Source organism: Bacteroides sp. M10 (genome assembly GCF_014334015.1).
In the GTDB taxonomy this organism is placed as follows: Bacteria; Bacteroidota; Bacteroidia; order Bacteroidales; family Bacteroidaceae; genus Bacteroides; species Bacteroides intestinigallinarum.
In genome coordinates, this window is sequence record NZ_CP060488.1 from 4,047,439 (window position 1) to 4,105,109 (window position 57,671).

The 57,671-nt window shown below is 41.6% G+C and carries 33 protein-coding genes and 1 pseudogene (2 of these 34 only partly in view); 29 read left to right on the forward strand and 5 right to left on the reverse strand.

The window, feature by feature from the left end:
- Positions 1-498, reverse strand: the beginning of a protein-coding gene (locus H8796_RS14460; protein WP_117935146.1) for an NADH-quinone oxidoreductase subunit NuoF. Its footprint begins 1,410 nt before the window's first position; only the first 498 of its 1,908 coding nucleotides appear in the window; it begins with the start codon at positions 496-498; the stop codon falls past the left edge of the window.
- Between the two features lie 162 nt (positions 499-660).
- Here H8796_RS14460 and H8796_RS14465 point away from each other — a divergent pair, with 162 nt between their 5' ends.
- The 17 genes from H8796_RS14465 (at position 661) to H8796_RS14545 (ending at position 32,120) form a co-directional block, all read left to right on the forward strand.
- A complete protein-coding gene (locus tag H8796_RS14465) occupies positions 661-3,414 on the forward strand; it encodes a heparinase II/III family protein (RefSeq protein WP_117935144.1) in 2,754 nt (917 codons plus the stop codon).
- A 241-nt stretch (positions 3,415-3,655) separates the two neighbouring features.
- Complete coding sequence (locus tag H8796_RS14470; RefSeq protein ID WP_117935234.1) at positions 3,656-4,201, forward strand: DUF3575 domain-containing protein; 546 nt, start codon at positions 3,656-3,658, stop codon at positions 4,199-4,201.
- A gap of 26 nt (positions 4,202-4,227) precedes the next feature.
- On the forward strand, positions 4,228-6,261 hold the full coding sequence (locus H8796_RS14475) for a tetratricopeptide repeat protein (protein WP_117935142.1): 2,034 nt from the start codon (positions 4,228-4,230) through the stop codon (positions 6,259-6,261).
- Between the two features lie 24 nt (positions 6,262-6,285).
- Entirely contained in the window at positions 6,286-8,652 is a 2,367-nt protein-coding gene (locus tag H8796_RS14480) for a hypothetical protein (protein ID WP_117935140.1), read from the forward strand.
- A 218-nt stretch (positions 8,653-8,870) separates the two neighbouring features.
- Positions 8,871-10,241, forward strand: a complete 1,371-nt coding sequence (locus H8796_RS14485) for a DUF5690 family protein (protein WP_117935138.1) — start codon at positions 8,871-8,873, stop codon at positions 10,239-10,241.
- Positions 10,242-10,254: 13 nt separating this feature from the next.
- Positions 10,255-11,400 carry an OprO/OprP family phosphate-selective porin gene (locus H8796_RS14490; RefSeq protein WP_117935136.1) on the forward strand — a complete coding sequence of 382 codons (1,146 nt, stop codon included), beginning with the start codon at positions 10,255-10,257 and terminating at the stop codon, positions 11,398-11,400.
- Positions 11,401-11,734: 334 nt separating this feature from the next.
- Positions 11,735-13,147 (forward strand): glycosyl hydrolase family 28 protein, encoded by a 1,413-nt coding sequence (locus H8796_RS14495; RefSeq protein ID WP_117935134.1) that lies wholly within the window; start codon positions 11,735-11,737, stop codon positions 13,145-13,147.
- A 440-nt stretch (positions 13,148-13,587) separates the two neighbouring features.
- Positions 13,588-15,516: an alginate lyase family protein gene (locus H8796_RS14500; protein ID WP_117935232.1), complete on the forward strand. Its 1,929-nt coding sequence runs from the start codon at positions 13,588-13,590 to the stop codon at positions 15,514-15,516.
- A gap of 44 nt (positions 15,517-15,560) precedes the next feature.
- Positions 15,561-19,637 (forward strand): hybrid sensor histidine kinase/response regulator transcription factor, encoded by a 4,077-nt coding sequence (locus tag H8796_RS14505; protein WP_117935230.1) that lies wholly within the window; start codon positions 15,561-15,563, stop codon positions 19,635-19,637.
- Between the two features lie 115 nt (positions 19,638-19,752).
- Positions 19,753-20,127, forward strand: coding sequence for a hypothetical protein (locus tag H8796_RS14510; protein WP_117935132.1), 375 nt, complete (start codon positions 19,753-19,755; stop codon positions 20,125-20,127).
- Positions 20,128-20,364: 237 nt separating this feature from the next.
- Positions 20,365-20,895 carry a sigma-70 family RNA polymerase sigma factor gene (locus H8796_RS14515; protein ID WP_117935130.1) on the forward strand — a complete coding sequence of 177 codons (531 nt, stop codon included), beginning with the start codon at positions 20,365-20,367 and terminating at the stop codon, positions 20,893-20,895.
- 49 nt (positions 20,896-20,944) lie between these two features.
- Entirely contained in the window at positions 20,945-24,193 is a 3,249-nt protein-coding gene (locus H8796_RS14520; RefSeq protein WP_117935228.1) for a TonB-dependent receptor, read from the forward strand.
- Between the two features lie 33 nt (positions 24,194-24,226).
- Positions 24,227-26,023: a RagB/SusD family nutrient uptake outer membrane protein gene (locus tag H8796_RS14525; RefSeq protein WP_117935128.1), complete on the forward strand. Its 1,797-nt coding sequence runs from the start codon at positions 24,227-24,229 to the stop codon at positions 26,021-26,023.
- A gap of 36 nt (positions 26,024-26,059) precedes the next feature.
- Positions 26,060-27,253 (forward strand): DUF5013 domain-containing protein, encoded by a 1,194-nt coding sequence (locus H8796_RS14530; protein WP_117935126.1) that lies wholly within the window; start codon positions 26,060-26,062, stop codon positions 27,251-27,253.
- A 49-nt stretch (positions 27,254-27,302) separates the two neighbouring features.
- Positions 27,303-29,342: an IPT/TIG domain-containing protein gene (locus tag H8796_RS14535; protein ID WP_117935226.1), complete on the forward strand. Its 2,040-nt coding sequence runs from the start codon at positions 27,303-27,305 to the stop codon at positions 29,340-29,342.
- Positions 29,343-29,400: 58 nt separating this feature from the next.
- Positions 29,401-30,699 (forward strand): alginate lyase family protein, encoded by a 1,299-nt coding sequence (locus tag H8796_RS14540; protein WP_117935124.1) that lies wholly within the window; start codon positions 29,401-29,403, stop codon positions 30,697-30,699.
- A 14-nt stretch (positions 30,700-30,713) separates the two neighbouring features.
- Complete coding sequence (locus tag H8796_RS14545; RefSeq protein ID WP_117935122.1) at positions 30,714-32,120, forward strand: glycosyl hydrolase family 28 protein; 1,407 nt, start codon at positions 30,714-30,716, stop codon at positions 32,118-32,120.
- Between the two features lie 459 nt (positions 32,121-32,579).
- Here the strand turns inward: H8796_RS14545 and uxuA are convergent, their stop codons facing one another.
- Positions 32,580-33,767, reverse strand: a complete 1,188-nt coding sequence (uxuA, locus tag H8796_RS14550) for a mannonate dehydratase (protein WP_117935120.1) — start codon at positions 33,765-33,767, stop codon at positions 32,580-32,582.
- Between the two features lie 35 nt (positions 33,768-33,802).
- Positions 33,803-34,618: an SDR family oxidoreductase gene (locus H8796_RS14555; protein WP_117935118.1), complete on the reverse strand. Its 816-nt coding sequence runs from the start codon at positions 34,616-34,618 to the stop codon at positions 33,803-33,805.
- Between the two features lie 119 nt (positions 34,619-34,737).
- Here H8796_RS14555 and H8796_RS14560 point away from each other — a divergent pair, with 119 nt between their 5' ends.
- The 3 genes from H8796_RS14560 to H8796_RS14570 all read left to right on the forward strand — a co-directional run bounded on the left by H8796_RS14560 (position 34,738) and on the right by H8796_RS14570 (position 39,313).
- A complete protein-coding gene (locus H8796_RS14560) occupies positions 34,738-35,619 on the forward strand; it encodes an AraC family transcriptional regulator (RefSeq protein ID WP_117935116.1) in 882 nt (293 codons plus the stop codon).
- Between the two features lie 70 nt (positions 35,620-35,689).
- Entirely contained in the window at positions 35,690-37,642 is a 1,953-nt protein-coding gene (locus H8796_RS14565) for a glycoside hydrolase family 97 protein (RefSeq protein ID WP_117935114.1), read from the forward strand.
- A 54-nt stretch (positions 37,643-37,696) separates the two neighbouring features.
- Complete coding sequence (locus H8796_RS14570; protein ID WP_117935112.1) at positions 37,697-39,313, forward strand: alpha/beta fold hydrolase; 1,617 nt, start codon at positions 37,697-37,699, stop codon at positions 39,311-39,313.
- Between the two features lie 25 nt (positions 39,314-39,338).
- Here H8796_RS14570 and H8796_RS14575 read toward each other — a convergent pair whose 3' ends face one another.
- Positions 39,339-39,722 carry a DUF3037 domain-containing protein gene (locus tag H8796_RS14575; RefSeq protein WP_004297000.1) on the reverse strand — a complete coding sequence of 128 codons (384 nt, stop codon included), beginning with the start codon at positions 39,720-39,722 and terminating at the stop codon, positions 39,339-39,341.
- Positions 39,700-40,482, reverse strand: coding sequence for a HipA family kinase (locus tag H8796_RS14580; protein WP_117935110.1), 783 nt, complete (start codon positions 40,480-40,482; stop codon positions 39,700-39,702). Before H8796_RS14580 ends, H8796_RS14575 begins: the two co-directional genes overlap by 23 nt.
- Before the next feature lie 164 nt (positions 40,483-40,646).
- Between H8796_RS14580 and H8796_RS14585 the strand changes: the two genes are divergently transcribed.
- The 9 genes and pseudogenes from H8796_RS14585 to H8796_RS14625 all read left to right on the forward strand — a co-directional run.
- The gene (locus H8796_RS14585) at positions 40,647-42,581 is read left to right on the forward strand and encodes a glycoside hydrolase family 127 protein (protein WP_117935107.1); all 1,935 of its coding nucleotides are present in this window, start codon (positions 40,647-40,649) and stop codon (positions 42,579-42,581) included.
- Positions 42,582-42,596: 15 nt separating this feature from the next.
- A pseudogene (locus H8796_RS14590) lies at positions 42,597-44,522 on the forward strand (alpha/beta fold hydrolase).
- 19 nt (positions 44,523-44,541) lie between these two features.
- On the forward strand, positions 44,542-46,809 hold the full coding sequence (locus H8796_RS14595; protein ID WP_117935105.1) for a heparinase II/III family protein: 2,268 nt from the start codon (positions 44,542-44,544) through the stop codon (positions 46,807-46,809).
- 127 nt (positions 46,810-46,936) lie between these two features.
- Positions 46,937-49,714, forward strand: coding sequence for a two-component regulator propeller domain-containing protein (locus tag H8796_RS14600; protein ID WP_117935103.1), 2,778 nt, complete (start codon positions 46,937-46,939; stop codon positions 49,712-49,714).
- 231 nt (positions 49,715-49,945) lie between these two features.
- Entirely contained in the window at positions 49,946-50,461 is a 516-nt protein-coding gene (locus tag H8796_RS14605; RefSeq protein WP_117935101.1) for a sigma-70 family RNA polymerase sigma factor, read from the forward strand.
- A 44-nt stretch (positions 50,462-50,505) separates the two neighbouring features.
- On the forward strand, positions 50,506-53,715 hold the full coding sequence (locus tag H8796_RS14610; protein ID WP_187343818.1) for a TonB-dependent receptor: 3,210 nt from the start codon (positions 50,506-50,508) through the stop codon (positions 53,713-53,715).
- A 27-nt stretch (positions 53,716-53,742) separates the two neighbouring features.
- Positions 53,743-55,464: a RagB/SusD family nutrient uptake outer membrane protein gene (locus H8796_RS14615; protein WP_074637718.1), complete on the forward strand. Its 1,722-nt coding sequence runs from the start codon at positions 53,743-53,745 to the stop codon at positions 55,462-55,464.
- A gap of 34 nt (positions 55,465-55,498) precedes the next feature.
- Positions 55,499-56,962: an Ig-like domain-containing protein gene (locus tag H8796_RS14620; RefSeq protein WP_117935097.1), complete on the forward strand. Its 1,464-nt coding sequence runs from the start codon at positions 55,499-55,501 to the stop codon at positions 56,960-56,962.
- A gap of 97 nt (positions 56,963-57,059) precedes the next feature.
- On the forward strand, positions 57,060-57,671 hold the 5' end (the start) of the coding sequence (locus tag H8796_RS14625; RefSeq protein ID WP_233530389.1) for an alginate lyase family protein. Its footprint extends 654 nt past the window's final position; the window shows 612 of its 1,266 coding nt (coding positions 1-612); it begins with the start codon at positions 57,060-57,062; its stop codon lies beyond the right edge, outside the window.

Consider the following 57,671-nt stretch of genomic DNA (forward strand, 5'->3'; position numbering starts at 1 on the left):
GGGATCAATAAAACCACAGTTACGCAGGGCGATACGGAGTTGTTTCCGATAGAAATCCATGTGTTTGGAGTCACTGACAGTCTGTTCCGTTTTGGGATCTATGTATAGCAGCCTTTCTATTTTCCGGCCGCCGATGATATGTTCGGTGATGATGTCTTCCGCATCTTCAGGAGTGACCTGTGTGTAGAATGTATTGTCGGGAATGATTTTCACAATGGGACCTTTTTCGCAGAAGCCGAAGCAGCCCACTGTGATGACTTCTACCTTGTCGGCAATGCCGTTCTTTTCGATGGCTGTCCGGAGATGTTCCGTAATGCCTTGACTGGAAGAGGCTTTGCACCCTGTACCACCGCAGATAAGAATCTGAAGATGCTGTGCGCCGGACGCCAGTCCGCAGCACTTTTCAGTCACTTTTTCATTACTCTCTTCACGTAATGAAAGTTTGTGTTCTGCTCTCTTCCTGATTGTAGCCAAATCATGGATAGATAAGATTTTCATAAGTATCAGAATTGTTAGTAGGTTTTTTGCAAATATAATTCTTTGTTTGGAATAACAGCGTAGTCTCATACAAATAAAACTGATCTTCGACGGAGGATTTAGGTAAATAAATCTCTATCTTCGTATTTAATAGGTATCAAACCTAAAAAAGAAAATTGAAGTATGAGACGAATTTTACTGGGACTGTGTTTTCTATCCTTTCTGAACAGCGCATCCGGACAAGAGATTCCTTTGCCGGAAACGATGCCACAGGCACATCCGCGAGTACTGACTACTCCGGCGGGAAAGCAGGAAACATGGAAGCTGATTAAAAAAGAAGAATGGGCGAAAGATGTTTTCAATAAATTGAAGGAACGGACGGAAGTATATACGAACCTGACGGATGCTCAACCGTCGTGGTTGCTGTCTCGTTTGGCAATGTACTGGAAGTCTCATGCCACGGAAGTATATGTGAAAGGTGAAACGTTCGACCATGCAGGTGGTGAAAAAGCTCCTTATCCCACTGTGCGCTACACTGGAACCCGTGGCACGGCTGCTACCCACGGCCGTCCCAAATTGGCGGATGTCGTTCCTTATGATGATGAGGACGGGAATGTCACTTTCTGCAATAATGCACTTCCCGACCGTCCTATGGAGAGTGTACACCCATCCAAAACAGGCCGGAATATTGAAAGCCTGAACTGCGAAATCCTGGGAATTGCGCGTGATGCCGCTTTCCTTTATTGGATGACGGATGAAGAGAAATTCGCCAAACTTGCCGCAGGGGTCTTTGATACATATATGACAGGCATTTATTATAGAAACGTGCCCATCGACCTGAATCACGGCCATCAGCAAACATTGGTAGGATTGACTTCTTTCGAAGTAATCCATGAAGATGCACTCCATATCGCTGTCCCTTTATATGATTTTCTATATAATTACCTAAAGGTCAATTATCCGGATAAAATGGAAATCTACGCCGGAGCTTTTAAGAAATGGGCGGATAATATCATTGCGAACGGTGTACCTCATAATAATTGGAATTTGCTACAGGCACGGTTTATTATGAATGTCGGATTGGTATTGGAAGACAATAAGGAATATGCCGACGGAAAAGGACGTGAATATTATATCGACTATGTGATGAACCGTTCCAGCATCCGCCAGTGGAGTCTGACGCGATTGGCGGATTATGGTTTCGATATAAATACGGGAATTTGGGCAGAGTGTCCCGGATATAGCAGTGTGGTAATCAATGATTATGCCAATTTCGTGAATCAGTTTGATACGAATCTACAATATGATTTGGTGAAAGCAATGCCTGTATTGTCGAAAGCGGTAGCAACCACTCCCCAATATCTGTTTCCCAACCGTATGATTTGTGGCTTTGGAGATACGCATCCGGGATATTTGAGTACGAATTTCTTTATCCGTATGATACAGAATGCACAGGCGAACGGGAAGAAAGAACAGGAAAACTATTTCACGGCTTTACTGAAATGCCTGAACCCGGATGTGGGAAATGATAAAACAGAAAAGAAGAATGTGCGTGTATCTGTCAATTCTTTCTTTGAAGATAAACCGCTGACACTAAATCCCAAAGTGCAGCCGGGAAAGATAGAAGATTATGTTTCTCCTTTGTTTTATGCTCCCAATGTGTCATGGCTGGTACAGCGCAACGGTATGCATCCGCGCAACAGTTTGATGATTTCGTTGAATGGCAGTGAAGGGAACCACATGCATGCTAACGGCATTTCGATGGAACTTTATGGGAAAGGATACGTACTGGGCCCGGATGCAGGTATCGGTCTTTTCCTGTACAGCGGACTGGATTATGCGGAATATTATTCTCAATTCCCCAGTCATAATACAGTTTGTGTGGATGGAATATCGAGCTATCCGGTGATGAAAAGTAATCATTCTTTTGATTTACTTTCCTGTTTCCCGGCATCAGCAGAACCGGGCAAAGCATTTACATCCATTACTTACAGTAACCTTTATTTCCGTGAACCGGAAAGCAGAGCGGATCAGACCCGTATGATGAGTATTGTCACTACCGGGGCGGAGACGGGGTATTATGTCGATGTATTTCGCAGCCGAAAAGAGAAAGGAGGCGATAAGATGCACGATTACTTCTACCACAACCTTGGGCAGACTTTGACATTGACGGCAACAGATGGTAGCGACCTGAATCTCCAGCCTACGGAAGAACTCGCCTTTGCAGGCGCACATCTTTACGCTTATTCCTATTTATATGATAAGAAAGTGGCTGCGACCAATAAGGATGTCAAGGCAACTTTCACCATAGATATGAAAGATAAGGATGGCGATGATATATACATGAATCTTTGGATGAAAGGCGAACCGGATCGTGAAGTCTTTACGGCCTTGGCGCCAATGACCGAAGGGTTAAGCCGTACGCCGAATATGCCCTATCATATAAAGGAGCAGCCGACGCTGACATTTGTTGCCCGTCAGCATGGAGAAGCATGGAATCGTCCTTTTGTTTCGATATATGAACCGAGTACGAAAAAGGAACCGTCTGCTATTCAGTCCGTCTCTTACTTTGATGCAGAAGGAGCAGGTTTAGAAGATTTTGCCGGAATCTGTGTGAAAAGCAAAAACGGACGTATAGATCATATCTTCTCTCTATCCGATGCCGCACAAACCGCTACTTATCAGGGAATGAAAGTGAAAGCGGATTATGCTGTTATCAGCAATGAATATGCAGGAAACCGGACGTTGTTTTTAGGGAATGGAACCCAATTGGTTGCATCCGGGGTAATGATTCAGACCGACAATGCCGCTAATGTATTGCTCGAAAAGAAAGAAGGGAAATGGTATATTATTTCTTCTGCTCCCTGTACGGTTGTTATCGGCGATAAGAAGATTAAATCCGATGCTGCGTCGGAGCCTATGTTGTTGCGTATCTGATGTTTCATTTGTAATAAAGAAAAATTGTATATCTTATCCGTAGTATGGTATATTATGGCCTAAGATGGAAATTGTTGCAATAAAAAACAAAAAAAGCGTGTTTAAACGTTTTTAATACTATATTTTTTCTAATTTTGTGGCTTTCTGTCCAAGTAGTATATAAAATGGACAGTAAGCCCTTTTTTTGTGGGTAAATATTTAGTGGGAAATATTTAGTGGGAAATAAATTATGGTATATGTGATGAGAAATGGTCGCAGGGTAATAGCTGCGTTATCATTTCTGTTATTATGTTGTGGTGTACATGTGCACGCACAACGGGTGGCTGTAAAGACAAATGCATTGGGTTGGCTGACCGTCAGTCCGAATGTAGAAGCAGAATTTGTATTGGGTAGTCATGTCTCCTTAAACATGGGGATTGCTGCGAACCCAATCAGTACAGACAACTTTAAAACGACTTTCACGCATTTTCAGCCTGAAGTTCGTTACTGGCTAAATCGTCCGATGGTGAGTCATTTTCTTGGAATCACCGCTTTCGTGAATAATTTTGATATGATGGTAAAAGATGTGCATCACAAAGGCGATGCATACGCCGCCGGTTTGACCTATGGATACGCATGGGTGCTGGGCGATCATTGGAACATCGAAGCAACTGCCGGAGTGGGTGTGTTGCGCTACCGTCAGTTTAAGTATGATAAAGGTACTCCGAAACCGGGTGCGGTCAACGATAGTAAGACCACCATTGCACCTGTCAAACTGGGGGTATCCTTTGTTTATATTATTCGATAACGAACATTAGCTAGTCAGAAAAGAGAATGAAAATCAATTTGAAACGTGATAGATTAACAGGTATACTTCTCGTGGCGATGATGTTCGTCAGTATGAATGTATCCGCCCAACGGATCCGCGTGCAGGGGCATATCACAAACCCGCAGGGAAAAAGTGTTCCGAATGTAAATGTGTTGAATCCGGTCAATGACGAACGTATAGAAATGTCCGACGAGGATGGTCGTTACAGTGTCTTGGTTGAGAAAAACGGCTCGTTGAAGTTTACATGTGTCGGTTATGAAGACAAAACAGTGAAGGTGGCAGGAAAGCAGATTCTGAATGTAGTATTGAAAGATGCCGTCATCGAACTGGACGAAGTTACGATTACTTCCAAAGTGAAGGACAAAGTGATTCCGGAACCTACGGACATCGAAATCAAAGGCAATTATTTCCATCTGAAAACCCGTGTCCCGGTGCCTAAGGAGATGTTTAACTCACATCGTCGCTTGGTATTGCAGCCTTCCATTTATGATGTGACACTGAAAAAGCGTCTGTTGATGCGTCCTGTTGTATTCGACGGGGATACTTATAATACAACGCAAAATCGAATGTACGATTATGATATGGATAAAGATCCTTTGCACGATTACATCCGTGTGAAAACGACTTCTTCACGCAAAGGAGATATTATTGCCTACCATGATTCTATCTATATAGAATATCTGCAACATGACTACCGTGCAGATGTGCATCTGGCGATGGAGAATTACCGGAATATCATTTATCGCGACTCTTTCTCCATTGCACGCGGAACGGTCAACCCGCTTCGTTTCTTGGAGTATAAATTCTCCGCTTTCAGCCTGACAGATGAGAAATATCTTCCGAAACCCGTGATGCAGTTGCGGGATACGAAAGGTGAGGTAAACTTAACCTTCCTGGTAGGTAAAACCGACCTGGATGATAAGAATCCACAGAATCAGGTGGAACTGAACCGATTGAATCAGGAATTACGTGGTATTGAGACGAACCCGGATGCCTCTTTGAAGAGTTTCCATATTACGGGGGTGGCTTCGCCGGACGGTTCTTACGAGACGAATCTTCGTCTGGCAAAATTGCGTACGGATAAAGCCCTGGAACGTATTCTGGCGCAACTGGACCCGGAAACACGTAAACTGTTGGAAGTGAAATCGGATGCATCGGTTGCCTCCTGGAAGGAGGTAGCTGAATTGCTGAAAAAAAGCTCCAAGCCGGAACTGGCTAAAGAAGTAGAGGACTTAATCAAACAATATGCAGCTACTCCTTACCGGTTGAATGGGGTCTTGAAATCGAAACCTTTCTACAAGGAACTTGCGGCTACTTATCTGCCTAAATTGAGAAAGGTGCAATATACCTATGGTTATTCAATCTTCCGTTCCTTGACAGACGACGAGATTAGAGAACTTTACAGAAAGAATCCGAAGGAACTGACCCGTTTCGAATATTACCGTATGATTACGACAGCAAAAACTCCCGACGAAAGGGAAAAGTATTGCAGGGAAGCTCTTGAACTTTATGATAACTTTACGTATGCAGCCAATGAACTGGCAGTGGCAACGATACAGAAAGATACTCCGGATTCACGTATTCTCGAACCGTTTGTCAGTAAATCGGCACCGGCGGAGTTATTGTCCAATCAGGCTATTGCCTTGCTGCACGAAGGGAAATATACAAAAGCAGATTCAGTCTTGACCTTGGTTCCCGAAGAAGCGGTTTCTGAAGATTTGCAGGCCATCGTTCAGGCATTGGCCGGTTATTATAATGATGCTTTCGAAAAGGTGGCGGCTACCAGTCCTTTCAATGAGGTGGTGATGCTGCTCGCAATGAAGAAGAATCAGGAAGCATGGGATAAGATTTCTACCATAGATGTAGAGACCGCCCGCGAATATTATATAAAAGCGATTACCGCCAACCGCCTGGAGAAAATAGGTGATGCGATTATGAGCATTGAGAAGGCCCTTGAACTTGATCCTTCCTTATTGGAAGTAGCGAAGGTGGACGGTGATATTATTGACTTGCTGCCGGAAGAGCAGAAAATTAAATAATGATATATACAACAAGAGTAAACGATGAATATCTTCAGAATCAACAATAAATATGTAGCAGTGGCAATCTTCCTGATGCTTGCTGTTACCTTACAGGCACAGGATTATGGTGCATTGCAATATATGTTACAGAAACGGCCTGCAAATGAAAAGTTCGAGAGCAATAAATTCAATGAACATCTCTTTTTCTCTGCCGGAATAGGGCCATACAGCTTGTTAACAAGTGGAGATAGTCAGGATGGAATGGGAATGACCGCCCATCTCTTTATGGGAAAGTGGATTACTCCGGTTCATGGACTTCGGATAGGGGTGAATTTAGGTTATCTGCCGTCGAGTATCTACGATTCTAAAATAAAAATGGGTGGCGGAAGCCTGGACTATCTGTTGAATATGTCCTCCCTGGCATACGGATACAATGCAAACCGTTGTTTTGAGTTAGTAGGGATTGCAGGTATAGAAGCCGGTTATTCTAAGGTGGGCGACAATAGCGATCGTTCCGAAAAGTATCCGGATTTGAAAGGCGGCGGTCAGCTTTATTACGGCGCTCATCTCGGTTTACAGGGAAATGTACGTCTTTCTTCTACATTGGATTTGTTTGTAGAGCCACGGATCGGATGGTATAATGACGGTTTTGCGTATACGGAAAGTTGGAGAAACTATAAAATGGCTGGTTCGGTTCTGGTAGGTCTGACCTATATGCCTGCTGCTCCGATGGGAACTAAGATTCATTTCGATGATTTCGATAAAAGTTCCTTCCTGAATCATATGTTTATCTCTTTATCCGGTGGTATCAGTACACTGAAAGTTCCGGGAATCAAGAATACGATTAAAGGATTAGGACCCCAGTTCTCTGCCGGAATCGGTAAATGGTTCAGTCCTTCTTCCGGTCTGCGTTTGTCCGGGACAGTTGGACTTTCGGACACCCCTTCGGGCAGCGCAAGCGGTTACTTTAAACATGTCGATCTGCATGCGGACTATCTGTTGAATATCAATAATGTTCTTTGGGGATATGATGAAGACAGAATATTTAGTCTGATCGGTATTGCCGGAGTTAACCTGGCAGGTACGAAAGGAGTGGATAAAACCGCCAAGTATGCTCCGGGAATAGGAGTTGGTGTGCAAGGAAGTTTCCGTATCAACCGTTCTGTGGATTTATTTATAGAACCTCGCCTCAATGTGTATAATAAGAGATATGCAGGAGGTCGCGGAGTGGGTGGCAATACAGATCAGCTCGGAGAGTTGAATTTTGGTTTGACTTATCATACGATTGACCGTGCGGCACGTCCGAAGAACGGATTCTCAAGCAATCACATCGCAGACAATCTGTTTATGACTTCGGGAATCGGGGTGCAAATGTTCCTGAATAAGAAGAATCTTGAAAACCTTGGTTCTTTAGGTCCGCAGGCTTCTGTTTCTATCGGTAAGTGGTTGAGCCCTTATTCCGGTTTGCGCCTGGTGGGTACAGGTGGATTTTTTACGAATTATGTAGTTCCAGGAAGTGTTAAAGCGGGCAAACTTAGACATGCCAGCGTTAGTGGCGGTCTTGATTACTTGTGGAACATAACGTCTACCATGAGTGGATACAATCCCGATCGTATCTTTGATTTAATAGGTTCGGTAGGTGTCAACCTTGCTTATACTTCCAAATCAGACCATAAATTCCAACCGGGTGTTAATGCAGGCATACAGGGATTATGGCATGTGAATGATTTTCTTGGTTTATACATTGAACCGCAGATTCGCTTGTATGGAGATAAATTCATTGAAGGTAATCTGGGCTTTATGCAGAAAGACGTAATGGTAGGAGTCAATGCAGGTTTCCACTATCGCTTTATTCCTTATTCAAAAGCAGTCAATCGCAGCGTGTTTGGTCAGGATGACAAGCGTTACTTCATCTCCGGTGCACTTGGATTGGGTAGCTTGCTCGCAGCCAACAAAGATTTGGTGAAGAATGCAGGTGTAGAAGCAAAAGGAAGTATTGGTAAATGGTACACTCCGTTATCTGCATGGCGGGTAAATGGAATAATTATGTACAAGGCCAAAACGTCGTCGAAGATGAATCTCCATTATGCCGGTTTGGGTATGGATTATATGATGAGTCTGGCCACATTGGCAAAAGGATACAGCCCCGATCATGTGATAGATGTTGTTCCTTTTGTGGGAGTTACGGCCGGACTGGTACGCCGTTACGGTAAGTTCCGAGCAGTGCCGGGACTGGATGCCGGTGTGCAGGTAAAGCTGAAAGTGGCTTCTTCTTTGTATCTGTATGCCGAACCTAAAGTCGGTATCCGTACCGATACATACGATGGCTCCGAACAGGGAAGACCTGACCGCGTAGCTTCCATGGTAGGTGGATTATTGTACAGATTCAAGATGCCTACTTTCCAGTAAGAGAAAAATAAGAAATCGAATAAAAAGGGTTGCACAATCACTGATCTGGTATTGTGCAACCCTTTTTGTATTCCATTTCCAAGAAATTACGGTTACATAAACGTTACATTAATATTACTTCCATTTCTATCTGATAATGAATAAAATGAATCTTTAGAATTCATTTTCTCCCTTGCCATTCTCCTCTACTTTTGCTCCAGAAATAAAAACGAAAACGTATGAAAACGATTACTGAAGCAATATCGAAACTAAGTTCAAACAGAAGACTAGCCGATTTCCTCTTTATTCTATGGGCAGGTGGAGCAGCCCTTCTTTCTTACTCACTGGTTTATGCATTGCGCAAACCTTTCACAGCTGCTACCTTTGACGGAATAGAAGCATTCGGTTTTGATTATAAAGTACTGGTTACTATCATTCAGATAGCAGGTTGTCTGATAGCCAAGTTTATAGGTATCAAGTTGATTTCCGAATTGAAGAGAGAGAATCGCCTGAAGTTTATACTCGTTTCCATTGCCGTAGCGGAATTGTCATTGGTTGCGTTCGGAGCACTTCCCACTCCTTATAATATGTTTGCCATGTTCTTCAATGGATTGTCATTGGGCTGTATGTGGGGAGTTATTTTCAGTTTTATCGAAGGTCGCCGCACTACGGATATTTTGGCCAGTCTTTTAGGAATCAGTATTGTTATCAGTTCGGGAACGGCAAAATCCATCGGATTGTTCGTTATGAATACATTGAACGTCAGCGAATTCTGGATGCCGGCACTTATCGGTGCTTTTGCACTTCCTTTATTGGCTCTTTTGGGATATAGCTTAACCCGTTTGCCACAACCTACGGCACAAGATATAGAACAGAAAAGTAGTCGTGTGACTCTGAATGGCAAGCAACGGAAAGAACTGTTCATCGACTTCATGCCATTTCTTGTATTATTGTTTGTAGCTAACCTAATGTTGGTAGTGCTTAGAGATATTAAGGAAGACTTCCTGGTGAAGATTATTGATATGAACGGACAATCCTCATGGATGTTTGCGCAGGTAGACACAGTCGTTACATTAATAATCTTGGCGTTATTCGGAGCGATGGTCTTTGTGAAAAGTAACATAAAAGTTTTGGTTGCCCTGCTGGGATTGGTCGTACTTGGGACAGCCACCATGAGTTTTATATCTTTCAATTATGATTCTCTGCAATTGGATGCAATCACCTGGCTGTTTGTCCAAAGTCTCTGTCTGTATATTGCCTACCTCTGTTTTCAAAGCATCTTTTTCGACCGCTTCATCGCCTGTTTCAAGATAAAGGGAAATGTCGGTTTCTTTATTGTGACCATTGATTTTATCGGATATACAGGAACTGTACTTGTCTTGATGTTCAAGGAATTTGCCCATGCAGACATAAATTGGTTGGAATTTTATAATATATTATCCGGCTACGTAGGACTGATCTGTACGGTTGCTTTCACCTGCTCCATGATTTACCTGATACAGCGCTATAAAAAAGAGAAACAACTGAAGAAAGCGAAAGAAGCAGAAATGAGCAACGGGATAAAATTTACGGGAGAAGGTATGGAGCCAACTACTTTTTCACAAATTTGATAAAAGGTGGACGATGAAAATAATAGGACTATATTTGAAATTCTCCTTCCTTCTATCTCTAATACTAACGACTTCCCGGATAACGGCACAGAATCTTCCCGATGGCATACAATATAAAATCACCGGGCGTCTATTAATGGATGGAGGAGTGTATCTGAAGAATCCGAATAACTTTGGCAACGGCACGGAATTTAATGACCTTCGCATCGGTGTGAAAGCTACCTATCAGAACTGGGGAATGAAACTGGAAATGGGATATGCCGGAAACAAAACAGCCATCAAAGATGCTTTTGCCACCTATTCTTATAAGAATAGTTCCATTCAGATAGGACAATTCTACGAGCCATTCAGTCTCGATATGCTTTGCAGTACATTTGATCTTCGCTTCAACCAATCTCCGGGAGCAGTGCTGGCATTGACAAATAGCCGACGTATGGGAGTAGCCTATTCCTATCGTACCAAACATTACTATCTGTGTGGCGGATTCTTTACCGATAATGATTTGAGCAACCTGAAAAACGCATCGCAAGGATATGCCATTGACGGACGTTTGGTATACCGTCCACTTTATGAGAAAGCGAAACTGATACATATAGGATTGGCAGCTATCCATCGTACACCGGACGGCACGCTTCCCGAAGATGAGAACAGGAATACGTTTACTTATAAATCTCCGGGCGTGAGCACGATTGATAATCGTACATTAATGCAAGCAGATGTAGATCATGCAGCATCCCAATTTAAAATAGGAACCGAACTGCTGATTTACTATCATAAATTCTTTCTTCAGAGTGAATACATCCGCGCCCATGTAAAACGGGAAAAGGGTTTTGAGAACTATACGGCACAAGGAGCTTATCTGCAATGTTCCTGGCTATTGTTGGGACAGAATTATCTGTATGACGAAGAAGTAGCCTGTCCCGGAAGACCGGAAGGAAAGGCACTCGAACTATGTGTCCGTTTCAATTATCTCTCTCTGAATGATGTCGGAATAAAAGGCGGAACACAGAAAGACCTCTCCCTCGGATTGAATTACTATATCAATAAACACATCGCTGTCAAATTGAATTATAGCTACTTTATCCCCGGTTCGCATATCAAAGAGATTGAAAACGCAAACTTTAGCGTAGTACAGGGACGCTTTCAATTCATATTCTAGTACTTGGCAGTTCCGTTTGAATAAAGCTATAATTAAAGAATAAGAAGGTGTATTTTATACTAGTTTTACTAAATGTTTCAAGGATATGTCGGGAGCACTACCGACTCAATATGCAGAACCGTATATAACAAGTAAAAAATAAGAAGACAGAAAAAACTGGAATGTTCTAGGTAAATCTCCTTTATTGTTCGTAATAGACAATAAAGGAGATTTTTTGCATTGGTTATTTTTATAGTTTCTGTTACCAGTTTGCCAATCAGGGTGGAATAGAAAGTATAGTTTTAGAAAGAACTTCAATAAACAGAATAATTAAAATATAACATAGTTTAGTAATATGAATATAGTAGGAGTTTTATCAGGTAAAAGAAAATGTTTGTTAGCAATAGCTATTGCATTTTCGACATTCGGGAATGCCCAATTAGTAACCTATCCGGAAGGATTGAATACTGGTATGCCACATAATGATGATTATACAGTCAAAGTACGTGAAGCAGGCGGTGAATGGAAAGATGTATTCGAATATGAAGTCCAAGTAGATATGGATCGGGTACAATCTGCTTCAATGGTACAGTTTGATATGGGCAGTCCCGTAGAAGTGATGGTGAAAAAGAACAATGGCACAATTCAGGATGTGAAAATCCGTCCGTTAGCGATGGGCATACAACATACAGTAAACCACAATGCTATCTTTTTTACACTCACTAAACCTCAATACCTGTCGATTGAGTTTAACGGTGATCGTTTGCATAATCTTCATTTGTTTGCTAATCCTTTGGAAACAGAAACTTATACTGAAAGCAGTGACAAAGTAATGTATTTCGGATCGGGTGTCCATCGTCCGAAAGATTTGCCGAATACACAGATACAGATTCCTTCCAATACTATTGTTTATTTAGCTCCCGGAGCTGTTGTAAAAGCTAAATTATTGATTGACAAAGCTGAAAATGTACGTATTGTCGGGCGTGGTATTCTCGACCATCCGATCCGTGGAATAGAAGTTACTCATTCTAAAAATGTATGGATTGACGGTATTACAGTCATAAATCCTGATCACTATACAGTATTCGGAGGTGAATCTACTGGTTTGACTATCAATAACTTAAAATCTTTTAGTTGTAAAGGATGGAGTGATGGCATAGATCTGATGTGTTGCAGTGACGTATTAATAGACAATGTTTTTATGCGGAACAGTGATGATTGTATTGCCATCTATGCCCATCGCTGGAACTATTACGGAGGAAGTCGTAACGTGACTTTACAGAATTCAATCCTTTGGGCGGATATTGCTCACCCGATCAACATTGGAGGACACGGTAACCCGGACGACAAGGTGGGAGAGATTATTGAGAATATAACTGTCCGTAATGTCGATATTTTGGAACATGATGAAGATGATCTTCTTTATCAGGGCTGTATGGCAGTGGATTGCGGTGATAAAAACTTGGTACGCAAGATATTATTTGAAAACATCCGTGTAGAGAATATCCAGGAGGGAAGATTGTTTCATGTTAATGTCCGTTTCAATTCAAAGTATGATAAGCAACCCGGTCGGGGAATTGAAGATATTACTTTTCGCAATATCATTTATAATGGAGTAGGGGAGAATCCGTCTCTATTGAAAGGGTTTGATAGAGAACGCTCCGTCAGGAATATCATCTTTGATAATGTGATAATCAATGGTATGAAGATGAAAAACATAGATGATTTTATCACGAATGAATACATAAAGAATATCACAGTCAAATAGTATAATCCGGTACATGAAGTATGAATGGGAAAATCTCTTTGTATTAGGTGCAAACTTTTTTTCTTCTAAGACCAAACTTTCTTTAGGTTAAACATAAACTATAAATGCAAGTTTCATTTGTATAATTAGAACTTGCAATTATATAAATGAAACTTGCGTTTTTATAATCAAAGCTTGCAATTATAGATTTCTATTAGATAAGAATAACTTTAGTATTAGAAGGAAAGAACTTTGCAATAGGAAGATAATAACTTATCTATTAATAGATGAGAGCAAAGCTATCAGAATTAAGGGGTCTGGAAGAGAGCCATGAGTATCAAAGCAAGAGTTTTATTTCCGGGTTTATGCTAATCAAAGTAAATGTTTTCATTCACTTTGAACTCCTTTCTATTACTAAATACTATCTTTGCTTATCACTTGTATAAAAAATGAATCGCACTATGATTAACAAAATTATATGGATTATTGGGATTGTATGGATCGGGAATATTCAAAATGCAGTGCAAGCGCAACGACGTAACTTTATCCATCCCGGAATCACTTATACCCAAGGTGATTTAGACCGGATGAAAGCTATGGTCAAGGCGAAACACGAGCCTTATTATTCTACTTTCCTGAAATTAAAGGAATCTCCCTATTCTTCACTCAATACGCAAGTCATCAATCGGGGAAAACAAATCAGAGAAGGACGTTTTAATGCTACTATCGGAGTAGATGGCAGGCGGGCACATGATTTAGCTTTGCTTTGGCATCTGACGGGAGATGAGGCTTATGCCCGTAAAGCGGTCGAATATCTGAATGCTAATTCTTATTATACCAACACAAGTAGTCGGGGAACAGGACCATTAGATAACGGAAAAATTTATCTTTTGATTGATGCCGCCGAATTAATGCGTGATTATCCCGGTTGGAAGGCAGAAGACCAGAAACGTTTTAAAAATATGTTGGTCTATCCCGGATATAGCAATACGGAAGATTTCTCTTCCAAATATGCAAATTATTGGGATGATTCAAAGAACGGAGTTACATTCTATTGGAATATCTTTAATTTCGATGCCGCAAGGTTTGGTAATCAAGGACTTTTCGCTGCTCGTGGAATGATGGCAATGGGTATTTACTTGGATAACGAAGTAATGTATGACCGTGCTTACCGTTACTTATTGGGAATGAAGCATCGACCGGATGATTTATCTTATCCTTCAGGACCACCGGTTATTAGCAAAGAACCGATTAAGAAATCACCAACCATGCTTGATTATAAATTGGAAGGAAGAGAAAACAAGATTTCAGATTATGGATACGATGAACAGCTACAGTATTATATCTATCCGAACGGTCAATGTCAGGAGTCCAGTCGCGACCAGGGACATGTATTGGCAGGTATCCACAATTATGTAGCTATCGCAGAAATGGCATGGAATCAGGGAGATTCTTTATATAATTGTCTCAATAACCGTTTGCTTCTTGGTTTGGAATGGAACTATCGTTATAACCTCTCTAAAGTCCGGGCCTATGAAGAGCAAAAAGAGCCTTGGGAGCCGACAAGTTATAGTAAGAATCCAAATGACGTTACCTTTGAGAACGGTAAATTTCTCCAGATAAAAAGCCGTAGTGGACGTTGGGAATCCATAGCTGTATCTTCTCACGGACGTGGAGACGTAGCAGGTAGCGGCGGAACCCGTGAAATGGCATTGGCGCATTATGCAGTACGTACCGGATTGCCTACAAACGACTATATCTGGCTGAAGCGTTACCGTGATTATATGATAGAGCATTATGGTTGCGAGAATTGGGGAATAGCGCCCAACTGGTTTTATGAATGGACCGGCTGGGGAACATTAACTAAACGATTGACTCCTTGGATGGCAGGCGATCCTGTTTCTTTTTCTACAGGAAAGCGTGTATCAGGAATTCATTCATTACCTTGTGAAATATGGGCTGCCGATTATGATTATTATTGTCTTGCGGAAGATCCCGAAGGACATACCTATCACAATGTAGGAAAGAAACGTGGTAATGAATACAGACCTGACGGGGCGGTAGAGCTACGAAAAGAAGAAGATAACTACGTCATTACCCAAATAGAAGATGGAGAATGGATGAACTATACTGTAAGTATTCCTACTGATGGAGATTATACCGTTTATCTTGTTTATCAATCAAAAGGAAATTCTTTATTGTCCGTAGCTTCTGATTCAGGAGTAAAGACAGAATCCATGCAATTACCCGGCTCCGTACAATGGACGGAAAGAGAAATAGGAAAACTCACTCTTCCCGCAGGAGCTTGTGTACTTCGTTTACAGATAGAGCAAGCCGGAGATAAACTCGAAATTCAGAAAATAATAGTAAAACAGGATAAGGGGATTTGATTTTTCGTTCGTACTTAATAATAGTACTACAAAAAAAGATGGCCATGAAAATTCGAATATGTTTGTTAATCATACTAATGGGAGTATTGTATCCGGGTTATATTAGCTCGCAAGAATCCCCTTATGTATTCCGCCAGATTGGAGTTGTCGAAGGATTACCGGATAACTATGTAAAAAGCGTTTTCCCCATTCCCGACGGACGTATCGGTGTGCGAAGTACTGTGTTATTAAGCCTGTATGATGGTGCGAACTATTCAAATTTCCCTTTCAATATTCATGGCGAATATTCGATAGCATATAACCATATTATTCCCGAACAATATATTGATGCCGACAAACGTTTGTGGATGAAAGAACGCAAGAGCCTGCGTGTCTTCGATTTGACTACCGAACAGTATATCTATAACGTAGATTCCTTATTTCAACAATTCGGCTTGAAGGATAAAGTGGCGGACCTGATTATTGATTCAGAGAAACATTGTTGGTTTCTGACACCGGGTTCCTCTGTCTATATGTACGATGCAGAGACAAAGTCAATCGAACAGGTTTGCAGGAATGACGAGTTTATGGAATACTATGGAGGATTGCTCGGAGTAGAAAGTCATGGAAAATACAGTTGGATGGTTCATCAGAAAGGGGCTATCCGTTGCTACGATTTGGAAAAGAAACGTTTTGTGCAGCAACTTGATTTTCTGAAAGACCAACTGAAACCGGATGACCGTGTGGTTTTGAAGATACTCGATAATGGTGACTTTTGGCTGATGTGGGATCGTGGAGTAGGCTATTATGATGTCTATAATAAAAAATGGAATCAAATTTCGGGTATCCAACTCGGACACTATTCATGGTTTACTTCTATGGACGTGGATAAAGGTGGAAATGCATGGGTAGGAACCGTTATTGATGGATTCTATGTCATTGATATGCACAATTTCTCTGTAACCCGGACACTGGATATTCCTTTATTATCAGGTAATACAGTACGAAACGGTATTCAGAGCATCTATTGCGACCGGGAAAATAATTCCGTTTGGATAGGACTTTATAATCAGGGAATGTGTTATTATCATCCCAGCATGAATAAAATAGTACTGTACAATAAGAAGATGATAAATGGCGACTGGAAAGGAGAGGAAATCCGTTGTATGCTCGAAACATCTAAAGGAGAAATTCTGATGGGTACTACGCAGGGTGTCTATCGCTATGAACCGGAGACTAAAAGCATGAACAGATTCTATCATGAATTCAGTCAGAAGAATTGCCGTGTACTCTATGAAGACAGCAAGAAGCGTGTTTGGGTCGGAACATACCACGATGGGCTCTACTGCATAGATCATGGAAAGGTACAATCTTACGATTATCCCGATACGGATTATCAGAATGAATTGGATTTCAGTAATATCCGTGTCATGGTCGAAGATTCTTCCGGCCGATTGTGGGTAAGTATATATGGTGGTGTAGGATTATTTAATCCTGAAAACGGGCAGATAAACTTATTGTCCGAACAGTTTCCCGAACTCAAGAAATACAAAGTAGCGAATGCATTGGCCATAGATAATCAATCCCGGTTGGTAGTAGGCAGTGATAACGGACTCTACATTTACGATCCTGCAACGAATAAGATATGGATACCGGAGCAAGACGGACAGGCTAATTCAATCTTCAATCAGGGAAGTATCAAGTATAATCAGATACTCAAAGACCATGAGGGAACTTTATGGTTTGCTACTCAATATGGCTTGAGCGTCTTGACCCACAATGGGCAAAGCTACACATTAGGGAAAGAAGAAGGTCTGTCTAAAGCTATCCTGAACGTAGTGGAAGATAAGAACCATGATATATGGATTTCGACAGTCACTTCTATTTATAAGATAAAGGTAGACAGAAGAGCAGATAAATACAGTTTTCATGTAATCAGCTGTCTGTCGGAAGATGAAATCCGTCAGGATGATTTATATAGTTTCCCTTCGTTAATGACCAGGGATAATCAGCTTTTTCTGGGGCTGATGAACGGCTTTATCGCTTTCTCACCAGAAAACATGATAGATAATCAGTGCCTCAATCGTCCTCTGTTTACCTCATTCCGCTTGTTTAATGTTCCGGTTGTGTCGGGCGAAACATATAACGGACGTGTCTTATTTGATAAAGCATTAAGTTATTCGGACGAAGTACAATTAAAATATGATGAGAACTATATCACACTTGAGTTCTCTGGTCTGAACTTCCCTAATCCTTCTCAAACCTCTTTCCGTTACCAACTGGAAGGATTTGACAAGGAATGGACGGAAACCCTTTTTGAGAATGGACAAGGACGTGTTGTCTATAATAATCTCCCTTCGGGCGAATACATCTTCCGTGTGTCCGCTGCCGGAAACGACCGGATATGGGGACCGGAGTCTGCATTCAAAATTGTAATTCATCCCCCGTTTTGGGATACACTGGCCGCTCGTGTTTTCTATGCAATTTTAGGTATTCTCTTAATCTTCGGGCTGATCTACGTAATAAACCGCCGCAACCGGCAGAAGATGATTCGTATGCAAGAAGCGGAAGCGTTGAAGCAGAAAGAAGAACTGGATCAGATGAAATTCCGTTTCTTCACAAATATAAGCCATGAACTCCGTACTCCGCTGACGTTGATTATCACACCATTGGACATGATGATACGTCGATTGACAGACGATGCGATGAAAAAACAACTGAATACCATCTATAAGAATGCTCAAAACCTATTGTCATTGGTGAATCAGCTACTCGATTTCCGCAAACTGGAAATGAAAGGAGAGAGGTTGCATCTGATGAACGGCGATATGGAGGAATTTATTGTTTCGGCCTATAACAACTTCATGTCAATGGCAGTAGAGAAGCACCTTAACTTTGTGAACCAATCGGAACATAGAGCGCTTTATATGTTCTTCGACCGGGATAAGGTACATAAGATTGTGAATAATCTCTTGTCCAACGCCTTCAAATATACGCCGGAAGGCGGGACGGTAAACTTACTGCTTGCAACAGAAGAGATAGAAGAAAGAAACTACGTGAGAATATCCGTATCCGACACTGGAATCGGAATATCTGAATCAGACCTTCCCTATATCTTTGACCGTTTCTATCAGGTAGGAAATGAAGGGGACGAAAAAATAGGCAGTGGCATCGGACTTCATTTGGTCAGGGAATATGTAAATATACATGGTGGCCGTATTAAAGTGGACAGTCAGATAGATCGCGGATCAGTATTCACCGTTTGGTTGCCGATGGATCTGAAACCGGAACCGGACGAACTGCCGGAAGAAATCATCGGAACGGAAACACCGGACGTTAAAGAGAAAGAAACCACTACATCTACAGTCGATGATAACTTGAAGAAACTGTTGTTAGTGGAGGACAATCAGGAATTCCGTACTTTCCTGAAAGAACAGTTGGAAGATTTCTATCAGATTATTGAAGCGGCAGACGGCGAGGAAGGAGAGCGAAAAGCAATAGAAGAAAATCCGAACCTGATAATCAGTGACATTATGATGCCGAAAGTAGATGGTATCGAACTTTGCCGTCGGATCAAGACGAACGTGCAGACTTCCCATATACCTGTGATATTATTGACAGCCCGCACCGCTGATGATATCAAGATTAACAGCTATGAAGTAGGAGCAGACTCTTATATGTCGAAACCTTTCAACTTTGATATGCTCATGGTACGCATCGAAAAGCTGATAGAGCAACAGGAAAAAAGAAAACAGGAATTCCGTAAAAACATAGAAGTAAATCCGAGTGCTATCACTATCACTTCGGTAGATGAACAACTCATACAGAAGTGTCTGGAATACATAGAAAAGAACATGGACAATCCGGAATATGGTGTAGAAGAGTTGAGTGGTGATTTGGGTATGGTACGTATGAGCCTTTACCGTAAGCTACAATCCATCACCGGACACACACCAACGGACTTTATCCGTAGCATCCGTTTGAAACGGGCGGCACAGTTATTACAAGGAAGTCAGTTGCCGATTGTTGAAATAGCGAACCGGGTAGGATTCAGTTCACCCAGCTATTTCTCGAAGTGTTTTAGAGAAATGTTCGGGATGCTACCCAAGCAATATGCCGAGGAATCGGGAAGAAAAGAATAACATTGTGCTTGTATTTATAGTTTAATTATTACATTTGCGCTGAATAAGTGAGATAATTGTAAGATATTGTTTACATTGGGGCAGAAGAATTTTTTATTTTATAATATATATTGATATGAAAGTATTAGTTTTAATTTCATTGGTAGGAGGTTTGATGTTATCCTCTTGCGGAGGTAGCAGTTCAAAAAATAATGCAAATGCTAAGGAGGTAAATCCTGCAGATACAATCTATTTGGGAGACTTACGTGAGAAATTTGCAAATGATAGTGTTTTCTTTAAAGTAGTGGCACCGGATTTGATGTTGATGGATTATCAGTATCTTTGGGCAGTAACAGAATCGGAAGCAGTAGAGAAAGGACTGACAAAAGAATACTATAAGCGTGTGAAGAAAGAAATCACCGATACGAATGAAGCGATCAAAAGAGGTGTGATGAAAGGTGCGAACGTAAAACGTATACCGGATTTCCAGGCATCACAGGAGAATAAATAATGAATCCTTCCGGATGAAAGCTTTCATCCATACAAATATAAGAACAGGGGAGTCGTCAAATGTAACGACATCCCCTTTTTTATTGGTGTGACGGTTAGATTTATCCCGATGAAATGGGAAGTTTTTGCAAAAATATACGCTTGTTACGATAGTTTTGTTATCTGTTACTTTTGTGATATTTGAATTCGAAACTTGTTCCTACTTTTGTATCATCATTAAACGGATAAATTTAATGCCATGAATAAACAGCAAGCTACATTTGACGACTTCTTCTCTGAATGCTACCTTAAATATAAGGAGTATATCAAGAACTATATCGCTATCCGTATTTGCCATCCGCATGAAGCGGAAGATTTGGCACAGGATGTCTTTGTCCGCTTATGGGAACACAGGGCATTCGTGAACAAAGATACAGTCTGGTCTTTACTTTTTACCATTGCTCGCAACATAGTAACCGATAAAATCCGTCGTTATTATAAACAGGAAGATTTCGTCGCCTACATATATAATAGGATGGAAGACACCAGCCGGAATACCACAGAAGATACCGTTCATTATCGTGAACTAAAGAAGATGCATGACCAGGCTATAGAAACTCTTCCTGTCAAACGTCGTCAGATTTATGAACTTAGTTTCAATCATGAACTCTCTTGTCCTGCCATTGCAGGAAAGCTGTCCTTATCTCCCCGTACAGTAGAATGTCAATTATTACTGGCTCGTAAAACGGTTCGTACTTATTTGAAAAATGAATACTCCAAAGTCGGTTAAATACCAGATTCGGAAAAATACATATTAACTTTAACAATTTAATAGTATGATGGAAATTAAATCCAAATTCTTATGTTCAAAAGGAGTCGCATTGGCTTTCGCCATGCTGCTGGGTGGTTCGCCCGGTGTATTGCTCTATGCAAATGATTCTGTAGAAGAGAGTTTGATGGTAGCCCAGACAGGCCGCACTATCAAAGGACTTGTGACAGATGCGAATGGTGAACCACTAATTGGTTGTAATGTAGTGGTCGTGGGAAGCAATGCAGGAGTAATTACCGATATTGACGGTCGGTTTACGCTGAATATTCCTACTGATGCCAAACAGATAAAAGTTAGCTATATCGGATATGTAGATCAGATCATTAACCTTCACGACCGCTCTGATTTTAAGGTAGTATTAAAGGAAGATAATAATGCACTGGATGAGGTTGTTGTAGTGGGTTATGGTACGCAGAAAAAAGCGACGTTGACAGGAGCGGTAGAACAAATTGGTAGCCAGGTATTGGAAAGTCGTGCCATTACCAATGTCGGTGCTGCTTTGCAAGGAGCCACTCCGGGGTTGGTAGTCACTCGTTCTTCCTCACGTCCGGGTAATGAAGGTTTGAATTTCCAGATTCGTGGTCTGACATCTGTCAATGGAGGTAGTCCGTTGATTATTGTAGATGGGGTACCTGTATTGAATTCAGAGTCATTCCAAAATCTAAACTCAGATGATATTGAGAATATTAGTGTTCTGAAAGACGGTTCAGCTTCCATTTATGGTGCGAAAGCTGCTAATGGTGTTATCTTGGTAACTACCAAAAAAGGTAAAGGCAAGACAACGGTAGATTATGGCTTCAATATGCGTTTCACTACCAATGGTATTATGGCTTTCTCTCCCAGTATGCAGGAATATGCCTCCATGTGGCTGGAAGCCAATAAAGAAATGCCGGAACATGACTGGTGGGGCTGGGGAGAAGAAAACCTGAAGAAGATGGCTCAAGGCATTGAAGGTATTTATGAGTCGACTGTAGCCGATTGGGGTACGATGTTCGTAGGTAATGCCAATCGCCTGGATGAATTGTTTGCTCGCCGTTATTCTTACCAGCATAACTTGAGTGTAGCAGGTTCTACGGATAAATCCGATTACCGCATATCTTTAGCTTATGCTGATAACCAAGCCAACTTGGCCACTGCTTATGACGGACAGAAACAGTTGAACTTGCGCTTAAACTACGGAATCAAATTGACCGATTGGTTCAAACTGGAGACTTCAGCCAGTATGATTAAAACAAATACCGAAACACCCACACATGGTATCGACCGTACACTTTACGGAAACGATGCTCCGTTTTTCCCGGCAAAAAATCCCTATGGACAATGGTACGCTAACTTCGGTAATGTAGGTGATCGCAATGCGGCAGCAGCTACAACGGATGGTGGACGTGATGAGAGAGAGAAGCTGACTACTCGTGTCGATTTTAAAGCATTGGTGGATATTTGGAAAGGAATCACTTTTGAGGGTACTGCTTCATTTCAAAATGAGGAATATCGCAGAGAACGCTATTCGCTTCCGGTACAGTGTTACAATTGGTTCGGTGAGCAGACGGCGAAGTTAGTATATGAAACAACACAAACCCTTAGTACTCCGCAAGATGTGCTGAATTTTAAAGATTCCCATCAGCCGGGATATTTGGTACAGGCAAATAATGCCCGGTATCAGTACTATTCAGGATTATTAAAATATAAGCGTACATTTGCCGAAGTACATAATATAGATGCTATGTTCGGTATCAATGCCGAGAAATGGGTGACTAAGAAAGTTGTTACTGCCCGTGAGAAGTTTGAGGATGTCGGAATTTACGATTTGAATCTGGCTACCGGTACACAGGGTAACGGTGGAGGAAAGACTCATAATGGCACCTATTCATATATTGCCCGTTTGAATTATAACTATGCAGAAAAATATATGGTTGAATTGATGGGGCGTCGTGACGGAAATTCCAAGTTTGCTCCCGGTTATCGTTTTAAGAGCTTCGGTTCCGTTTCTTTGGGATGGGCGTTCTCGGAAGAACAATTTGTAGAATTTCTAAAGCCTGTTCTTTCTTTTGGTAAGCTGCGTTTAAGTTATGGTAGCTCAGGTAATGATGTTGGGCTGGGCGATTATGATTATGTATCTACTGTTTCTCTTGGGACGGCCGGTTTTGGAACTATACCTGCCAATCAGGTATCTTCAGGTTTCGGCGGTTTAATTTCTTATGACCGTACTTGGGAGAAAGTTTCACAAAAAAACTTCGGTATCGATCTTAACTTCTTCGATAATCGTTTGAAAGCTACATTCGATTATTTTATAAAAGATAATACCGGTATGTTGGTAAATGTCACCTATCCGGGCGTATTAGGAGGTAAATCTCCTAAAACGAATAGTGGTCATTTGAATGTAAAAGGTTGGGAGTTCACTATTGGATGGCGCGATCAGATTAAAGACTTTTCTTACTATGCCAACTTTAATATTGGTGATACAAAGAGTCTGTTGAAAGAGATGGAAGGAGCAGATTCTTATGGGGCCGGTTGGAATGCAGCCGTGAATGGATATCCTTTGAATTCGTACTTCCTTTATCGCACAGATGGTTACTTTAAAGATCAGGCAGAAGTAGACCGCTATTATGCACTCTATGGAGAAGGCAAGGAAGATTTGACCGGTGTAGGAGCGGGAAGTGCAAGCCGGTTGCGTCCGGGTGATACCAAACGTTTGGATTTGAATGGTGATTATAAGATCTCCGGTGCAGGGAATGAGAATAGCGATTTGCAATATCTCGGTGACTCCAATCCACATTTTGTTTTCGGTTTCACATTGGGAGGAGCATGGAAAGGTTTTGATGTGAACGCGATGTTCCAGGGTGTCGGCAAGCAGTATGTTATCCGTAATGACTGGATGGCTTATCCTTTTCAAACACGTACCGCCAATCAGAACCCGACATATTTGGGAAAAACATGGACAGAGAGCAATCCGAACGCGGAATTCCCTCGTTTGACTACTAATGCGAATCTTGCACGTTGGAATTATCAGAATAACGACTTTATGATGCAGAATAACCGCTATATTCGTTTGAAAACATTAATAGTCGGCTACACATTGCCGCAGATATGGACGCGCAAGGTGAAACTGGAAAAAGTACGTGTTTATTTCTCTGGTAATGATTTATGGGAAGCTACCAGTATTCGAGACGGTTTCGACCCGGAAATGGGAGCAGCCTCCAACAACAGTGGATACCCGTTTGCACGTACTTGGTCGTTCGGTCTGAACATCACTTTATAGTAGCTATAGAAAATTAAATACAGAATAGAAGATATGAAAAAGATAACGAACTATATATTAATTTGCACCTGCGCATTGGGATTTTCTTCATGCGTGAATACGTTCCTTGACTTGGAACCACTGGATGCCAAGACAGATGTGATTTATTTCAAAACTCCGGAGCATTTCCGTGAATATGCTAACGGGCTTTACGGGCAATTATTAGGATGGCAATCTTCTTATGGAAGTATATTCGATCACATGGATGCAGCATCCGATCTTTCCACTTGTTTCAGATATTCGTATGGTGTAGGAACCGGTGTGATGGGAGTTCCTAATGACGATAGTCGTTGGGGTAATTGCTATGGCAATATTCGTGCCACTAATCACATGTTTGAAAGAGCTGTTTCTTCCTATACGGGTAATTTAGCGGACATTAAAAAAGAATTAGCCGAAGGTCATTTCTTCCGTGCCTATAATTATTTTTACTTATTGAAGTTTTTTGGCGGAGTGCCTGTCGTTACGAAAGTTCTCGACGTGACTTCATCGGAATTATATGGAAAACGTAATAGCCGTTATGAGGTTGTCAACTTGATTCTCTCCGATTTGGATGAGGCTATCGCAGGGTTGCCGTTGGAGCAGAATATAACCTCTGCCGACAAAGGTAAAATCAGCAAACAGGCTGCACAGGCATTTAAGGCTCGCGTGTTACTTTATGAAGCTACCTGGCGTAAGTACAATGGTACTTCTACTGATTTTGAAGGTTCTGCCGGTCCGGCTTCCGATCAGGTAAATGCTTTCCTGGAAGAATCTCTTCAACTATCCGAAACAGTGATGGGGGATGCTGCTTATTCTCTTTGGAATTATAATAATGTAGCAGCGATGAGAAATATGAGTAGCCGTTACCTGTTTAATATTGAAGAAGAAGCTAGCAATCCTGCTGGTGCAGGAAGAGCGACGAACAAGGAATTTATCATCGCTTCTGTATATAGTCAGGAAACGCGTAAAGGACAGGTTGCTTTGAATCAGGTGATTTATACGGATATGCGTCCCAGTCGGAAATTAATTGATATGTTTTTATGCACCGACGGGCTTCCGGTTAGTATGTCTGATAAATTTCAGGGATATAAGAATCCGGGGGACGAATTTCAGAACCGGGATTTCCGTTTGACCTCTTATGTGGGTTCATATGCTACGAGTCTGACAGTTGAGAACTGTGGGTATGGTGTTTCCAAGTTTGCTATTACTGATATTCAACGCCAAAGTAAAGATGAATCGGCCAATTATCCGGTACTTCGGTTGGCAGAAGTATACTTGAATTATGCTGAAGCTGTGATGGAGCGCTATGGTGAAATATCAGATGACCAGTTGAATAAGTCGATAAATAAAATCCGTGCCCGTGCGGGAATTGCCAACCTGACAAATGCATTGGCAAAGCGAATTCAGGAAGGAGTGCCGGCAAATGCGAATAAGACAGTTAATCAGGTAATGCTGGATGAGATCCGTCGTGAACGTGCTTTGGAACTCTATATGGAAGGTTTCCGTTGCGACGACCTGAAACGTTGGGGTATTGCGGAAGAGAATCTGAATGAGTCTCGTTGCGGTGCGGTAGTAGGTAATGCCAGCTATCCGACGGCATTTATAGACGAAAACGGGAATGCTACCAGTGCTTTCAATCCGGCTATTTTTACGAAAGGGACGGAAGAAGTAGAGACAGGTAAAGGTAAACTACCTTGTGTAGTGCTTCTCAAATCATCCGACTGCGCATTTACTAAGGGAGATTATTTGTGGGCGATTCCAAGAAATCAAATCAACCTGAATTCAAATCTGGTACAAAATCCGGGATATTAATCATTCAAACGTTTAACGTATAATACCATAGATTATATGAAGTTTTTATTCAAATATACATTTCACTTGGCAATACTTGCTTGTGTTTCCGCACTTTTCTCCGGTTGTGAGCAAGATCCCAAGTATAGAGTTTATGATTATCCTGTGCCGGTAGTGGAGAGGATTTATCCAACGGACGGATATGTCACTACACAGGTAGTTATTACGGGAACCAATTTTGGTGACCGTGCAGAAGCTGTGAAGGTCTTCTTCGGTGAAGCTCAATCTAATAAAGTACTCGATTGCAAAAATAACCGTTTGGTAGTGGAAGTGCCGGAAACTGCAGTAACAGGCAATCTGTCTTTACAGATTTATAATAAAAAGGTGGAGAATATCGGTTATTATACAGTACTGCCTACACCACGTGTCATTACAGTGACTTCTGATAGTGAAGACGGTGAAGGGGTAGCCGATACAGGAGACAAGGTTACTATAACAGGTGAGAACTTTGGTACGGATCCATCTGATATTTCTGTCAGCTTCAATGGAACACCGGCTGAATTTGAACTGGTGGATGAGTCTACTATTGTTGCGACAACTCCTGCAGATTATAAGACAGGTAATGTGACTGTAACTATTCATGGATATACAATGACAGGTAGTGCAATGTTTAATCCTAACTCAAAAGGTGATGTGACAGTGCTTTACCTTCAAAACTACAAGCAGCCGTTTGCCAAGGCAAATGATGAAAATTGGAAGAACGGTGAATGGTGGACTCCGGCAGTATGGAATCAGAATAAGGCATCTTTCAATGCAAAAAATAATACTACTGTTACCGGAATGCAGTATAAAGCAGCAGAGGGCTTCACATTAGCGTTCCAGAATGGATGGGAGAAGGAAGCTTATACGAATGGAAAAATATGGCAAGTTGCTACACTTCGTCCTGGTAAATACAGACTGGAAGTTACTTATGCCTATACGATGGTAGTAAGTGATGCGGGGAATTTTATTTCTGCATTGATGGCCAAAGGAAATAGTGAGAGTGATATACCGAATGTAGCTGATATTGAGCAATTAAATGGAGTTTGTGCGATCTATGACAAAGCTGGAACAAATAATGACTCGGGTATTTTGGTAACCCCTTCATTGGAAGTGACGGAGACAACGGATGTTGTCATTGGATTCCTGACTTCTCTGGCTAAAGGTAATTCATACTTTAAAGTGACAGAATTAAAATTGATTCTTGAATGATGTGGAAAAAGAAAAAAGAGTAATTCATCGTGATAATATAATTAAGATTATGAAGAAAATATATAACTATCTGTTTCCCGTTTTTCTCTCGCTTTTCGCATTAGCTGCTTGTGACGAGGAAAATGAAGAAATTGTTCCAATGAGTTACACTGATCCTGTGGCGACTGTAACAAAGATAGATCCCGTAGAAGGATATGTTGGGAATGAGTTTACCGTTAGTGGCAGTGATTTTGGTATCATAACAGAAGATGTGAAAGTATTTATCGGTTCCCAGGAGGCAGTAGTAGTCTCTTGCGCCGATGATGCTATCCTTGCGAAAGTGCCGGAATCGGCAACAAACGGAAAGATAACCGTTGAGGTTTTCGGGCAACGTGTGGAGACTGATCTAGTTTATCGTGTACTTGGTAAGCCGGGTGTCAGCGTAGTGAAACCTTCTTATGGTTTTCCGGGTGCCAGTATCGTTTTCGAAGGACAAGAATTTGTTTCTTCTAAAACACTGTATACTTTGACTTTCGGGACTTCCACAGACAAGGCAGAGATTGTGGGTACACCTACTGATACCGAATTTACGGCCAAAGTTCCCGAGACAGCTGTCAGTGGAGTTATGACACTTATTATGGCAGAACAAACGATTGATTTGGCTTCTTATCCTTTCACAGTGTTGAAGCATGCAACGCTTGATGCCCCTAAAGAGGGTGAATCGATTCCATCAGGTTTTGCAGGAAGTGCATTTGCAATAACAGGAACCAATCTTGTGCAAGAATTGCTGGATAAGTCTGTTGAAGGGTTGGAGCCTTTGAAAGTAACTTTCTCTAAAGCCGGCGGAGAACCTGTAGAAGCTGCAATAGATACAGATAATTTGACAGATAAGAGTATTCCACTCACCGTACCTGCTTCGTTGGAAGCCGGAGATTATACAATTACGGTCATTACTCCGTTTGAAACTATCGGGACACAGTTGAAATATACGGTATTACCGATGCCGACAGTAACAGGCATTTCAACGAAAGCCGGATATATTAATGCGGAAGTAACGATCATTGGTCAGAACTTTGGTACGAAAGCTGAAAATATTCAGGTCTTTTTCGGAGAAACAGTTTGTGATAAAGTGACACTGAATGATAAGGGTAATATCGTAGTGAATGTTCCAAAAGGAGTTTCATCTGAAGCTCCGGTGAAGATTAAACTGATAATTCAGGGTAAGGAAATAGAGATGGGCGAATCAGGTACATTTGAGGTTTGGGCAACTCCGGAAATCACTTCTGTTGAAACACCGTATATTTATCCTTATGGTACATTAGTAAAAGCCGGACAGGAAATAACATTTACAGGAAAAGGTTTTGGAACGGATAAGAATTCTGTTACAGTTACTTTTGAGGGAATATCCGTACCTGTTACGGTTAAAAAGATTACTACGACTTCTATTACTGTAACGGTTCCACAAGGTTTCAATGGTGGAAAAGTAACAATGGTGTTTGAAGGCATTGCACAACCCGTAGAGAGTGATATGTTACAACCTCTGCCGGTGGATGGAGATATTTCTCAATATGTACTCATGAACTATAAACAGCCTTTTGAATATGTAAAAGAAGGTGGGGATAAAGGATTCCATAAAAAAGGAGAGTGGGCAAAAGCTGCTTATTGGATAGTTCAGAACTCTAACTTGACTGCTGGTGAAGGAGGTGCTGCTGTTGATTTGGCATTTAAAACGAAATATGGTGATGGAAGTGATGCAGGTTTGGCTTTACAAACAGATTGGGGATTTGACAATCCTAAAAATGATGGTAAGGTATATCAGACTTCTCATCTTCAAAAAGGAAAATATAAGTTGACGGCACACGTTTATGAATATGATGGCAGAGGTTTTACCGGTTATGTTGCGGTTTGTAAAGGTCGTGAGATGGCAAATACGAGTGATATACCAAGTAAGAGTCTGGCAAACGCTTCTATTTCGGGTACGGGTGATGTAGTAGTTGATATTCTTGTTGAAGAGCCTACCGATGTTGTCATTGGTTTTGTATGTACGATTACAGTAAAACAAGGACGGGCTAAGATAGATAATTTCAAATTAGAGTTAGTAGAGCAATAAACTATAATTGGGTGCACCGTAATCAATGGTAGATGCGGTGTACCATTAAACCAAAAATATGATGAAAAAGATATATTATATAACCGCAGTATTTGCTACCCTGTTTCTGGTAGGATGTGGGGACGGCATTGACCTTCCGGGTGTCAATGTGGAAACTGATTTGAATAAAATTCCTCTTCCTGATAATAACGTGAATTTGGAACAGGTTGAACTTAAACCGTCAACGGAACCCATGCTGCATGAAGGGTTGCATACAGAGGAAGACTTCCAGCGTATTCGGGATAAAAAAGCTGCCGGAGAAGAACCTTGGGTAAGTGCTTATCAATTATTAGTAGAAAGTCAGTTTTCGCAGAAGACGGCAGATACTTATCCTACGGAATGGATTAAACGTGGAGTTTCCGGTGATGAAAATTATATGAATGCAGCCAAGGGGGCCACTATTGCATATCAGCAGGCGCTTCGTTGGAAGATTGAGCAAGATGATGAATATGCGGCAAAAGCAGTGGAGAATCTGAATAAGTGGGTACAGACTTGTGTAGGTGTAACAGGTAATACGAATTTATCGCTTGCCGCAGGACTTTATGGTTATGAATTTGCTATTGCCGGTGAATTATTGAGGGATTATGGAGGATGGGATCGTGCGGATTTCGCAGCGTTCCAGAATTGGTTGCTTAAAGTGTTCTATCCCGCTAATGATGATTTTCTGAAACGTCATCACGATACGAATGCGTTACATTATTGGGCTAACTGGTGTCTTTGTAATATAGCGGCTAAAATGGCTATCGGCATTGTAACCGATCGTCGTGATATTTATAATGAAGGTATCGACCATTTGCAGACAGGTGATACAAACGGACGTTTACGTCGTGCTATCTATCACGATTATGCACCGGACTATAACTTTGCCCAATGGCAGGAAAGTGGACGTGACCAAGGGCACACGTTGATGTGTGTCGGATTGATGGGAGTTATTTGTCAGTTGGCATGGAGTCAGGGAGACGATTTCTTTGCCTATGATGACAATCTGTTCATGCGGGCTTGCGAATATGCTGCTTGTTGTAATTACACTAATGAGACTGTACCATATACTACTTATATATGGCAAAAACAGAGTCAATGGGGATATCCGATTCCGGAAGAACAAACAACACTTGGTGGTGGTAAATGGATCAAACGTGCGATATGGGCGTTGCCTTATTATCATTACAAAGGGATAAAAAACATCTCGGATGATAATCTCAAATATACTAAGATTGCTACCGAATATGTAGGAATAGAAGGAGGAGGCGGTTATTATGATGCTAACTCCGGCGGGTATGATGTACTTGGACTTGGTACATTGATGTATGCACAATAAATGAATAATTCAAGATGAATAGATTGATACGAATAGCGCTTACATTTTTACTTGTAATGACTTCAGGAGTTATACAGGCAGAAATTGTCATCTATCCGGTGCCACAAGGCATCTACTATGCCCGCCACAATGACGATTATACAGTAAAAGTACGGCAAGTGGGTGAAAAAGATTGGGTAGACCTTTATGAATATAATGTAAAGGTGGATATGGATACCAAGTCGGATGCAACCATGGTACAGTTTGATTTTTCCGGTAAAGTGGAAGTGCTGGTGCAAAAGAATAACGGGGAACTCCGTTCAGCAGTAGTGCGTCCACTATCTAAAGGCATTCAGCCGGAGATAGACGGAAATTTTCTGCTGTTCACATTGGATAAACCACAAAAGCTCTCTGTAGAGTTCAACGGTGACCGTTTGAATAATCTGCATGTGTTTGCCAATCCGATCATTGAGAATGTGCCTGATAAAAGTGATCCGAATGTGATGTATTTTGAGTCCGGCATACACGAACCCACTGATGTGGCAGGCAAATGCTTCCGTATTCCTTCCAACACGACTGTCTATCTGGAAGGCGGAGCAGTGCTGAAAGGTTGCCTGACTTGCGACAGTGTAGAGAATGTAAAGATTCTCGGACACGGAATGTTGCTTGAACCGCAGCAGGGAATATCGGTGGCATACTCCAAGAATATACTGATTGATGGAATTACAGTCGTTAACTCCCGTCACTATACAGTTTCCGGTGGACAATCACAGGGAATTACTATCAAGAATCTGAAATCATTCAGTTATCAGGGTTGGAGTGACGGGTTGGATTTTATGTCTTGTTCGGATGTAGTGATTGATGATGTTTTTCTTCGTAATTCAGACGACTGTATAGCCATCTATACACATCGTTGGAATTATTATGGAGATTCTCGTAATATCCGTGTACTTAATTCTACACTATGGGCGGATATTGCTCACCCTATCAATATTGGTACGCATGGAAATACGAAAACAGGAGATGAGGTTTTAGAAGATATATTGTTCAAGAATATCGATATCTTGGAACATGATGAGGACGATCGTGATTATCAAGGCTGCATGACTATTAATGTAGGAGATCACAATCTGGCACAAAACATCACTTTTGAGGATATTCGTGTGGAACATATCCAGGAAGGACAGTTGTTTCATCTTCGGGTGATGTATAACCAAAAGTATAACACAGGTCCCGGCAGAGGTGTCAGAAACATAACGTTCCGTAATATTTCATGTACCGGGAAATATATCAATCCTTCTTTGATGGAAGGTTATGATAAGAATAGGAAGGTTGAGAATATTTTGTTTGAGAACATAATGTTGAACGGCAAACGGATCACTTCTTTGGAAGAACTGAATATAGATAAAAAAGATTTTGTAGGGAAGATACAGATAAAGTAGCTAACAAATAAAAGATTGTGCTGATTTTACCCTCACACTCTCACCCGACTCTCAATCTCTTTATCCATCGTACTTTCGTGGGTGAGGGTAAAGGTGAGGGTAGTGTGAGGGTAAAATTTACCCTCACACTGCCGACGCTTACCAAATGATATGAGTATGCATTGGCATTGAAAGGTTTAGCTATTGAGAGGACAGTCCGCTGTATTTTATTGTATCGGAATTATAGGATCATAACTAAAAGTCCGGAGGAATAGTCGTTTCTTGCCTTTGAGATAGAATTTACCTGCTTTAGAAACTATAGTTTCCCGCTATTGGAACTGGAGTTTCGAGCCTTTGGAACTAAAGTTTCAAGGCGGGAAACCATCAGTTTCGTGCCTCGAAACAAAATGTTTCCCGCCTTGAAACAAATAATGAGGTTATTGCTCTGACGAAGCTCTGACTATATCAGCACTGTGATGATTATAATATTATCTGTCGTTTTTTCTCATCATCTACTACAGCCATCATTCCCTCTACTTGTGCAAGAGCCAGCATACGTCCGTGAAAAGAATATCCCGGGTTGTAGCCTTTATCTTCATCTCCCAGCATCATTCGTCCGTGGTCTACACGCATCGGTAATCCCGGATTCTCATTTTCGAAGATACGGATAAGGTCAATCAGATGTCCTCTTCCCGTGAGATGGGAGCTTTCAATAAAGTTTCCACCTTGCATGGCAGCCGTGCTGCGCAGATGTACGAAATGAGTCCTTTTGACAAATTTCTTGGCCAACTCACGTGTATCATTATGTTCGCCTGCACTCAAAGAGCCTGCACAGAAAGTCAACCCGTTATGAGGATTATTTACGGCATTCAAGAACCATTCAATATCACTTTCATTGGTAACAATACGTGGTAAACCTAATACCTGAAATGGAGGGTCATCGGGATGTACGCACATATTAACTCCATATTCTTCGCATACGGGCATGATGGCAGATAAGAAGTAGCGCATATTCTCACGCAAAGTATCCCGGTCTATATCTTTGTACAGGGCGAGTAACCGCTTGAAGATGGCAACCGGATTTTTATCTCCTTCCTTGATATTACCGTTGACAAAACCTTGTGTCTTGACAATGATTGTATCAATCAGGGCATCTTTCTCTTCTTCTGTGATAACCTTATCCAATTCGGCAACTTTCCGAAGTTCTTCTTCGGTATAATCTTTTTCTGCTCCTTCACGTTCCAGAATTCGAATATCGAAATAAGCAAAACGGACACGGTCGTAATACAGGGAACTGGTACCATCCGGCCAAGGGTGTTGCAAGTCTGTACGTATCCAGTCGATAACGGGCATGAAGTTGTAACATACTGTCTTTATACCGCATTTACCCAAATTGGCAAGGCTTACTTTATAGTTCTCAATCAACTGTTCACGTTCTGCTCCTGCATATTTGATTGCTTCGCATACAGGAAGACTTTCCACTACCGACCAACGTAAACCATAAGATTCGATATATGATTTCAAATTGTTAATAGCTTCTACTGTCCATATTTCACCATTCGGTACATCATGCAGGGCAGTGACAATCCCTTCTACCCCTATTTGTCGGAGCATCGGCAAAGTTATCTTATCCTTTTTTCCGAACCATCTCCAAGTCTTTTCCATCATAGTCTTTCTCTTTATAACAGGCTATTATTTATTGCTTAAACTCCGCTGAATGCACTGAAACCACCATCAATAGGTAACATTGCTCCGGTTACGAAGCTAGCGGCTTCACTACACAGGAAATGCACTGCACCATTCAACTCTTTAATATCACCAAAACGTTTCATTGGAGTTTTAGCCAATACTTTCTTGCTTCTATCTGTCAGTGAACCATCTGGATTGATGAGTACACGACGGTTTTGGTCGCCGATGAAGAAGCCCGGTGCAATAGCGTTTACACGGATACCATCACCGTATTTAAGCGCCATTTCACTTGCCAGCCATTGAGTGAAATTGGCTACGGCAGTTTTTGCAGCCGAATATCCCGGTACACGGGTGATAGCGCTGTATGCTGCCATTGAGGATACATTAATGATACATCCTTTGCCTTGTTTTGCCATTACTTTACCGAATATCATAGACGGATAGACTGTCCCATTCATATTCAGATTAGTCACTTTTTCCCAGCAGGAAATATCCATATCATAGAAGTGTTGATCCGGCTCAAGGGTAGCTCCCGGCATATTGCCACCGGCAATGTTCAATAGAATATCGATCTGTCCCCATTTAGCTACGATTTCTTCGGCTACTTTCTCCAGGCTGGCGATGTCAAGTACATTACCGATGATACCGATTACATCGTCACCGTATTGTTTAAGTTCAGCCACACGGTTGTCCAGTTGCTCCTGACGAATGTCAATAGCTACTACTTTTGCTCCCTGCTGTACAAAGTGTTGGGCAATATTTCCGCCCAGTACACCACCTGCTCCGGTAATAACAGCAACTTTACCGGCAATACTAAATAATTCGTTCATGGTTTCTATCAAATGTTTTTATGAATGATGCAAAAATAGCGGGTTTTTATACATGCTATGATGCGTATTTTTGCAAGATATTTACCTATCTTTGCAAAAGCAGTTTAAAAAGGAGATTTATGAAGAAGATAATGAATGAGAAGTTGACTATAACGACTTCCAATCCCGTCCGTGCCCGCTTTTATGAATATCCGCGTTTCACATATCCGTGGCATTTTCATAGTGAGTATGAAATTATCTATGTAGAGAAGGGAGAGGGGGATTGTCTGGTGGGTGACAGCATTATCTCCTATTCAAAAGGTGATTTGATTCTTTTCGGTTCCGAACTGCCTCATAGTATGCAAAGTCCACCGGACGACGGGGAAGAATCTGATAACGAAGAAAAATCCGAACTGAAAGTAAGAGGAGTCAATATTCAGTTTGAGAAAGACTTTATGCATTATTCTATTTCTCAATACTCCCAGTTTATTCCTATCAGGAATTTATTGGAGGATGCTTGCAGAGGAATAAAATTCACAATTACCCGTTCGGGGAAAATCATTAAGTTATTGAAACAGATTCCTTCTGCTAAAGGAGCAGATCAAATTATCCTGTTGCTTTCACTTTTACAGATGATGGCTATCAGCAATCATAAGAAATATCTGACTACTTCTCATTATACTCCGTCCCCTTCGATTATGCGTAATGAAAGAATGGAAAAGGTGATTGCCTATTTGAATAAACATTATACCGAGTCTATCGGTCTGGATGAAATTGCTTCTTATACAGCGATGAACCCTACTGCTTTCTGCCGATACTTTAAAGAAAACACAGGAAAGACATTCAAAGAGTATGTGCTTGATATGCGTATCGGATATGCTTGTAAACTATTAAATAGTAGTATGATGAATATATCTCAAATCAGTGCTACTTGCGGATTTGAATCACCTGTACATTTTAACCGCATTTTTAAAAGGGTGACAGGAATGACGCCGACTTTATATAGAGAGCAGATGGAATAAGCTTTTCAGGCAATAAACATTTGAGTATAATTTCTTCCTCGTTCGTATATAATAGGAAAGATGAATAAACATGAACGTAAATAGAATGAAGAAAAGAATTTTGCTTTTGTTGCTGGTGATACCGGCATTGGTGAAAGCGCAAGATGTGATGACAGAAACCCGTCAGGAACTGACGTCTCCTGATGGAGCTTATCGTTTTACCTTTTATCAGCGCACGGTGGGAGAGGATAATGCACAAATGTATTATACCTTGACTTATAAGAACCGTCCGGTGATTGAAGAAAGTAAATTGGGAGTTCTGATTGAGAATCAGTTGTTTGAGTCGGCATTGGGTATACCAAATGATACCTGTCATTTTTGGTGTGAAAATCTGAAGTTGACAGCGACTGAACAACGAAAGGCGGATGAAACATGGAAGCCTGTATATGGTGAACGTGCGGAGATTCGTGACTGCTACAATGAAATGATTTTGAAGTTTAAGAAGGGAGAAGGGAAAGGTAATAAAGACGGTGGCTATGATAAGCGTAAGAATTACTTTATGGATATTATAGTTCGCGCCTATAATGAAGGGGTTGCTTTCCGCTATCATTTTCCGGAAATGACAAACGGACTTTTCTTACATATCGTCGGTGAGCAGACCAGCTTTACAATGCCTGAAGGAACGATGGCATATTACGAACGTTGGGCACAAGGACCTTGCGTACTTCGTCCGTTGGAAGGATGGGGCAAAGAGGAGAGTGAGCGTCCTTTGACCTTGAAACTGCCTGATGGATTATCTGTAGCTTTGTTGGAAGCGGAAATGGTGGATTATGTTCGTGGTAAATTCCGTTTATCGGCAGAGAAACCTTCCACTTTGGAGACAAGCCTGTATAGTAGCGTTGATATTATTTCTCCTTACAGTACTCCGTGGCGTGTAATCATGGTTGGCGAACGTCCGGTCGATTTAATTAATAATAATGATATTGTCTTGAATCTGAATCCGGCTTGCAAACTGGCTGATACTTCTTGGATCAAACCCGGGAAAGTATTCCGTTCGGGCGACTTGAAACAAGATAGAGTAAAAGCAGCCATTGACTTTGCGGCAGAACGCGGTATTCAGTATGTGCACATGGATGCAGGCTGGTACGGACCGGAAATGAAAATGAGTTCGGACGCTACTACTGTTTCTCCTGATAAAGACCTTGATATACCCGCTTTGTGTAAATATGCCGAATCGAAAGGAATCGGACTCATGGTGTATGTCAATCAGCGTGCATTAGTGCAGCAGTTGGATACTCTGTTGCCTTTGTATAAAAAATGGGGATTGAAAGGTATCAAGTTCGGTTTTGTACAGATAGGTAATCAGCGTTGGAGTACCTGGCTGCATGAAGCTGTCCGTAAATGTGGAGAATACGGTCTGATGGTAGATATTCATGACGAATATCGTCCGACAGGTTTCAGTCGTACTTATCCTAACCTGATGACACAGGAGGGTATTCGTGGAAATGAAGAAATGCCGGATGCCACACATAATACGACTCTTCCTTTCACCCGCTATCTGGCAGGTGCAGGAGACTATACGCTTTGCTATTTCAATAATCGGGTGAAGAATACGAAAGCACATCAGTTGGCGATGGCAGCTGTGTATTACAGTCCTTTGCAATTTATGTTTTGGTATGACAGACCGGAATTCTACCAGGGAGAAGAAGAACTGGAATTTTGGAAAGCAATTCCGAGTGTATGGGATGACAGCCGCGCGTTAGATGGAGAAATTGGTGAATATATCGTTCAAGCACGTCGTTCGGGGAATGACTGGTTTGTAGGAGCAATGACGAATACGGAAGCCCGCACAATTACATTGACTACGGATTTTCTGGAATCGGGTAAGAAGTATATGCTTCACCTGTACGAAGATGATGACAAGCTGAAGACACGGACGAAAGTACGCAGTACTCATAAGAAGATAAAAGCCGGAGATAGGCTTGTTTTGAAGCTAAAAGCAAGTGGCGGAGCTGCATTGCATTTCACTCCACTGGGAAAATAAATTAGCTGTTTATAGATAAATGCAACTATAATAAATGCAATTAAAAGAAGCATTATGAAGAAATATTTTCTTGTTGTTTTGTTATCTCTGTTCATGCAGACTACCCGAGTTGCAGCAGCTCCCTGGCAGTGGTCCGTAGAAATAAAAGAGCTGATTTCAGAAGAGACAAACGCCCATCCTTCTGCCTATCTATGGATACCGGAAAACTGCAAACAAGTCCGTGCCGTCATCATTGGGCAACATAATATGACCGAAGAGACAATTTTCGAGCATCCTGAATTTCGGAAGGATATGGGTAAATTGGGAATTGCAGAGATATGGATCACTCCCGGAATAGACCAACGCTGGGATGTGACAAAAGGTACCCGGCAAATCTTTGAAACAATGATGAAGAACTTGTCTGAAATAAGCGGATATACAGAATTGGAGTTTGCTCCGGTCATCCCTATCGGACACTCGGCAATGGCTACTTATCCGTGGAACTTTGCCGCCTGGAATCCCGAACGTACATTGGCTGTACTCTCTATTCACGGTGATTCTCCCAGAACTCATTTGACAGGTTACGGGCGTGCGAATTTGGATTGGGGAACCCGTACGATTGAAGGTATCCCTTCATTAATGGTAATGGGAGAGGACGAATGGTGGGAAGACCGGTTGATAACCTCTTTCGATTATCGTTGTGAATATCCGAATGCTCCCCTTTCATTTCTTGCTGATGCAGGACATGGACATTTCGACATATCCGATGAATTGATTGATTATCTTTCTCTTTTTCTAAAAAAGGCAGTGGAATACCGGTTGCCGAAACATTCGTCATCGGATATTCCGGTTCAGTTAATTCCGGTAGAAGCAAAGAATGGCTGGCTGGCAGACCGTTGGCGAAAGAATGAAAAGCCTACAGCCGAAGCCGCTTCCTATGATAAGTATGAAGGAGACAAGCACCATGCATTTTGGTATTTTGATAAGGAAATGGCAGATGCCACAGAAAAATATTACGCTAATGAGCGTGGAAAGACAGAACAGTATATAGGCTTTGAGCAAAAAGGAAAACTGATAACTTTCAATCCGAAATCCCATGTACGTATGTCTCCTTCTTTTCAACCCGAAGCGGACGGAGTCACTTTCCACTTGAAAGCAGTGTACACAGATACGTTAAGGAACGAATATTCAAAAAAACACAGTACACGTCCCATTCGAATGTCGAGAATTTGCGGTCCGGTGGAAGTGGTGAATGATACAACTTTTACTGTTCGTTTCTATCGGATGGGATTGGATAATCCAAAACGTACAGGAGGCATCTGTCTGATGGCTTCCGTAAAACAGGATCATAAATACCGGAGTGCCGTTCAGCAGGTAGAGATTCGTATTCCTTACCGGAATAAGGAAGGGATACCCCAACGTATAATTTTCCCGAAACTATCCGATGTAAAGGCTTCAGTGAAAGAAAAAAGTTTAAAAGGAACTGCTGACTCCGGCCTTCCGGTTTACTATTATGTAAAAGAAGGGCCGGCAGAGATAAAGAGGGATAAACTGGTATTGACTAAAATTCCCCCGCGTGCAAAATTTCCGGTAAAGGTGACAGTGGTAGCTTGGCAATATGGGCGTAGCGGAGAACCAAAAGTGCAGACTGCTGAAGCAGTAGAGCAGAGCTTTTATATTACCGCCCGTTAGTTTGACAAAGAGATTGTTCAAGGAATCAGAGTACTAATTCCTTGAACAATCTTTCCAAAGTCTTATCTAAATCAGTAGAAAATCCCGGATGTGGGCGAGATACTTGTATGCAAGAACTTTTTACTGCAGTCAGCCAACGAAATCTGTCAGGAATATCCATATTGGCTATGGCTCCTCCTTCTTTATTTCCCATGCATATCTTGTCAAAGACCTGTAACCCTTCTTTCAGGCAGTTAATATCCAGTTCGGAAGAAAACAGTTTTAGTTTGTTCTCATCTATCGTATAGAGGGATTTCAGGTATTTGGCTTGTTTGGAAAACAACACAATCCCCATATTGATAAACTCCTCCCGTTCTACTTTAGGAACGAAACGGATGACTGCGTATTCATATAAGTGCCTTTCTTGCATTTTGCGCTTCATTTACAAATGTTTCGGAATGCTTAATCCTTTCTTCTAAGAATCGAATATAAATGTCTCTCAAATCCTGTGGAGTTTCTGTGCCTTCTGTCCAGTTTAACCAGTCATCGGGAATAGCATTGACTATCTCACGGATTTTATCAGAAGTCAATATCTGCCTGAATTCAATATCTACCTCTTCCAGTTTATCGGCAAACGGCAATAATACATGGTCTTTTATCTGTACAAAAGGAACCAGTGCCTGTTTTTGCCAGTTAGTCCAGGAATGGTGGAAATAAAGGGATGCCCCATGATCTATCAACCATAGTTCTTTGTGCCATATCAACATATTGGTGTTTTTAATGGTACGGTCTACGTTAGTCAGCAAGGCATCCAGCCATACTACTTGCGAAGCGGTTTTTCCATCTACTTGATGTACTATCGGATCAAAAGTCAGTGAACCGGAAAGGAAATGCAATCCCATATTCAGTCCGCGACTCCATTGAAGTAAATCCTGTATCTCTTCGTCTGCTTCTGTTCGTCCGAAGGCCTCGTCCAGATTCAGAAAAACTATTTCGGGGACTCTGAAACCCAGTGCACGGGCTATCTCTCCACCAATCAGTTCGGCAATCAGTGCTTTTGTTCCGTGTCCTGCCCCCCTGAATTTGACTACATACTTAAATTCATCGTCAGCTTCGGCTAAAGCAGGCAATGAGCCCCCCTCACGCAGAGGAAGAATATATCTTGTAACATTTGCCGTACGTAAATCCATGTAGCTCCTTTCTTTGATTTGGGGAATAAAGATAGGACGTTTCAGATGAATTTTATAAGAAAGTGGGCTTTAAATTAAAGAATTGTAGCTTAATTAAATAATTTTGTGGCTTTGAGTGTTTAAGGCACCTTGTTCGTATCTTATAGATAAAAGATAGAAATAATATGAATAAGAAAGTTTTAGTTACGGTAATCTTGTTTGGTTCATTGACAATATCGGGTATAGTGTCAGCTCAATCTGTATATCCCGGACAACATCAGGGAAAGTTGAAAAAGGAAACAGTCGCTCCCCTTCAGGCGGAAAGTTTTGATTTGAAAGATGTTCGCCTGTTGCCAAGTCGTTTCCGTGATAATATGCTTCGGGATTCTGCTTGGATGACGTCAATAGATGTGAATCGTCTGCTACATAGCTTCCGTACCAATGCCGGTGTATTTGCCGGACGTGAGGGCGGATATATGACAGTGAAGAAACTGGGTGGTTGGGAATCTTTGGATTGCGAACTTCGCGGACATACTACCGGACACATGCTCTCGGCACTTGGTTTGATGTACGCAGCTACCGGCAGTGAGATATTCAAACTGAAAGGCGATAGCTTGGTTAACGGATTGGAAGAAGTGCAGAATGCACTGAAAAACGGATATTTGAGTGCCTGGCCCGAGGAACTGATAAACCGGAATATTCAGGGAAAAGGTGTATGGGCTCCCTGGTATACTCTGCACAAACTTTTCTCCGGACTGATAGATCAATATCTGTATGCGGATAATAAGAAAGCATTGACTATCGTCACCCGAATGGGCGATTGGGCATACAATAAATTGAGACCCCTTAGTGAAGAAACACGTAAACTTATGATCCGCAATGAATTTGGCGGTATCAATGAGTCATTCTATAATTTATACTCAATAACGGGAGATGAACGTTATCGCTGGTTGGCGGAATATTTCTACCACAATGACGTAATCGACCCTTTGAAAGAACTTCGCGATGACTTGGGAACGAAGCATACCAATACTTTCATCCCGAAAGTGATAGCTGAAGCCCGCAACTACGAATTAACCCACAACGCGACAAGCAGGAAACTTTCGGAATTCTTCTGGCACACCATGATTGACCATCATACTTTTGCTCCGGGATGCAGCAGTGACAAAGAACACTACTTTGATCCGAAGAAGTTATCCCAACATCTGACCGGCTATACCGGAGAAACTTGTTGTACCTATAATATGCTCAAACTTAGCCGCCATCTTTTCTGCTGGACGGGCGATTCATCTATTGCAGATTATTACGAAAGGGCATTGTATAATCACATCTTGGGACAACAAGACCCTGAAACAGGTATGGTAGCTTATTTCCTGCCTTTGCTTTCCGGGTCTCACAAACTGTATAGCACAAAAGAGAACTCTTTCTGGTGTTGCGTAGGTAGCGGATTTGAGAATCATGCAAAGTTTGGAGAAGCCATCTACTACCATAACAATCAGGGAATATATGTAAATCTATTTATCCCTTCACAGGTAACCTGGAAAGAAAAAGGACTGACAATCCGTCAGGAAACGGAATTCCCACAGGAAGAAACAACGCGTTTCACTCTCCGGACAGAAAATCCTGTTCGTACCACCATTTATCTGCGCTATCCTTCGTGGAGCAAGGATGTAAAAGTGTTGGTGAATGGTAAGAAAATATCTGTAAAACAGAAGCCTGGTTCTTATATTGCCATTACCCGTGAATGGAAAGAGGACGACCAAATCTTGGCTACTTATCCGATGCAGATCAAATTGGAGGCTACCCCGGATAATCCGAACAAGGCAGCTCTGTTATATGGTCCATTGGTATTGGCGGGAGAACGGGGAACTGAAGGTATGCAAGCACCTGCTCCTTTCTCAAATCCGGCTCTTTATAATGATTATTATATCTATAATTTTCATGTCCCAGCACATTTGCGTACCTCTTTGAAACTAGATAAGAAACACCCTGAACGTGCTTTGCAACGTGTAGGAAGTGATTTGAAGTTTACGACAGAACAAGGAGATGTGATTCGCCCGCTATACGATTTGCATCACCAGCGCTATGTCGTATATTGGGATTTACAATCAGAAAAATAGATAGTAAACAACGATATGAAGAATCGTTTATTAATTGCCGTTTTTGTAAGTATCTGCTTTTTGTCCGGTTCTTGCAAAATATCATCCGGTCAGGGAAGTCAGTATGACTTCTCTTCTTTGGATTCTGTTATCCAAGGATGGGTAGACAAGGGATATTACCCCGGAGCATCCATTTGTGTAGTGAAGAATGATACCGTCATTTTCCAGAAGAACTATCGGGACTATACGCCCGATACAAAAGTATATGTCGCTTCTGCCGGGAAATGGGTAGCGGCTGCTGTCATTGGCGCAGTGGTAGACCGTACTGATTTGGGATGGGATGATCCGGTAGAAAAATGGTTGCCGGAATTTAAAGACGATGCTAAAGGTAAGATTCCTCTCCGGCAATTATTATCCCATACATCAGGAGTACGTCCATATCTTCCCGAGCCCCGTGTAGATAACTATAATCATTTGGATTCGGCAGTCACTGAAATTCTTCCTTTGGATACAGTCTTTACTCCCGGCACTCGTTTTGAATATGGTGGACTTGCTATGCAAATTGCCGGAAGAATGGCAGAAGTGGCCATGGGAAAGGAGTTTGAAACTCTTTTTCAGGAACTGCTGGCACAACCTTTGGAAATGAAGAACTCTCATTTTACCCCAATCAATACGGACGGCGGACATGCACCCATGTTAGGGGGCGGACTATGTACTACAATGAATGATTATCTTCATTTCCTGTCTATGATTTATCACGATGGAATGTATAATGGCAAGCAAATTATATCAGCAGAAACTGTGAAAGAAATGCAGGCCGACCAAGTGAAAGATGCCATCATCCCTTCGCATGACTCGGATAATTATGTAGCGAAAGGACTGGGACAATCCCACAATGGAATCTACGGATTGGGAGAATGGCGTGAATTAATAGATAAAAAGACAGGTGAAGCTTATCAGATTAGTTCACCGGGATGGGCTGGTGCTTATCCGTGGATAAATAAACACGATAAGGTTTACGGATTCTTCATTTCTCATGTAACAGGTTCTTCTGCTAAAGAAGACGGTTTCTCTTCTTTCTTCGGCAGCCCTGTCATTTCACGGACTGTTTCAGAAATACTGAAAGGCAAGCCATTGGTTGTCAAACAAGGACGTATCAATGTAGGAAACGGCTCTCTATACTATGAAGAAGCTGGTCAGGGTGAACCGATAATTTTTGTTCACGGTCATTCGCTCGACTATCGTATGTGGGATGAACAATTTTCTGTGTTTGCGAAAAAGTATCATGTCATTCGCTATGATTTAAGAGGATACGGCATTTCTTCTTCCCAAACAGAAGATTATCAATTTATGCATGTTGAAGATCTGGTTACTTTAATGGACTCTTTACATCTCCAAAAAGCGCATATTGTCGGGCTTTCTTTGGGTGGATTTATCACTGCCGATATGTTGGCGTATTTCCCAGACCGGATGTTATCGGCTTTTTTAGCCAGTGGAAACATCCGGAAATCGAAAGGGCCCAGTGAGCCGATGACTAAAGAAGAAGCAAAGGTACGTGATGAAGAAATAGCTGCCCTGAAAAAGAAAGGAGTGGAGGTGATGAAGAAAGAGTGGTTTGAAGGCTTAATGAAATCCGGTGGAAGTCAACGTGAGCGGATGCATGCGCCTTTGTGGCAGATGATTGACGAATGGGATGCATAGCAACCGCTACACAAAGAAGTACGGGTAGTAGCAGGACTGGATGCTATTGAAAAATTAAAGAAGAGTCACCCTGCCGTACCTGCCTTAATTGTAGAAGGTCATTCTTCTGATAACAAATTCTTAAAAAATCCTTCCATATTGGAATATCTACCTAATGGAAAGCTGAAGGTCATAGAGGATTGCGGGCACATGATGAATATGGAGCGACCGGAGGAATTCAATGCAGCTTTAGCAGAATTTTTAATCAATATTAAACAGTAAAATAAAAGCAATAAATATCATGAAACAAATAGTTCTATGTCTGATCGGAATATTATTTGCATCGTTTGTATCTGCACAAAAGATAAATCATCCTTCGCTTTTGTACACCCCTCAACGTATTCAGCAGGTAAAACAACGTATGCAGAATGAACCGAAATTGCAGGAAGCCTGGGAAGATATTCAGAAAACTGCGGATGAAGCCTTACAGAAGAAAGATTTCAACCGGTTGGATTATTTATCGTTGGCCTATCTGATGACGGATAATAAAGAGTATGCAGATGTAATCAAAGAGATCCTTTCGAAAGCTGTGGAAGCTGAATCCTGGGGAGATATGGAAATGATGGCACGTATTCCTGCTTGGCGTTCGCAACTAGGCATGGCACATAAGAGTTTCCTTTCTGCCATAGGATATGATGCAGCCTACAATATCATGTCTTCTTCCGAAAGAAAAAAGATTGCCGAAGGCTTGAAACGATTGGCTGTAGAACCTGCATTGGGCGACTGGCTGCTAGAACCTACCCGTATTCATTCTTTGAATTCTATGGGACATAACTGGTGGACTTCTTGTGTATGCCAGGGTGGAATATTAGCATTAAGCCTACAGAATGAACTTCCCGAAGTAAAAGATTGGGTGGAGCAACTTCATGAATCACTTCCCGAATGGTTTGACTTTGCAGGCGATGCCTTGCAACAGAAAGCAAAGAGCTTTGATGAGGCCGGAGGAATGTATGAAAGTCTGAATTATGCAAACTTTGGTATTCAGGAAGCTCTATTGTTTCGGATCGCTTGGATAAACACTCATCCGGGACAAAATCCCGGCGATATACCCCAATTGGCAAAACTTCCGAACTACTTTTCTCAAGTATGCTATCCCCGTACAGGTATGCTGCATAGTTTGAATTTTGGTGATAGTCATAAGAACGTATCAGCAGAATCCAGTATGATGTTATTGTATGCATTGGGACTGAAAGACCCGACTATTCTATGGTATATAGCCCAAGTAGAGCAAGGACAGCATCGCGATGGATTTTTTCTGAATCGTCCGATGGGTTTTCTCTATACCCCTGATTTGAATAAAGCCCCCGTAGCTCCCGATTTGAAGACCTCACAATTATTCTCGGATTTCGGTTGGGCCACCATGCGTACTTCTTGGGAAAAGGATGCTACGATGCTTGCTGTGAAAAGCGGTCATACGTGGAATCATTCCCATGCGGATGCCAACTCCTTTATTGTTTTTCATAAAGGCGTTGATATTATCAAGGATGGAGGAAACTGCTGGTATCCCAATCCGAATTATCGCAACTATTTCTTCCAAAGCCAGGCACATAATGTAGTCCTGTTCAACGGGGAGGGACAACCTCGTGAACAACAGTATAGCGGCTCTACTTTGCGAGGAAATCTTTATCATCTCTTGGATGCAGGCAATGTGAAATATGTTTTGGCCAATGGAACAGGTCCTGTCTCTAATAATTTCAGCCGTAACTTCCGTCATTTCCTGTGGATGGATAATGTGATTTATATGATCGATGATTTGAAGACACATAAGGTAGGACAGTTTGAATGGTTATGGCATACCAATGGAACCTATAAGAAATCGGGCATTGACGTAAATGTGACAAATGGAAATTCTTCAGTAGTCATTCGCCCTTTATATCCCCGTCTGCTGGCTAAATCAGATTTTGTGCACGACTATCCCGAAGATTTATATTGGGAAGAAATAGAAGCTCCTGCGGAAGATTTGAAAGGAACCGAAAAATATTATTCATTCCATTTGCCAGCCGAGGTGAACCGTGTGAAAGGACTGACAGCTATTATTCTGAAAGACACTCCCGATGAAAAAGATCTGCCTCAAATGGAAAGACGTGAAGGGCAGGACTGGATAGGGCTTCGTATTCGTCATAAAGGCAAAATTACTGATTTGTATATCAACCAACTGGCAGACGGAAGATTAATGCACAGTAATTCATGGATTATGCCCGACGGCTGGATGACAGATGCTTATATGTTTGCAGTCTCTTACCCGGAAGGTACTGAAGCAAAGGACGCTAAGGACTTCTTCATTGCCTACGGAAGTGCATTAAGACGAGATAATGAAACCTACTTCTCGTCATTGGCTAAGCTATTCGTTATTCAGAAAGCAGAAGATAAGAAACTTAATCTTTGGATAGACGGACAGCCGAAGATAAATGCCATCTTTAGAAGCACAAAGAAGCCTGTGTCTGTAGAAGTGAATGATAAGAAAATCCCGGTAGTCTATCAGAAATCGCAGGTAAAGGTGAAACTATAAATTATGTATATCCGGGATAGATTCTATCTTTTTAAAGAGAGTAAGTTCCTTGTTTTTTGTGCAAACCTATATAAAATCCGAGATATTTTATGTAGGTTTGCATTGTTTCGTTAAATATGAATCCTCTATGCATAATCTAATACGACATATAGTAAAAGCTTTAGTTACTCTTTGTCTGCTACTCATAAGTATGCCTATTTATCCAATTTCTTACTCTTTTCGCAGCATTTCCGAAACAGACGGACTTTCCGACTTGACGGTCAGCTCTTTTTATAAAGATTCATTAGGCTATATCTGGATTGGCACGGCAAGTTCTGTTGAACGTTTTGACGGAGTCCATTTGAAACATTATCCTATATTAGGGAATAATGAAAAACAAAAATGGGTGAATGTAATAACAGAGACGTCTGGTAATAGGATATGGATAGGAAATGATATGGGATTGTGGACGGTTCATAAGGAAACAGAAAAACTGGAACCCTTTAGTCCGGAGACTATTAATTGTGGTGTTCGTGCCCTTTTACCAACTCGGGATGGAGGATTGTATATAGGTAGTGAAAAAGGATTATTTATCTATCGAAATAATCAATTGGAGCGACTGGCAGTAAGTTCCGACATCTTATCGGCAGAAAATTTTATCGTTGCATTGAATTTGGATGAAAATGGAGCTTTATGGATTCTTACCAAAGGTGGATTACATTCCATGAATATTTCAAACCGGAAAATAACCTCTTATCCATACAAGCAGGGATTCTCCTATAGAAATATGACACGTATCGGCCAAAAGCTCTATTTAGGAACAATGGATCATGGGTTGCTATGTTTTGATAGCTCGACGGGTGAGTTTAAAGAAAATATTATTGACTTGGGTTGTAATGTTATCATGTCTCTCTCCAGTGATGAAAAGAATTTGTTGTATATAGGCACTGATGGAAACGGGGTACATTTTGTTTCTGCGAATAACATGAAGATTGTTCGTACCTTTTGTTACGAATCGGGAAATAAACAGGCGATCCGTTCCAATTCTGTCTATGCATTATTGGTTGATAGGGAAGGAGTGATTTGGATTGGTTTTTATCAGCTAGGCTTGGATTATACACTATATCAGAGCGGATTATTTTCTACCTATGCCTATCTTCCTTATTTCGACTCCAAAGAGATGCCTGTTCGTGCAATAGCTGTTTCGAAAGACGAGAAACTGATAGGTTCGCGCAATGGACTTTTCTATATAGACGAAAAGAAACAGCGGTTTAAAAGTTTTAAGGTTCCCGAATTACGTTCCAATATGATCTTGTGTATTTATGCTTTTGAAGGAAAGTATTACATAGGTACTTATGGTGGCGGTATATATATACTCAATCCTTCCACGTTGACTTTATCCGATTTTGAAACAGCAGACTTAAAATCAACTCCATTCCTGAAAGGACATGTGTTTTGCATAAAATCGGATGATGAAGGAAGTTTGTGGATGGCGACGTCTATGGGACTTTACTGTTATAGAGATGGAAAGCAAATCCGGCATTATACTACCGAAAATTCGAAATTACCGGGAGAAAATGTATATGATATATGTTTTGATTCCACTCGTAAAGGATGGATTTGTACAGAGAACGGTTTATGCATTTGGGATCCGTCAACCAATAGTCTGAAGTCGGATGTGTTTCCTGAAGGGTTTATTCATAAAGATAAAATCCGGACAGTATACGAAGATTCTAATCATGAGCTTTATTTCCTTCCGGATAAAGGTGCAATTTTTATATCTGATTTGTCGATGAATCATTTTCGGAGAATGCAGTCGGGCACTCCTTTGGATGGAAAGGATGCAATGTTTATTATAGAAGATCATGAAGGTTGGTTGTGGGTTGGTACTAATTTGGGCTTATATCGTTATGATAAGAAAGATAATTTTATTCCCTATAATTTCGTAGATGGCTTGCCCAGTTCTATATTTATTACTTGTTTCCCTGTGATAGATGAAGAGGGTACGATGTGGTTCGGCAATTCGAAAGGTATGATTTATCTGACCTCGGAACAAAACGGCAGAAAAGCAAAATGGCATTATCCGGTTGCTATTACCGATGTATTAGTGAATGGAAAGCAATCGGTTTATGCTAAGATGAGTAGAGAAAATAACGTGTATAAAATAAAATTGGAAGCAGAACAGCGTAATCTGACAATCCGTTTCTCTGGGTTCACTTATTCGGAGCCTGCATATATGTCTTATAAATGTAAGATGGAAGGGATAGATAGCGACTGGCAATTATTGAGTGGACAATCTGAAATAACGTATTATGACTTATCATCCGGCAATTATCAGTTTAGAATTCATCGGGTGGATGATTCGGAGTCAGAAATTTGCCTGATGGTGACTATTGCTCCTCGTTTCAATGCTGTTATGTGGAGTGTGACTATTTTAGTGATATTGATAATAACCTTGGCTTATATATATTATCGCCGGAGAATGAAACGAAACAACCTTATTGAACCGAAGGAAAAGCAACAACCGATAATTGAAGAAAAATATAGAAAGAGTAATGTGACTGAAGAAGAATGTAGACGCCTGGCTGGCGAACTGGAACTTCTGATGCAAAGGGATCGACTATATGTTAATCCAAATCTGAAAATAGCAGATTTGGCTGCAATATTGAATGTTTCCACTTATACATTATCCTATTTATTCAATCAATATTTGGATAAAAACTATTATGACTATTTGAATGACTATCGCATAGAGGAGTTTAAGCGTTTGGTTGATAAAGATGAATATTCTAAATATACGTTGACAGCTTTGGCCGAATTATGTGGTTTTAGTTCGCGCACCTCCTTCTTTCGCTATTTTAAAAAGGTTATTGGAATTACTCCGAATGAATATATTCGAAGTATCGGAAAGACCAATGAAGAATAATATACCTATGTACCTTTTATTTTAAACTTTAGATTGATAAATATCTCTTTAGAGTCTCAAATAATAAATTGAGACTCTATGAAATTAAGAGGTAACTTCTTGATAATTAGAGTATGTGTTGATCGCTTGCTCTCCGCCAATAGGACGGAATTTATCTCTTCCTTTTTGAATATCCGTTTTCATATTTACCTTCTATATTTGCCAACGTAATGATAAACAAAAATCTAAGCAATGGAAAATATAGATATGTCATCCGTACAGTTGATTAGTGATTCTTATAAGAATTATCATCGTTCTGTTTACTTGTATATATTATATAAAATAAGAAAAGATGAAGACGCGAAAGATCTGTCTCAAGATGTATTTTTACGTTTGATGGATTATAAGCAAATGTTGCGACCGGAAACAATAAAGCATTTTATTTTCTCTATTTGCCGGAATTTGGTTATTGATTATTTGCGTCGTCATTATAAAATGCAGGAAATCACGTCCTATTTTTTAGATCAGATTCCTACCTCTATCAATGATGTAGAGAGCCAGATAATAGCCAATGATATATCTACATGTGAGCAGGAGAGAGTTCTCCGGCTTCCTATGCAACGAAGGAAAATTTATGTAATGAGTCGCTTTAGACATAAATCATCAGCATATATTTCCGCTTGTCTCGGGTTATCTGTCCGTACAGTAGAAAACCATTTGTTTGTCAGCCGGAAAGAAATCCGCGAATATATCCAACAGTGTATCTAATATTAGAATAAATAGTATAAATGTTAGTTTTAAATTTTATGTATATGAAAAAAAATCTCTTCAGATTTTCATCGAGAAGGATTCTATTCTCCACGGTGATAGCCTCTGCTCTTCTAGCAGGTGGTTCACAGACTGTCTTTGCAGATGCTGGGGAAGTACAAGCCGTATTACAGACCGGTACAATTAAAGGAAAAATTGTGGATTCCAATGGCGATCCTGTCATTGGTGCCAATGTTATGGTTAAAGGTACCACCAATGGCTGTATAACCGACATTGACGGAAACTTCTCATTGAAAGACGCCAAAGGAACTTTGGTTATCTCTTATATCGGTTACAAAACGGAAGAGGTACAGGTGAAAGGCCATGAAACCAATTTAAAGATTGTATTGAAAGAGGACTCTGAACTACTGCAAGAAGTTGTAGTGGTGGGATACGGTAGTATGAAGAAAGAGTCGTTGACAGGTTCGGTGACAGTAGTTGACCAAAAACTTTTTAAAGACAAAGGTACGGTAGCCAATCCGCTATCAGCCATGCAAGGTCAGGTACCGGGCTTACGCATCACTCGTTCGTCGGCTGCTCCGGGCGAAGAGGGATGGGGCATCTCTATTCGTGGTTCGGTTTCGAAGAATAACGTAGAGCCTCTGCTGATTATTGACGGTGTGCCTGCCAGCGGTGTCAGTGAGATGGCCCAACTCAATGCAGACGATATCGAAACCATTAACTTTCTGAAAGATGCTTCGGCTGCTATTTATGGTGCAAAAGCGGCAGGTGGTGTAATTTTGGTGACTACAAAACGTCCCAATGTCGGCAGAACCAAAGTAGAATATAGCGGCTCGGTTACGCGCAAAATTGTGGGGTTGCAGCCTCGTATGATGAGTATGGACGAGTGGACGGACGGTGTGCTCCAAGCTCGCTTGAATGATGGTTATGGTGAAGATGATAACTGGGTGCGCTATGCCCGTTTGGCTAAGGCGATGAAAGGCAGTTGGATTAACCTGCACGGTGGCAACAACCCCGATGAAGATCCCATTCCGGGGGGATTCCGTGGTGTGGCCGACTTTGTGTTTCACGACATGAACTGGACAGATGTGTTGTGGGGAAATGCCACTTCTACCCAGCATAATCTTAGTGTAAGCGGAGGTACGGAAAAATCGAGCTACCGACTTTCACTGGGTTATTTGAACGATCAAGGTACGTTGAAATGGGGGAACAACTCGAATGAACGTTATAACGCACGTTTGTTTAGTAGCGTCAAGATAAACGACCGTATCAGTTTGGAAACAAACATGTCAGCCAGTCGTCAGCATCAAGTAGCTCCTACACAGATTGGCAGTATATTAGGCAGCAGCATACCGCAACCGGGGCTTCCGGTTTCGACCATTGATGGTAAACCTTATGCGTGGGGAGGTATTCATACTCCCAATTGGTCAGCCGAATTGGGCGGTGACAACAAACTTGTGGTGACCGCTATGAGTGTGAATGAGATTCTAAAAGTAAACATTCTGGATGGACTTGATTTTCAAGGCACTTTGGGATACTCGACGAACAACGCAACCCGTGACGAACAATATCTTTCGATTGATTGGTATCAATATGACGGTACACCGATTCTGAACGAGAACTCTCCTTATCCCGCTAAAGAAAAATCGTCATATACAAAAAGTTCTGCACGTACTGACAATTACACGGCATCAGCCTTCCTCACTTATAAGAAACTATTTGATGAAGTTCACGACGTATCACTTATGGGAGGTGTTCAGTACGATTATGCTGCTTACGATTACAGTGGTACTAAAGCCATGGATGTGGAAGCGGCTATCGAATCGCTCAACGGTAAGGGACAGGTTTACATTGATAAAGTAGACCGTTGGGAGGAAGCTATTCTTTCTTATTTCGGTCGTTTGAATTATAACTACAAATCGAGATATATGGTAGAAGTGAATGCTCGCTACGACGGCTCTTCGAAGTTCTTGCCCGAAAACCGCTGGAATTTCTTTTGGGGTGCATCAGCCGGATGGCGTATCACTGAAGAGAAATTCATGGAGAACTTGCGCGATTATGTGAGTGAACTGAAATTGCGTGCCTCATATGGTGAGGTAGGTAACCAAAATGGCATCGGACGCTACGACGGCATCCAACTTTACAACTACAAATCGGGCAGCGGTGCCTTGTTAGGTAATTCGAAAGGAACATATGTAGAATCTGCCGGACTGGTGAGTACCGTGCGTACTTGGGAACGCATCTACAACTATAACTTAGGTATCGATTTCGGTTTCCTCAGCAATCGTCTGACAGGTACGTTCGAGGTATTTAAAAAGAAAAACAACAATATGTTGGTTTCTCGTCTGCATCCCGGTGTTTTGGGGGGAACGGCTCCCAGTACCAATAGCGGTAAGTTCGAAGCCAATGGTTATGATGCCAGTTTGACTTGGCGTGACAAGATAGGCAGTTTCAACTACCATGTTGGCGGTACGTTGACCTATATGAATAATGAACTGATTGACGGAGGCAATATTGTAGTGAATGCAGGCTATAATGAAGCAGTGAATGGATACCCGCTCAACTCTGTGTTTGGTTATCGCTATGTGGGCAAGGTACAAAACCAAGACCAACTGGACTATTATGTGGACAAATATGTGGGTAGTAACTCTATCGCTCTGCCTGCCAACTTGCGTTTAGGCGACCACATGTATGAGGATGTGAACAAAGATGGCAAATTGACACAGGATGACCTTGTATTTCTCGGTTCCGACGATCCCAAATATTCGTTCTCGTTTAATTTCGGATGTGAGTGGAAGGGATTCGATTTCAATACCGTGTTCCAAGGTGTGGGCAAACGTACCATCTATCGTGAGATTGACTCTTGGAAAGTGCCTTTCAAAGCCATTTGGCTGAACACTACTAATCAGTCAGTGGGTAATGTATGGAGCCCTGAAACCCCTAACAATCATTTTCCTACCTATTCAAACAGCAATGACATCAATAACTACAACTACATTCCTTCTACCTGGTCGGCCGACAATGGTGCCTACCTGCGTCTCAAAGAGATTGTACTTGGATACACATTGCCAAAGGCATGGATGAACAAGAGCGGTTTTATCAGCAACCTACGTGTCTATGTCTCGGGTGCTGACTTGTGGGAGAAATCGTATATCAGCGATGGTTGGGATCCCGAAGCTACTCGCAAGGTGGAAAACAAACAACGCTATCCGTTTAATCGCACTATAACTTTCGGTGTGAATGCCACGTTCTAATTTTTATTCTTAATATTGAAGATAACAATGAAAAAAATAGCATATATTCTAAGTATCATTTGCGCCATGACCATGCAGTCGTGCTTAGATCTTGAGCCCAAGACGCAATTGGCTGACACCAACTACTGGAAGTCGCCCGAACACTTCAAACTCTTTGCCACGCAGTTCTACGGCTGGTCTGCCGACTTCCGATGGCTTGATGACAGTCAGCATGCCGATATTCGCTCGGACTTGTTTGCCTATAGCACGGTGAATGTCTATAGTAATGGAACGAATAGTATTCCGTCGTCCGATAAGCATTATACCGACAATTATAACCGTATTCGTCAAACCAACACTTTGTTACAGCAAGCCGATGAGTATGACCGGCAAGCCGATATCGCCACTTCGGTGGGTGAAGCTCATTTCTTTCGTGCTTATTGCTATTTCGAATTGTTGCAGGCTTACGGTGACCTCATTATTACCCGTACACCGCTTGATGTCGACTCACCCGAGATGCAGAAAGCACGTAATCCACGTACCGAGGTAGCCGATTTCATCATTGACGATTTAAAAGAGGCCGCCAAACTGTTGCCTGCCAATAAAGCCATTAGTAGCAGTGACGAAGGTCGTCTCTCCAGTGAAGCTGCTTTAGCGTTTCTTTCACGTGTGGCTCTTTACGAAGGCACATGGGAGAAATTCCATAATGGCAGTCAAAATACCGAACGTACGAAATCTTTGCTCAATATTGCAGCGCAGGCAGCCTATGACGTGATGGAAGGTGGAACATTTGAGCTTTTCGCTCCTCAAGAATTGGGTACGGAAGCCTATAAGTATCTTTTCATCCTAGAGAATGAAAAGTCGAACCCTGCCAGTATCAATAAAACAGGCAATAAAGAGTATATCTTTACCCGGCGTCATGACCCCGTACTTAACTCTATTGGCTTCAATATCACACAGGGCCGTTTAGGTAATGCTCTGTACGTTACTCGCAAAATGGCTAATATGTATCTACAAAGTAATGGGTTGCCTATCAACCCCCAAACGTGGAATTATACGAAGATAGATGATGAATATAAAAATCGCGATAACCGTATGAACAATCAGCTTATGGTGCCCGGACAAACCTACTGGGGTACAAACGGCGGACGTATCAACTGGACCGGTGATGCTGCCGAAATAGCCAATGCCTCGCATCGAAATTTCATACCTCAAACAGGAACGGGCTACTTCCCTCATAAGTGGTGTAGCGAGCGCGACGGAGTACCCACCGGTATGGAAGCCTATGACTTCCCCATCATTCGCTATGCCGAGGTGTTGTTGAACTATGCCGAAGCCGTGTTTGAACGTGATGAGCAGATATCAGATGAAGACTTAGCTATCAGCCTGAACCTGACACGCAAACGCATCAATCCCGAAATGCCCGATCTGACCAACGACTTTGTTACGACGAACAATTTGGATATGCGCACCGAAATTCGCCGTGAACGCACCATTGAATTTTTCGATGAGAATTTCCGCATTGATGACCTGAAACGTTGGAAAACTGCTGAAGACGAAATGCCGATGAATCTCACCGGTGTGAAGTGGGAAGGTACCGATTTTGAAAGCAGATGGCCCGATGCTTCTTTTAAAGACAAAGATGGTGAAGGTTGCATTATTCACGAAAAAGGACGCAACTGGCACGAAAAGCATTACTTGTTGCCACTGCCCACTGACCAACTTAAGCTGAATCCCAACTTGAAACAAAATCCGGGTTGGAATCAATAATCTATTCATCATTCATTAATAAAGTAATCGAATTATGACATACAAAAACATACTTCAAAAGGGTGCATTTGTTGCACTAATGACGGGTACCTTGGTAATGACCGTTTCGTGTAATGATGACGATGTATCCCCCGTTTTAGAAGAGAGAGTGCTTGTCAAGGAGATCAACCTTGAAGTGACTCCCGAACTGCCTCTGCTGATAGGCACTGATACTTTGATAAAATATACTGTGGGGCCCGATGAGGCTTTTAACAAAGAATTGGTATGGAAATCAACAGTGCCCGATGTAGCTACAGTAGATGCCGAAGGACGCATCACGGCAATAAGTGCAGGTAGCACAGTCATTTCAGCCAGACCGGCTGTTGGTTATTCTACCACTTCGACCATCAATGTGAAGGTGGTAAACGAAGTCATTCACATCGCTGATATCAATCTCACTAACGAAGAGCTCGAAGTGTTTGTTACCTCGACTTTGCCACTCACTTGGCAAACTACTCCGGCCGACCCCACTTATCCCGGGTTGATTTGGAAAAGTCTCACTCCTGATAAGGCTACCATCAATGAAAAAGGTGAAGTGAAGGGCGTGGCTGAAGGAACGGCACGTATCCAAGTTACCGCTACTGATGACAAGCATTTTACAAAAGTGTTTGAAATTAAGGTGAAACCTATTATCTATATTGAAAGTATGGAATTCGTGAAGGAAGCCGATAAGCTGGCTTTAGGTGAAACCTATACTCCGCAGATGAATGTAACACCTGCAGACGCCACATTGTCATATATCGCATGGGAAAGCAGTAAGCCCGATGTTGTGGAAGTTGACGAAAAAGGCCGGTTCGTGGTGAAAGCTTATGGCAATGCTGTGATTACTGCTTTGGCTGATTATGGTGACGGTAAACCTATCAAAGCTACGATGAGTATTAACGTGAGTGAAGGTTTAATGAACGACCAATTTACTATTGAGAATATGTGGCAGCCATTCGGTAATTTTAACCACCGGGAATTTGAATGGATGAAGAATGACGGAATACTTCGCATCTTCCCCGGTGATGATAAGACTTACAAGGCTGTGCGAATTTGTCGTATCGGTGGATTTGGATTCAACGTAACTAATTATCCTATCCTGGCCTTTAAAGTGAAATTCCCTGAAAATGTATTCGAAACATCAACAAGTATGGAATGGTATCTCGACATTTGGGGTGGAAGTGGCATTACAGTAGCCGGTAAATATGGTGAAGATGCCGATAAAGGTAAAAATGCCATGACTGTGGTAGATTGTGGCGAATACAAAGTATTCTATGCCGACTTCACAAAGAAATTTTTAGGTAAAAACCAACAGTATATGCCTACTGCATTGACGAAGTATGACACGGTCGAACTTCAATTCTGGAAAATTTGGTATGAAGCCAATGAAACTGGCAGTATCTATGTGGATTGGGTGAAGACTTTCGAATCGGAACAAGAACTAAAAAATCTGATTAAGGTCGAAAGTACCGAATAATTGTGGAACAGTAACCGGAGGAAGGCAGGTTTGTTTTCCTCCGTCATTAACCGACTTCTCTGAAAACTGATTGAATAATAAAATGAAATTTGAATGTATGAAAAATCTGATTTATACCTTCGTGGGCAACATAGCGCTTGTGTTGTTGACCAGCTGCAGTGCCGAGTTCGAGAATGGAACTCCCGAACCGTGGCAACGCGAAATCAATCCTAATGAAAATTATGAGTATACCATCAAGCACCCTTGTTTGGTGAATACCGAAGCCGACTTTGAGCGCGCACGCCGTAAAGTGAATGAACGTGCTGAACCTTGGATTAGCGGTTGGCAAAGATTATGTGACAGCCGATTTGCCCAATTAAGTTACAACCCAAATCCACAAGAGGAAATTGTGCGTCACTCAAAAGGTGGAAACTTCAATACGGCTGCTTTTGACGCTGGTGCTGCTTATCAGTTGGCTTTACGCTGGAAAATTTCGGGAGATGAAGATTATGCCAAAGCGGCTATTAAAATTCTGAACGGATGGGCTAAAACTTGTAAGGGGGTGAATTATAAAACATGGCCTGATGACAGCCATCGCCTGCTTGCTGCCGGATTTATCGGTTACCAGTTTGCTGCTCCTGCTGAACTGATGCGCGACTATGAAGGTTGGAAAACCGAAGATTTCGAAATCTTCAAGAAATGGATAGATAAAACTTTCTATCCTATCTGC

Coding starts and splice junctions, on each gene's coding strand:
- H8796_RS14465 (WP_117935144.1), top strand. CDS start 661: ATGAGACGAATTTTACTGGGACTGTGTTTTCTATCCTTTCTGAACAGC.
- H8796_RS14470 (WP_117935234.1), top strand. CDS start 3,656: ATGAGAAATGGTCGCAGGGTAATAGCTGCGTTATCATTTCTGTTATTA.
- H8796_RS14475 (WP_117935142.1), top strand. CDS start 4,228: ATGAAAATCAATTTGAAACGTGATAGATTAACAGGTATACTTCTCGTG.
- H8796_RS14480 (WP_117935140.1), top strand. CDS start 6,286: ATGAATATCTTCAGAATCAACAATAAATATGTAGCAGTGGCAATCTTC.
- H8796_RS14485 (WP_117935138.1), top strand. CDS start 8,871: ATGAAAACGATTACTGAAGCAATATCGAAACTAAGTTCAAACAGAAGA.
- H8796_RS14490 (WP_117935136.1), top strand. CDS start 10,255: ATGAAAATAATAGGACTATATTTGAAATTCTCCTTCCTTCTATCTCTA.
- H8796_RS14495 (WP_117935134.1), top strand. CDS start 11,735: ATGAATATAGTAGGAGTTTTATCAGGTAAAAGAAAATGTTTGTTAGCA.
- H8796_RS14500 (WP_117935232.1), top strand. CDS start 13,588: ATGATTAACAAAATTATATGGATTATTGGGATTGTATGGATCGGGAAT.
- H8796_RS14505 (WP_117935230.1), top strand. CDS start 15,561: ATGAAAATTCGAATATGTTTGTTAATCATACTAATGGGAGTATTGTAT.
- H8796_RS14510 (WP_117935132.1), top strand. CDS start 19,753: ATGAAAGTATTAGTTTTAATTTCATTGGTAGGAGGTTTGATGTTATCC.
- H8796_RS14515 (WP_117935130.1), top strand. CDS start 20,365: ATGAATAAACAGCAAGCTACATTTGACGACTTCTTCTCTGAATGCTAC.
- H8796_RS14520 (WP_117935228.1), top strand. CDS start 20,945: ATGGAAATTAAATCCAAATTCTTATGTTCAAAAGGAGTCGCATTGGCT.
- H8796_RS14525 (WP_117935128.1), top strand. CDS start 24,227: ATGAAAAAGATAACGAACTATATATTAATTTGCACCTGCGCATTGGGA.
- H8796_RS14530 (WP_117935126.1), top strand. CDS start 26,060: ATGAAGTTTTTATTCAAATATACATTTCACTTGGCAATACTTGCTTGT.
- H8796_RS14535 (WP_117935226.1), top strand. CDS start 27,303: ATGAAGAAAATATATAACTATCTGTTTCCCGTTTTTCTCTCGCTTTTC.
- H8796_RS14540 (WP_117935124.1), top strand. CDS start 29,401: ATGATGAAAAAGATATATTATATAACCGCAGTATTTGCTACCCTGTTT.
- H8796_RS14545 (WP_117935122.1), top strand. CDS start 30,714: ATGAATAGATTGATACGAATAGCGCTTACATTTTTACTTGTAATGACT.
- uxuA (WP_117935120.1), bottom strand. CDS start 33,767: ATGATGGAAAAGACTTGGAGATGGTTCGGAAAAAAGGATAAGATAACT.
- H8796_RS14555 (WP_117935118.1), bottom strand. CDS start 34,618: ATGAACGAATTATTTAGTATTGCCGGTAAAGTTGCTGTTATTACCGGA.
- H8796_RS14560 (WP_117935116.1), top strand. CDS start 34,738: ATGAAGAAGATAATGAATGAGAAGTTGACTATAACGACTTCCAATCCC.
- H8796_RS14565 (WP_117935114.1), top strand. CDS start 35,690: ATGAACGTAAATAGAATGAAGAAAAGAATTTTGCTTTTGTTGCTGGTG.
- H8796_RS14570 (WP_117935112.1), top strand. CDS start 37,697: ATGAAGAAATATTTTCTTGTTGTTTTGTTATCTCTGTTCATGCAGACT.
- H8796_RS14575 (WP_004297000.1), bottom strand. CDS start 39,722: ATGCAAGAAAGGCACTTATATGAATACGCAGTCATCCGTTTCGTTCCT.
- H8796_RS14580 (WP_117935110.1), bottom strand. CDS start 40,482: ATGGATTTACGTACGGCAAATGTTACAAGATATATTCTTCCTCTGCGT.
- H8796_RS14585 (WP_117935107.1), top strand. CDS start 40,647: ATGAATAAGAAAGTTTTAGTTACGGTAATCTTGTTTGGTTCATTGACA.
- H8796_RS14595 (WP_117935105.1), top strand. CDS start 44,542: ATGAAACAAATAGTTCTATGTCTGATCGGAATATTATTTGCATCGTTT.
- H8796_RS14600 (WP_117935103.1), top strand. CDS start 46,937: ATGCATAATCTAATACGACATATAGTAAAAGCTTTAGTTACTCTTTGT.
- H8796_RS14605 (WP_117935101.1), top strand. CDS start 49,946: ATGGAAAATATAGATATGTCATCCGTACAGTTGATTAGTGATTCTTAT.
- H8796_RS14610 (WP_187343818.1), top strand. CDS start 50,506: ATGAAAAAAAATCTCTTCAGATTTTCATCGAGAAGGATTCTATTCTCC.
- H8796_RS14615 (WP_074637718.1), top strand. CDS start 53,743: ATGAAAAAAATAGCATATATTCTAAGTATCATTTGCGCCATGACCATG.
- H8796_RS14620 (WP_117935097.1), top strand. CDS start 55,499: ATGACATACAAAAACATACTTCAAAAGGGTGCATTTGTTGCACTAATG.